Source organism: Dysgonomonas sp. 37-18, assembly GCF_001899125.1.
GTDB lineage: Bacteria > Bacteroidota > Bacteroidia > Bacteroidales > Dysgonomonadaceae > Dysgonomonas.
The window spans coordinates 346,030-392,356 of the sequence record NZ_MKVC01000023.1 but is presented as its reverse complement, the minus strand read 5'-3'; the positions used below and the strand labels follow the sequence as shown (position 1 = coordinate 392,356).

28 protein-coding genes (1 of these 28 cut by a window edge) are annotated in these 46,327 nt (G+C 39.3%); 13 read left to right on the top strand and 15 right to left on the bottom strand.

Going from position 1 to position 46,327, the window contains the following annotated elements:
* Window positions 1-82 precede the first annotated feature (82 nt).
* Window positions 83-1,195 (top strand): IS481 family transposase, encoded by a 1,113-nt coding sequence (locus BGO84_RS09325; protein WP_291028906.1) that lies wholly within the window; start codon window positions 83-85, stop codon window positions 1,193-1,195.
* A 322-nt stretch (window positions 1,196-1,517) separates the two neighbouring features.
* Here the strand turns inward: BGO84_RS09325 and BGO84_RS09320 are convergent, their stop codons facing one another.
* The 3 genes from BGO84_RS09320 to alaS form a co-directional block, all read right to left on the bottom strand.
* The gene (locus BGO84_RS09320; RefSeq protein WP_291028905.1) at window positions 1,518-3,365 is read right to left on the bottom strand and encodes a DUF349 domain-containing protein; all 1,848 of its coding nucleotides are present in this window, start codon (window positions 3,363-3,365) and stop codon (window positions 1,518-1,520) included.
* Between the two features lie 125 nt (window positions 3,366-3,490).
* Window positions 3,491-7,093 (bottom strand): tetratricopeptide repeat protein, encoded by a 3,603-nt coding sequence (locus tag BGO84_RS09315; protein WP_291028904.1) that lies wholly within the window; start codon window positions 7,091-7,093, stop codon window positions 3,491-3,493.
* Window positions 7,094-7,509: 416 nt separating this feature from the next.
* On the bottom strand, window positions 7,510-10,128 hold the full coding sequence (gene alaS / locus BGO84_RS09310) for an alanine--tRNA ligase (RefSeq protein ID WP_291028903.1): 2,619 nt from the start codon (window positions 10,126-10,128) through the stop codon (window positions 7,510-7,512).
* A gap of 184 nt (window positions 10,129-10,312) precedes the next feature.
* Between alaS and BGO84_RS09305 the strand changes: the two genes are divergently transcribed.
* Together BGO84_RS09305 and BGO84_RS09300 are read left to right on the top strand one after the other, a co-directional pair.
* Complete coding sequence (locus BGO84_RS09305; protein ID WP_291028902.1) at window positions 10,313-11,284, top strand: M23 family metallopeptidase; 972 nt, start codon at window positions 10,313-10,315, stop codon at window positions 11,282-11,284.
* A 7-nt stretch (window positions 11,285-11,291) separates the two neighbouring features.
* Entirely contained in the window at window positions 11,292-11,642 is a 351-nt protein-coding gene (locus tag BGO84_RS09300) for a MerR family transcriptional regulator (RefSeq protein WP_283686065.1), read from the top strand.
* A 92-nt stretch (window positions 11,643-11,734) separates the two neighbouring features.
* On the opposite strand, the gene BGO84_RS09295 is transcribed toward BGO84_RS09300, so the two are convergent.
* Both BGO84_RS09295 and BGO84_RS09290 read right to left on the bottom strand, forming a co-directional pair.
* Complete coding sequence (locus BGO84_RS09295) at window positions 11,735-12,409, bottom strand: bacteriophage terminase small subunit (RefSeq protein ID WP_291028901.1); 675 nt, start codon at window positions 12,407-12,409, stop codon at window positions 11,735-11,737.
* A 401-nt stretch (window positions 12,410-12,810) separates the two neighbouring features.
* Window positions 12,811-14,559 carry a phospho-sugar mutase gene (locus BGO84_RS09290; RefSeq protein WP_291028900.1) on the bottom strand — a complete coding sequence of 583 codons (1,749 nt, stop codon included), beginning with the start codon at window positions 14,557-14,559 and terminating at the stop codon, window positions 12,811-12,813.
* Window positions 14,560-14,999: 440 nt separating this feature from the next.
* Between BGO84_RS09290 and mgtE the strand changes: the two genes are divergently transcribed.
* Window positions 15,000-16,382: a magnesium transporter gene (gene mgtE / locus BGO84_RS09285; RefSeq protein ID WP_135105037.1), complete on the top strand. Its 1,383-nt coding sequence runs from the start codon at window positions 15,000-15,002 to the stop codon at window positions 16,380-16,382.
* Between the two features lie 125 nt (window positions 16,383-16,507).
* Here the strand turns inward: mgtE and BGO84_RS09280 are convergent, their stop codons facing one another.
* Complete coding sequence (locus BGO84_RS09280; protein WP_291028899.1) at window positions 16,508-17,362, bottom strand: helix-turn-helix domain-containing protein; 855 nt, start codon at window positions 17,360-17,362, stop codon at window positions 16,508-16,510.
* Window positions 17,363-17,440: 78 nt separating this feature from the next.
* On the opposite strand from BGO84_RS09280, the gene BGO84_RS09275 reads away from it, so the two are divergent.
* A complete protein-coding gene (locus BGO84_RS09275) occupies window positions 17,441-18,775 on the top strand; it encodes a nucleoside hydrolase-like domain-containing protein (protein WP_291028898.1) in 1,335 nt (444 codons plus the stop codon).
* 60 nt (window positions 18,776-18,835) lie between these two features.
* On the opposite strand, the gene BGO84_RS09270 is transcribed toward BGO84_RS09275, so the two are convergent.
* From BGO84_RS09270 to BGO84_RS09260, 3 genes are all read right to left on the bottom strand, one after another.
* Window positions 18,836-21,052, bottom strand: a complete 2,217-nt coding sequence (locus BGO84_RS09270; protein ID WP_291028897.1) for a hypothetical protein — start codon at window positions 21,050-21,052, stop codon at window positions 18,836-18,838.
* A 26-nt stretch (window positions 21,053-21,078) separates the two neighbouring features.
* A complete protein-coding gene (locus tag BGO84_RS09265) occupies window positions 21,079-23,346 on the bottom strand; it encodes a cation:proton antiporter (protein WP_283686058.1) in 2,268 nt (755 codons plus the stop codon).
* A 136-nt stretch (window positions 23,347-23,482) separates the two neighbouring features.
* On the bottom strand, window positions 23,483-24,745 hold the full coding sequence (locus BGO84_RS09260) for a hemolysin family protein (protein ID WP_291028896.1): 1,263 nt from the start codon (window positions 24,743-24,745) through the stop codon (window positions 23,483-23,485).
* A 257-nt stretch (window positions 24,746-25,002) separates the two neighbouring features.
* Here BGO84_RS09260 and pheT point away from each other — a divergent pair, with 257 nt between their 5' ends.
* Window positions 25,003-27,468 (top strand): phenylalanine--tRNA ligase subunit beta, encoded by a 2,466-nt coding sequence (gene pheT / locus BGO84_RS09255; protein WP_291028895.1) that lies wholly within the window; start codon window positions 25,003-25,005, stop codon window positions 27,466-27,468.
* Window positions 27,469-27,520: 52 nt separating this feature from the next.
* Here the strand turns inward: pheT and BGO84_RS09250 are convergent, their stop codons facing one another.
* Together BGO84_RS09250 and BGO84_RS09245 are read right to left on the bottom strand one after the other, a co-directional pair.
* Window positions 27,521-28,159 carry a YiiX/YebB-like N1pC/P60 family cysteine hydrolase gene (locus BGO84_RS09250; protein ID WP_291028894.1) on the bottom strand — a complete coding sequence of 213 codons (639 nt, stop codon included), beginning with the start codon at window positions 28,157-28,159 and terminating at the stop codon, window positions 27,521-27,523.
* A gap of 106 nt (window positions 28,160-28,265) precedes the next feature.
* Complete coding sequence (locus BGO84_RS09245; protein ID WP_291028893.1) at window positions 28,266-30,287, bottom strand: TonB-dependent receptor; 2,022 nt, start codon at window positions 30,285-30,287, stop codon at window positions 28,266-28,268.
* Window positions 30,288-30,800: 513 nt separating this feature from the next.
* Here BGO84_RS09245 and BGO84_RS09240 point away from each other — a divergent pair.
* The 7 genes from BGO84_RS09240 (at window position 30,801) to lipA (ending at window position 38,753) form a co-directional block, all read left to right on the top strand.
* Window positions 30,801-32,342, top strand: a complete 1,542-nt coding sequence (locus BGO84_RS09240; protein ID WP_135105028.1) for an acyl-CoA carboxylase subunit beta — start codon at window positions 30,801-30,803, stop codon at window positions 32,340-32,342.
* An 18-nt stretch (window positions 32,343-32,360) separates the two neighbouring features.
* Entirely contained in the window at window positions 32,361-33,863 is a 1,503-nt protein-coding gene (locus tag BGO84_RS09235; RefSeq protein ID WP_135105027.1) for an acetyl-CoA carboxylase biotin carboxylase subunit, read from the top strand.
* A 10-nt stretch (window positions 33,864-33,873) separates the two neighbouring features.
* The gene (locus BGO84_RS09230; RefSeq protein WP_135105026.1) at window positions 33,874-34,404 is read left to right on the top strand and encodes an acetyl-CoA carboxylase biotin carboxyl carrier protein subunit; all 531 of its coding nucleotides are present in this window, start codon (window positions 33,874-33,876) and stop codon (window positions 34,402-34,404) included.
* A gap of 160 nt (window positions 34,405-34,564) precedes the next feature.
* Window positions 34,565-35,482 carry an endonuclease/exonuclease/phosphatase family protein gene (locus BGO84_RS09225; RefSeq protein ID WP_291028892.1) on the top strand — a complete coding sequence of 306 codons (918 nt, stop codon included), beginning with the start codon at window positions 34,565-34,567 and terminating at the stop codon, window positions 35,480-35,482.
* A 137-nt stretch (window positions 35,483-35,619) separates the two neighbouring features.
* Window positions 35,620-37,116: an acetyl-CoA hydrolase/transferase family protein gene (locus tag BGO84_RS09220; RefSeq protein WP_135105024.1), complete on the top strand. Its 1,497-nt coding sequence runs from the start codon at window positions 35,620-35,622 to the stop codon at window positions 37,114-37,116.
* Window positions 37,117-37,334: 218 nt separating this feature from the next.
* Complete coding sequence (locus BGO84_RS09215) at window positions 37,335-37,763, top strand: hypothetical protein (RefSeq protein ID WP_291028891.1); 429 nt, start codon at window positions 37,335-37,337, stop codon at window positions 37,761-37,763.
* A gap of 147 nt (window positions 37,764-37,910) precedes the next feature.
* Window positions 37,911-38,753: a lipoyl synthase gene (gene lipA / locus BGO84_RS09210; protein WP_135105022.1), complete on the top strand. Its 843-nt coding sequence runs from the start codon at window positions 37,911-37,913 to the stop codon at window positions 38,751-38,753.
* A 3-nt stretch (window positions 38,754-38,756) separates the two neighbouring features.
* Here the strand turns inward: lipA and BGO84_RS09205 are convergent, their stop codons facing one another.
* The 4 genes from BGO84_RS09205 to BGO84_RS09190 form a co-directional block, all read right to left on the bottom strand.
* Entirely contained in the window at window positions 38,757-39,929 is a 1,173-nt protein-coding gene (locus BGO84_RS09205) for an SAM-dependent methyltransferase (protein ID WP_291028890.1), read from the bottom strand.
* Window positions 39,929-44,371 carry a translocation/assembly module TamB domain-containing protein gene (locus tag BGO84_RS09200; protein WP_291028889.1) on the bottom strand — a complete coding sequence of 1,481 codons (4,443 nt, stop codon included), beginning with the start codon at window positions 44,369-44,371 and terminating at the stop codon, window positions 39,929-39,931. The genes BGO84_RS09205 and BGO84_RS09200 overlap by 1 nt, the downstream gene beginning before the upstream one ends.
* Window positions 44,372-44,613: 242 nt before the next feature.
* Window positions 44,614-45,273 carry a suppressor of fused domain protein gene (locus BGO84_RS09195; protein ID WP_291028888.1) on the bottom strand — a complete coding sequence of 220 codons (660 nt, stop codon included), beginning with the start codon at window positions 45,271-45,273 and terminating at the stop codon, window positions 44,614-44,616.
* Window positions 45,274-45,466: 193 nt separating this feature from the next.
* A protein-coding gene (locus tag BGO84_RS09190; RefSeq protein WP_291028887.1) for a family 20 glycosylhydrolase crosses the window boundary here: on the bottom strand, window positions 45,467-46,327 show its 3' portion. The gene runs 1,500 nt beyond the window's last position; 861 of the gene's 2,361 nt are visible here — the last part of the coding sequence; its start codon lies off the right edge, out of view — the gene reads right to left on this strand; the stop codon is at window positions 45,467-45,469.

Sequence of the window (46,327 nt, the reverse complement as noted above, 5' to 3'; positions counted from 1 at the left end):
TGATCTGACAGTTAAAGGGCAAACAATTAAGTTTGTATTGCATAAGTAAACAAAAAAGTTTAACCCTTTAAAATGTCAGAAAATGAGTTTAGAAACAAAAGTAATTAAAAGCCGTTTAGGATTGTTGTCCTTAGCAGAAGAATTAGGAAACGTATCGAGAGCCTGTAAGTATTTAGGCTATAGCAGGGAGACTTTCTATCGTTACAAGGAGTTATTTGAAGATGGCGGCGAACAAGCACTCAAGGACATGAACCGCCGGGTACCCAATGTGAAAAATCGCATAGAGGCACATATTGAAGAGCGCGTCGTAGCCTTTGCAGTTGAAAGCCCGGCTTTCGGTCAGACCAGAGCTTCGAATGAACTAAAGAAAGAAGGCTTGTTTATCTCTCCTTGTGGTGTTCGCTGTGTTTGGTTACGCCATGATTTGGAGACATTCCAAAAGCGTCTTAAAGCCCTTGAAACAAAGGTTGCACAGGAAGGTCTGATCTTGACTGAATCTCAGGTTGTCGCCTTAGAGAAAGCCAAAGAGGAAAAGGTTGCCCATGGTGAGATTGAAACGCACCACCCCGGTTTTCTCGGAGCACAGGATACTTATTATGTCGGTTACATCAAAGGTGTCGGTAAAATCTATCAGCAAACCTTTATCGATACTTATTCCAAAGTAGCTACAGCCAAACTCTATGACCGTAAGTTAGCTTTGGTCGCAGCCGATATGCTCAATGATAGGGTTATCCCTATGTATGACCAATATAGTATACCCTTGATGCGCATTTTGACCGACAGGGGTACTGAATATTGTGGAGCAAGGGAACATCATGAATTTCAGTTATATCTTGCTATCGAGGACATTGATCATACTAAGACTAAAGCAAAAAGTCCGCAGACAAATGGTATCTGCGAACGCTTCCATAGAACTATGCAGGATGAGTTCTATGCTACTGCATTCCGTAAAAAGATGTATAACACCATCGGGGAATTACAAGCTGATCTCGATGTTTGGTTGGAATACTATAACAATGAAAGACCCCATTCAGGCAAACATTGTTATGGTAAGACTCCAATGCAGACTTGGAATGACAGCCTTCATCTGGCAAAAGAGAAGTTATTATCCAATCATTATCAAAATGTTGTATCTTTGTCTGTGTCAGGTGAAGAGGAAACCGGCTCTGCCGGGGGGACAACCTGTCAGAAATAACCTGACTGACCGGAATGGTCAAGGGGGACGAAAATCCCCCTCTAATTATTATCCTATTCCAAGAAATTATGTCTTAGAAAACCCAAATATACAGCCTTGAAAAATTTGCCCGACTGTCAGATCTAGTCTAAACTTTTACAAATAATTGGCGGGCGTTGATTATTAATATATACATGATTGGTGAAGTCTGATTGTATAGAGTTGTTTTTTCATTAATTGTAAAACTTCGAGCAATACATTCGAACATATTGTGAACACTGTCAAAACAAAAAAGGTTGTCCATATTAGACAACCTTTCTTCTCTATGTATTTTCAATAAATTCTACTTTTCCAATTCATTCAGGTTCTCATCAAGAGCCTCTATTTTCTTAACAAGCAACTCCATTTCTTCTTTCAGCTTTTCAATCTTATTATTTACATCCTTCAACAGTCCACTAGCCCCTTTAGACGAAATAGAGAGGAAGTTCATGTTGTTTTCATAAGTCTGAAGATCTGATTTTACTTTATTGTACTGATGCATCAAATGATCACGCTCTCTGTACAAAGCTCTCTTAGGATTATCCTGTTTCGAAATGTCTTTTATATTCGATTTGAAAGATTCGAAGCGGCGTTCTGTCTTATCTACTTTAAGACGATCATAATGAGCATCAACAGCCTGATGGAATTCTTTATAAATTTTATCCTTTTCTTTGAATGGAACAAAACCGATCTTATGCCATTCGTCTGCTAACTCACGCACCTTAGCGATAAGTTCAGATGGATCCAAAGACTGATCAACATTTTTGATCTTCTCTATTATTTCTTTTTTAGCAGCCAGATTATCCAATTCTTCGCTCTTCTGAGAAGACTCATTCTTCTTCTTTTGTTCGAAGAAATAATCGCAAGCCGTTACAAATTCTTTCCATATAGCATCCGAGTATTTGCGAGGCACAGGCCCTATAGTCTTCCACTCTTTCTGTATAGCAATCAACTTATCTGTTGTAGACTTCCAGTCTGTACTATCTTTTAGGGCTTTTGCTTGTTCTGTCAATGCACGTTTCTTGTCCAGATTTTCGTCCATTTCACCTCTCACACCCTTAAAGAATTCACTCTTCTTTTCGAAAAATGCATCGCACAACGAACGGAACTCTTCAAATATCTGATTATTTACTTTTTTAGGAACAAAACCGATTGTCTTCCACTTAGCCTGAAGCTCTATCACTTCCTTGCTCTTTTCATCCCATTCTTTGAAAGAAGTCAAAGTAGAATAATCTATGTTTTTCAAGGCTTCACAAATTGCAGTCTTTTCAACCAGATTTTCTTCTTCCCTACCTTTGAGTGACTCGAAATGAGTCTGATATTTTTTATTTATAGCTGTAGAAGCGTTCTTAAATCGAGTCCAGATTTCTTCTCTCAGTTCTCTCGCAACAGGACCTATCTCGCGCCATTGCTGATGGAAATTCTGTAACTGATGAAAAGCCGAAACCGAATCAGTATCATCTATCAGTTTTTCTACCGATTCGCAAATCGCATTTTTGAGTTCAAGATTCTTCTTGAAATCATAATCACGAAATTCATTGTTGATCTTTATCAGATCATAAAACTTCTCTGTATATATTTGGTAAGATTTCCACAATTCTTTCTCTTTCGACTGAGGAACCGAGGTTACATCATTCCATCCCTGCTGTAAGTCTTTAAACTCTTTATACAGCTTATTGAAGTCATCAGAACTTTCGGTCAAGTTCTTAATTGACTCTATTATCTGAAGTTTTTTATTATAATTTTCTTCTTTAAGATTTTCTTCGGCTGCTGCCTGGCTTGCACGTTTTTCTTTTAATTCACTCAAGAAAGTTTTCAGCACATCCTCACTCGGATCAGGTGCAGGAACAAATGCTTCGGCATCGTTTCCGGCTTCAATAAATTGGGTCTTTTGCTCTTCTATAGCAGCAGAACGCAACTTATAAAAAGCTTGCTTAAGCGACTCTACTTCAGCTCTCGAAGGAATTTCAGTTTGTGCGGTCAAGTTTTTTAATTTTTCAATTATCTCATCTTTGGTCAAAGATACTTGCTTTGCCACCGAAGTCTCTGTAGATGTTTCCGATTGCTCTTTCGCTTCCTCTTCAACAGATTGGTTTGTAACTTCCTCTGGTAGATTATTTTCTGGCAATTCAGGATTTAGGTTCTCGTTCATATAGTTAGTTTTTAGGATGAAAGGCATAGCCTCTAGTAATTGATAAGGCAAATTAATGATTTTTTTTTGTTATTTCAACTATCAGAGCACACCTTTTTTAGTTTTTGATGCCAAAAGCTCATTTTTCATCTTTTTTCTTTCAAACGCTGCTTTCTTCTTTCTTCCGCTTCGCGCTCTTTTTGTTTGCGTTCCTGTTCTTTAACCTTTTCTTTTTCCTTCCGTTCTTTTTCGCGCTGACGCAAGCGTTCTTTCTGTTCACGTTCCTTTTGCTTACGGTCTGCCTCATTCTGTTTACGGGCATCTTCACGAGCCTTCACAGCAACTTTGGCTGCATCTTCTTTTTGCTTCTCTTCCAGTCGTTTTTGTTCCTCAACCTGCTTATTCGCAGTCTTAATAGAATCTTCGAGTGCTTTTTCTACATTCGCTATCGAGTCTGTTCGGGCTTTCTCTACTTTGTTGATAGAATCTAAGCGAATTCTTTCTATTGCTTTTTGTTGTTTTTCGTGTTCTTTACGCAATTTCTCATCTTCCTTGAGTTCTTGCTTTTCTTCTTTTGTCAGTTTTTCCCTATTCTTGTATCGGTCAAACAAACTCTTAATACCATCAACAGGATTGCTGACAACATTAGATATATCATCTATAACGTTATTTATTTCTCCGGCTTTTTGTAATTGATCTTTCGACAACAAGTCATCCCCTGTTATCTGTTTATCATTTACTTTCGTTTCAGGTTGTTTTTGTACAGGCTTTTCAGGCACGACAGGTCTTTGTGGTATAATTACAGGTTCTTTTACCAGTTCTTCAAGCTCTTTAACTTTACTCTCCTCTTTAGCCTCAACAGCTTCTGCTATTTCTACAGGCTGGTTAGATTCCATATATTCCACACCTCTCCATGAAGCTATCAACTGAGGGAATTGTTCTGAATAATGCTCTCTAAAGTATGCCATATATTTATCTAAGCCAAGACGAGGAAGCACATTGATATAATTATCTGTTGATATCGGCACTACAAGAATTGCCGTATCGAGGTGCTGTATGAGCCCTTCTTTGTTATATGCTTTCGATAGATATGACCTTATTGCTGCAAAAGAATTAAATCCTTTCATCTGCAATACCTCATACGGCGGATCTGTATCGAAGCTCAGGTCGAATGTCTGAATAACATAATTGGTAAAGTTATAGTCGGCCACCTGATACAGTAATTCGTTTCGGTCTATCGTCTTTGGTTTAAACATCAGCATCAACACATAAGGCACATCCAACGTGTCGGAGTATTGTAACGTTTTCCCTTTAGAAGCAAGCAAAGAATCAGCACCCTGATAAGCCTTACTCCAGTCGAATCCGGTGACGGGAGAACCATCCGAGAGTAATATTTTCCCGCTTTTCAGACGTTCGAGTATTTCGCCTGCCAAAGGAGTAATATCAGACTTCGGATATTTCTTCACTAAATCCGTCAAGCTCGCTTCCAGGTTGCCCGCATCACGTTCTTGAGCATAAGTCAATGCATTCAGTAAAGTAAAATTAGGCATCAGGTCAGTAAACGGATACTTGGTATTCATTGCTGTATAATTGCGCCTTACAGTTTCCACATCTGCGTGTTGATATGCTTTATAAGCTTCGTTGTAGAGAGAATCCTGCAAGCTAGCCATGTTTCGGAAATTCCATTCATAGTCGGGTTGAGAAACAGGCCCGGCGTACTTACCCGATACAAACTCATTCATCAGTTTAGATCGGTATATAGCCATCATATTATTATCTCCTAAACGCATATAAATAAGGAACAGTTGATAGTAAATTTCTTCCAGGTTAGGCGTATTAGGGAAACGGTGTATATTTGTATTAAAGGCATCGATAGCCAAATCCATATCTTGCAACTTATCTTTATATATCAGCCCCATCTTATACAAGGCATCCTCGATAAGGACATTCGATTCTTTAATAGCTTCGGGAGTCAGAGGTAATTGTTGCAAATAATAATCAACGGAATATTCATCATCAACGGCATTCTTTGGTTTGTTGAGTTCTTCATTCTGAGCTTGAAGCTCCTTTATCCGATGCACTTCTGTATTCAGTGAATCGGTTTCTTGCGCGGCATCTACCTCATCAAAAATCGCTGTAGAGCGCTTATTACGTCTGCGCCAATCATCTTCCAGCTTACGATTTCCCCATTGTTGTTGAAATGCTATCTTACCCTGATTTACTGCTTGTTCGTTATAGAAATAGAATGTAGCTGCACCTTGCTGTGTAATAACAGGGGGGGCTACTGGCGTCTTGTTAGATTGGTCAAACAGTTGTTCATTTATATCATCCCAAGACGATATGCGCTCCTGTCGTTCTTCGATCCGCCTTTGGGTATCCTCTTCTTCTTGCCTTTTTGCTTCTTCTTTTTTAAGATCTTCTATTTTTTCATTGATAATGCGAAAACGTTCCTCTTCGGGAAGTTGAGCTATATATTGCAAACTATCTTGTTCTTCTACTACTTTAACATGTACAACCAGTTCATCTAGTACACTCGACCTTAAAGATACTTTTGGATAATCGTGATGAGATTTATTCAATTGAGGCAAAGCTTCTGAATAGCACGGTTGAGCCAAGACAAATTTGCGCTTAAGAAAATATAGGTCTCCGAGTTTTATCTGAGCCATTGCTTTGTCGTATCCATTACGGGTACTCTCTTTCGCTCCTTTTTTATAGCTTTCAACAGCCTTCAAGGTATCTGTTTTCTGAAGATATATGTCTCCCAAAGTAGTATATATCTGATCGAGATATTCTTTGTTACGTGACTTCTTAGACATACCCGACAGTATGGATAATGCCTTTGTCTTTGCCGGAGAGTCATCCAGCTCTATTTGTCTGAGTTGTGCATTGAATGTATACTTATAAGGTGTACTCATACCCTTAACAGACGCGAACGCCTTATCTGCTTTGGCTTTGTCTCCCAGCTGAGCATAAAGCTGCCCCAAAAGATATTTCATGCGGGTCTTTTGATGCTTATTCTTTTCGCTCTTTATGGCTATCTCCAATTGAGGTATGGCAGCATCATACTCATTATTACAAACCAGATAGTTGGCTTTCACCAATGCATAAAAACCTTTATGCTTTTCGGGGGGTCCTCCTGCTATCTCTATTTTATGTAAGATATCTCCGGCTTCATACATCCATCCCATTTCAGTATATGCACGGGCTATCCACAACTGACACTCAGCAACAATCTCGGGATTGGTACTGTATATTTTGGTTATATACAGGAACGTACTGACAGCTTGCAAATAGTTCCCATCCTGAAATTCGGCTTTCGCCAGCAACAGCCATACCTGATCCATAAACGGAGTATATTCTTTTTGACGAAGCCACGCCTGATATTCGGCATCGTTTCGCCTATCGGGATCACGTTTGGGTTTTGCAGTTATCGAATGCAGCTTGATCGCTTTGGTTGTTTTGTCTATAGTGGTTGTAAAATTCCCCGATGATGCACCAAGTGAGTCCGTACTTTTCGGGAAAATATAGACCAATTGCGAAAGATTGTCTTCCCTCCCCTTCTCTTTTGCTTCGAGCGCTTCTTTGTAAGCTATATCAGCATTGTAGTGTATATTATAACGTGTATTCACCGAATGGTAAAAACGTGTCAAGGCGGTGTTCTTCTTATTAGAACATGACGATGTGATAAGGAGGATAAACAATACACCAAATCCTATGTATAGTGTACGTACTAGATTATTTTGTGACACGTATAAACCAACAGCTGATTAATCATATATAAAACACAAAAATAAGCATTTTATTGTTTTATATCCTATCATCGCTTTTGTGCAAGTCTTCAATTATCAATATCCGGATCTAATCTTTTTCATTATACCCAAAAGTATATATACTATCTATATATGAATACAGATATAGTCAAGCCCCAAAAGAATGGGTACCAAGAGCTAAAAAATAAGCTTTCAGCTACACAAACTTAACGTGTACATATATAAACCAGTACCAGCACAAGAAAAAGTGCAGCAGATACAATTAACATTGCTTTTCTCATATTCATTTATGGTATTAGGATTTCCACGAAGATATAAGATTTTGGATAAATAGAAACAAAAAGAGCCAAAATTTAACTTTCGGCTCTTTCTATATTAGAATAAAGGATATTTCCTTATTTTATCTTTTCCATTATTTCGTTCAAAGCCTTTGTCAAACCTTCGGTATTTTTACCACCGGCTGTAGCAAAGTGAGGTTGACCTCCACCTCCACCTTGAATATGCTTAGCGGCATCACGCACCAGTTGGGATGCATTCAATCCGTGATCCTTTACTAGGTCGTCGCTTAGCATCACAGTAAGTAATGGTTTTCCTTCGTATTCGGTAGCTCCTACAAAAGCTGTATTTTCTGCGAATTGACCTTTTATCTGGAAAGCGATATCCTTTACAACTTCACCCGGAAATGGGCCATTCAATACATAGAAATCAATACCATTTATAACCTGCTTTTTCTTTATCAGAGCATCTTTAATCTGAACTGTCTTTTCCTTTACATACTCTTCAACGGTCTTCTTCATTTCGGCATTTTCCTCAAAGAATTTACGAAGAGCCTGAGTCAGATTTGGAGTATTGTTAAACAGGGATTTCACCTCTGTCAATATATCTTGTTGAGCATAAAAGTAGTCTTCGCAAGCCTCAGCCGTAATTGCTTCTATACGGCGGATACCAGCAGCAATCGAACTCTCGTTGATAATACGGAACGAACCGATACGTCCTGTAGAAGATATATGAGTACCTCCACAAAGTTCTACTGAATCGCCAAAGCGTATTACACGTACATCTTCACCATACTTTTCGCCAAATAGAGCCATCGCACCCATTTCTTTCGCTTCGGCAATAGGTACATGACGCATTTCCTCACGAATGATGTTCTCTCTGATCTTACCTGTCACATAACGTTCTACTTCACGAATCTCCTTGTCTGTCAACTTTTGGAAATGAGAGAAGTCGAAGCGAAGAACAGATGGAGATACATACGACCCCTTTTGTTCTACGTGACTACCCAGTATTTCACGCAGTCCTTCGTGCAACAAGTGCGTTGCAGTATGGTTGCACTCTGTTGCTGTACGGTTCTTCAGATTGATACGGGCTATAAATGTAGCTGTCAGATCTTGAGGAAGCTTATTAGACAAATGTACTGCCAGATTATTTTCACGCTTAGTATCCGATATTTCGATTGTTTCGTCATCGGTTGCAAGCCAACCACTATCACCTACCTGTCCTCCCATTTCAGCATAAAATGGAGTGCGACTCAGTACAATCTGATAAAACTCGCTATTCTTTTGTTTTACCTTACGGTAACGTAATATTTCGGTTTCACATTCAGTGAGGTCATAACCTACAAACTCTGGATCACCGTCCTTCAATGTCACCCAGTCTTCTGTTTCTACTGCTGCGGCATTGCGGGCACGGTCTTTTTGTTTTTGCATCTCTGCCTTAAAGCCGGCTTCATCTACAGACATACCATTCTCTTTCAGAATCAGCTCTGTAAGGTCGAGAGGAAATCCGTATGTATCATACAGAGTAAAGGCTTCAATACCGCTTAGGACTGTCAATCCTTTTGCTTTTGCATCAGCTATTTGCTTATCTAATAATTTTATCCCTGTCTCTAATGTACGCAAGAAAGACTCTTCTTCTTCCTTCATTACTTTTTCAATCAGCGTCTGCTGTTGGATAAGCTCAGGATAAGCATCTCCCATTGTTTCTATCAATGCAGGTAGCAGCTTATACATAAACGACTTGTGCTGATCAAGGAACGTATATCCATAACGAACGGCACGGCGAAGAATACGACGAATCACATATCCCGCTTTGGCATTCGATGGCAACTGCCCGTCTGTTATAGAAAATGCAATAGTACGCACATGATCGGCTATCACACGCATCGCAATGTCTTTCTTCGTATCGTCACCGTATGTAGTGTTAGCCAAAGCCCCAAGAGCCTTTATTATAGTCTGGAATACATCTGTATCATAGTTCGATGTCTTCCCTTGAACAGCCATACACAAACGTTCGAATCCCATCCCTGTGTCAATCACTTTAGCAGGAAGCGGATCAAGCGACTTGTCGGCTTTACGGTTGTATTGCATAAACACGAGGTTCCAGATTTCTACAACCTGAGGGTCACTCTGATTCACCAATGTCAGCCCATCAACTTTTGCACGTTCTTCATCCGAACGTAAATCTATATGTATTTCGGAGCAGGGACCACAAGGACCTGTGTCACCCATTTCCCAAAAGTTATCTTTCTTGTTGCCATTGATAATCCGGTCTACCGGCAAATACTTTTCCCAATAGGCTGCCGCTTCATCGTCACGAGACAAGCCTTCGGAAGGGCTGCCTTCGAAAACAGTAACATAGAGACGGTTTTTATCTAATGCCAAAACTTCTGTCAGATATTCCCACGCCCATTCGATCGCCTCTTTTTTGAAATAGTCTCCAAAAGACCAGTTTCCAAGCATTTCGAACATCGTGTGATGGTAAGTATCGTGCCCTACCTCTTCCAAATCGTTATGCTTCCCACTTACTCGAAGGCATTTTTGAGAATCGGCTACACGTGCATACTTGATTGGCGCATTACCCAGAATAACATCTTTAAACTGGTTCATACCCGCATTAGTAAACATCAGTGTAGGGTCACCCTTGATCACCATCGGTGCCGATGGTACAATTTTGTGCTCTTTAGATGCAAAGAAGGATTTAAACGATTCACGAATTTCTTTAGAAGTCATCATATTTTTAAAATTAGTAAATTAGCCAATTAGCAGACATCGGATACACTCCTAACTGTTTGCTAATTTTCACATTTTCATGTTGCCACATTAATTTCTGTTTCTTTATTATAATCAATTTGCAAAAATAGCGCAAAAACTTTACTTTTGTCGAACTCGCGAAAATAAAAATGACAGGAACCATAAAATGAAGCGAAAAGTATATTACAGATACAATCCGCAAACACTCACATATGACAGAATTTATCCTAGCCGCAAAGATAGGATAATTGTGGTTTTCCGTCACCTGATATCGGGTATTGTAGTTGGTATAGTCGGTCTGATAGCAGTTACCTATTTCTTCGATACGCCTTGGGATAAAGCCCAGAAGAAAGAAGATGAACTGATCCGTGCGCAGTACGAAGTCTTGTCTAAGCGGATGGACGAAGTCATAAATGTGATCGGAGACATACAACAACGAGACGACAATCTCTACAGGGCAATATTCCATGCAGACCCTATCCCCTCCTCTATCCGAAGTTCGGGAGTCGGAGGTATCGGAAGGTACGATTACCTGATGGAGTTGAAAAGCCCCGATTTGATTATCCAAACTACAAAGAAGATGGACTTCATCGAAAAGCAAATCTATATACAGTCTAACTCGTTTGATGAGGTGCTCAGCCTTGCCAAAAGCCAAAAAGATCGTCTGAAACATATACCAAGCATACAACCTGTACCCGACAGATACCTGAAACAAGTAGCCTCGGGATACGGCACACGCATCGACCCTATTTATGGTACAGCCCGCTTTCATGCAGGAATGGACTTTGCCGCAAACATAGGAACACCCGTGTATGCGACCGGCGATGGGACAATAATAGAGGTAGGCTGGAAGCAGGGATATGGTAAATGTATTATGATCAGTCATGGTTATGGCTATGAAACGTTATATGCTCACCTCAACGAATACAAGGTACGCCTAGGACAAAAGGTTACCCGTGGCGAGCTGATCGGAGAAGTGGGCAACACCGGAAAATCGACAGGTCCGCACTTGCACTACGAGGTACACGTAAAAGGTCAGCCCGACAATCCGGCCAAATACTACTTTATGGATCTCTCTCCTGCTGAGTATGATAAGATGTTACAAATTGCCGCTAACCACGGACAGGTAATGGATTGATGCTGCTATGAAAATCGATTTCGAAAATAGTAACCGCCTGTACTACTCGCTGAGAGAAGTTGCTTCGCACTTTAAAGTGAACGAATCGCTGCTCCGTTTTTGGGAAGGTGAGTTTGACATCATCAGACCAAGGAAAACGGAAGGAGGTACACGCCAGTACACAAAAGCCGATATCGAAAACATTGCCATCGTTTATCATTTAGTAAGAGAAAAAGGTCTTACCCTCGAAGGTGCACGCCAGACCCTAAGACAGAAAAAAGACGAAGAAGCCCGCAAAATTCAGGTTATCCAAAAACTGGAACAAATAAAAAAAGAGCTAATGGATATGGAACGGGAGTTCGACGACTCTATCGATTGAAATAATCTATATTTTCACCTCGCTTTGTCTTCTTCCTCCAACTATTTCTATAAAAAGTAACAAAAGTAACACATATCCCCCTTTTTCAGTCGTCACCCTCTGTAACGGTATCCGGGAGGCAACGGCCCTGTGTTCAGATTGGGAATGATAACATGTTTTGATTTTTTCTTTGGCTGAGTCTCTACCTCCGTATTAGCTTCCTTTATTGCTAAGGGTTTATCGGACGGTTTAATTGCCTGATCGTCTGCAACTGCTTCCTCTTTTTTCTTTTGTTCTACCGAATGATTATTTCTAAGATTTTCACGCAAGAGATTTAAACTCTCTGCTGTGGTAGGATCGCGCACCACGATTGTTAAAGCAGGTTCTTGCTTATACTCTGCCTCTTTCTCTTCTTTGGCTTCATTTTGTAACAATACCAGTTTTATGGCATGGGTATCCGGAGCATATTCCTTTTGCCTGACAGTCCGGGATTTTAACACTAACTTTTCAGGATTGCTCTCATCGGGGACATACACTGTCCGGGTTTCGGTGAGGGTATAGCCTTCCAGCTTCTTCTTCAACGAATTGCGTGCCACCATCAGGAGTTTGTCGTCTCGACATTCTATCGCTCTTTCAACAGCCTCGTTAAACTCGGGTTTTGTTTTACGCCATTCATAAAATGTTTTTCGATTTATATTCAATGCATTACATATTTCCGAAATACTATATATATCTTCTTCGATAAAAGAAATTATCCTTTCTACCAATCGCTCTGTGTACTTTGCCATATCTATTATAAATTAAGTGCTAGGAATAAATTTATTGTCGCCTTTTTTATCATCCTGTGTCTTTAAAGAGTCACTATACTTCGTTGCCTCACCATAACAAAAGACTATAAGACAATAATTATGATTGATTACTATAATAGATAAAATTGGACAAAAATGATAAAGGGGCATTTTTAAAGCAAAACAGGGTTCTTGCTATTCTATGTTAAAATCTTTCATACGAGATCGTTCGTATTATTCAGTATAATAAATTGTGTTTTGGAAGTATGAGCAGTGGCTTGTTCCTGCCCATCTATATCCGACAACCACAAGATAGCCCCTGCATACACATATACGAAAAAGCACCTCTAAGTCTGATTCATAGACTTAGAAGTGCTTTATATTCATTCTTCGGGCAATTCTTATATGCCCAAATCTTTACATACTTGTTCTATTTTCTTTTCAGTAGCAGCATTCACTGCATCGTATTCTTCACGTGATTTCAGCTTGTCCTGAACTTCTATGTAGAACTTTATCTTCGGTTCTGTTCCCGAAGGACGGATTGATACTTTCGTTTTATCCTGTGTAAAGTATTGAAGTACGTTCGAAGTAGTAGGCATCTCAAGAGTATATTCTTCATTGATGCTAAAATCTTGTGCCTTCAATGTCACAAAGTCTTTGATCAATATCACTTTCGAGCCGGCTATTTCTTTGATCGGATTTTCTCTGAAATTTTTCATCATCGCTTCTATTTCTTCAGCACCGCTCCTACCTTCTTTCGTTACCGAAATACCTTTCTCTTTAGAGAATCCATATTCCACATAGATATCCTGAAGCATTTCGTACAATGTTTTTCCGTTGTCTTTTGCCCATGCGGCGATTTCACCAAACAAGATGGCAGCAGAAACAGAATCCTTATCACGCACAAAGTCTTCAGCCAAGAATCCGTAACTTTCTTCACCCCCACCTATATAATTACGCTTACCTTCCAGCTCACGCATTACAGCAGCTATCCATTTAAAGCCGGTGTAGCACTCAAACATCTCCACGCCATTCTTCTCAGATACAACCTGAGTCAAAGCACTGGTAACGATTGTACGTACTGTATAGTCTTTCTTTGAGAGCAATCCCAATTCCTTACGGCGTGTGATTATATAATAGATAAGGATAAGCATTGTTTGGTTACCGTTGAGCAAGATAAATTCTCCTTTATCGTTGCGGATACCTGCACCAAAACGGTCAGCATCAGGGTCGGTAGCAAATACCAACTCGGCATTTGTTTCTTCTGCTTTTTTCACAGCCAATGCCATAGCGGCAGGATCTTCAGGGTTTGGAGATATCACTGTAGGGAAATCGCCACTCAACACATCCTGTTCAGGTACGTTGATAATATTGGTAAACCCGCATTCTTTTAGTGCTTTAGGGATAATTGTAAATCCTGTACCATGCAGAGGCGTATAAACAATACCGATATTTGCATGACGCTTGATCGAATCGGGAGAAAGAAGCAATGTTTTCAAGTCCTGTATATAGGCATTGTCCATATCCTTACCGAGTATTTCGATCAGCTTTTTATCACCGCCTTTAAATTTGATCTGATCCACTTTCACTCTGTTAACCTCAGCGATAATGCTCTTATCATGCGGAGGGATAACCTGCGCACCGTCTTCCCAATATACCTTATAACCGTTATATACTTTCGGGTTGTGAGAAGCTGTAATCATTATACCACTCTGACAGCCTAGTTTGCGGATAGCATACGAAATTTCGGGAGTAGGTCGTAAGTCTTCGAACAGATATGCCTTGATTCCGTTTGCAGCAAAAATATCTGCCGAAATTTCGGCATACAAACGGCTATTGTTACGACAATCGTGGCCGATCACTACTTTTATTTCTTTTAATGAAAAAAACTCCTTCAATAGATAATTAGCCAGCCCTTGTGTTGCACCTCCGATTGTATATATATTCACGCGGTTGGTACCCACACCCATAATTCCGCGAAGACCTCCTGTCCCAAATTCAAGATCTTTGTAAAAAGATTCTATAAGCTCCGTTTTATCTTCTTGATCTAACAATGCCTGAACTTCTTTTCGTGTATCGGCATCGTATTTTTCCGACAACCATGTTTTTGCTTTAGCTGTTACCTGTGCCAGCAATTCACTGTTTTCCATGCTTTCTTCTTTATTTTAGTTTTATATTGATCTAAACAAAAATGCGAATAACAAAAATAACAATTTTTTGCTTTGAGGGGGCAAGAAGATATAAGAAATATAGTCTTTTGCTATACACCCGCTAATCATATTCTTTAACCTATTGATTATTCACACAAAACTAAATAGGTGAATACTAAAAACATAATAAAGTATAATAAAACCTAATCACTCCGTATTGCATCCATTTAAGAAAAGTTCTTTTTGGCGGTTCTCGAAGAAAGTATTACTTTTGCAGCGGTTTTAACGCCCCCTACTCATTTGGGCTAGTATTCACTAAAAATTAAGAATCATGGACGAAGACCCGTATCCGAGTTACAGAAACAAAACTAAAGTATTAACCTCTCTGTAAAGGGTCTTATTGTGATTTCCTTACAGAGATAAAGTAAGGAGATTGCATCATGAGTGAAATAATAATCCGCCTCCAACAGCTTATTGAAGACAAAAGCTGGAAAATCGTAAAACAAGAACTTAACAACCTCGATTCTGTTCAGATAGCAGAAATCATTGCCGACATACCAAAGTCTGATCAGATCATTTTATTCCGCCTGTTGCCACAAGAATTGGCAAAGGAGACTTTCAAACGCCTTTCTCACGACGAAAAAGAAGATATAATCGAAGGACTGGCTGTTAACATCAATGTAGTAACATCTCTTCTTAATGATCTTGATCCGGACGACCGTACAGCCTTCTTTGAAGAACTGCCAGGCGAAGTAAGCCAGCGTCTGATGCAGATACTATCGGACGAAGAAAGAGAAATCACCACCAAGCTACTGGGCTTCCCCAAAGATAGTATCGGACGTCTGATGACACCCGAATACGTCGCGGTAAGACCATACTACACAGTAGAACAGGCTATAAACCATATCCGCAAGTTCGGACGAGACTCCGAAACACTGAATGTAATATACATCGTAGATGATAATTGGAAGCTTATCGCCGATATCCGCATCAAGGAAATAATTTTGGCTTCTGCCAATCAGACCATCGGCGAGCTTAGCGACAATCGTTTAATCTCGCTTAACGCATACGACGACCAGGAAGTTGCCGTAAAAATATTCTCCGACCACGACCGTGTAGCTTTACCCGTAACCGACACCAACGGCACACTGCTGGGTATTGTTACCATCGACGACGTAATGGATGTGGCAGAAGAAGAGAGCACAGAAGACTTCCAAAAGTTTGGGGGTACAGAAGGTCTCGACCTCTCATATACCAAAACATCACTGACTGAAATGGTGAGAAAACGTGCCGGATGGCTAGTTGTCCTCTTTTTAGGGGAGATGCTCACTGCATCAGCAATGGGGCACTTCGACGAAGAGATAGAGAAAGCCGTAGTGTTGGCCTTGTTTGTTCCACTGATCATTTCAAGCGGGGGTAACTCGGGCTCGCAGGCTGCCAGTCTTATTATCCGTGCTTTGGCTCTGGGCGAACTAAAGCTGAAGAACTGGTGGTATGTGATGAGAAAAGAGATTTTATCAGGTCTGCTTTTGGGTTCTATCCTCGGTGTAATAGGTTTTACCCGAATATTTATATGGCAAGAACTGGGTTTATACGACTATGGTGAATATTGGGTATGGGTTGCTTTGAGTGTATCCGTTTCGCTCATATTCATTGTTTTGTGGGGAACGTTCTCCGGTTCGATGATCCCCCTCCTGCTAAAAAAAATAGGATTAGACCCCGCTACTGCATCAGCTCCGTTTGTAGCAACACTGGTAGATGTTACCGGACTGATCATCTATTTCTCTATTGCAGCGATGTTCTTAAGCGGAAAACTACTCTAACAAACTAATTATATTAAAAGTAAAAAGCGGCTGGCTTAAATTTATCTCTCCTCTCAACATAACAGAGAGACGATAGTCTTAAGCCAGCCGTTTTATAAAGCAAAAGACTTAGAGCATAATTTATATTAAATATTTAGCTTAGAGTACCTTTTCCTATATTCGACCGGTCTATATGCTGTTAGTTTTAAGAATGCTGCATTAAAGCGGCTAATCGAATTGAATCCACAATCAAATGCAATTTCGGTGATACTTAGATCTGACAACACAAGTTTCCTTTGAGCATGGGCAATTCGTTCTTGAATCACATATTCATACAACGTACAACCGAATGCCTTCTTAAAGATAGAATTAGCATAATCCGGATGCAGTCCGACAGCCTTTCCTATTTCCGACACATTAAGAGGTTGAGAATAATTCTGAGAAATATAAACAACGATTCGCTCTATTAAACTTAGCCCAGGTATAAAACTTGAAGATTTCTTCTCATGCGAACTAACATTATTTGACATTCTGAGTAAACGCGCATGCATTTCTAAAGAAATAAGTTCAACACCATTGCTTTCCTTTATGTCACTTAACCAGTTCTTTATCATAAACTCATCGTGAATAGAGAAGTGGCTTCTTGTCTCAATAAAGACTTTCCCTTTAAATATCTCATCTATGAAAGACGGCGGAAATTTCCATAATAAAAACTGTGTCAGAGGTATTGTACAAACATAGTAGGGTTTATCTCCTTCGTAACCTATGATTTGATGAGGAATAAGTCCCCAAAACAGCACCAACCTTTTGGAGGGGACAATTACTTTACGGTCTTGAAATAGATATGTTATATTCCCTGAGGGGAAGTAATTTAGTTCTATTTCATTATGCCTGTCTGGTTTTGGCATCAAACTGGGAGTCCATAATTCACACGTTAAACCATAAGGAGTAAAGTTCTCTCTATTTTGATTAAACGTATTTAATTTCTCGGGATATGACATGTTTTAAACAAAAATCAATTTGTGCAACCCAAAGCTAGAAATTAAATTTACAGTTTAAAATTATTTTCTCCAAATACCATGAATAGAATAATCTTTTTCTCTTTAGCATTGTTTCTATTAGGCGAATATTGTTTAGCTCAGATTCATCCTAGCGATAAGCATAGATTAATTGTTACTACAGACCTTGGGGGTACCGATCCGGATGACGTCCAATCCATGATCCATTTGTTGGTATGCTCCAATATGATCAATATAGAAGGACTGATCAGTTCTCAGGTATGGGTAGACGATCCGGATAAAACCGCTTATATAAAGCAGCTTGTCGAATCTTTCGGTGAAGTTTTACCCCGTTTAAAGATACATGCGGAAGGCTATCCGGAGATAGATTACCTTCTATCAATTATAAAAAGAGGACAAGAATATTCCAACATGGCCGGCGTGGGTGATGGGAAAGATTCGCCGGGGTCAGAACTCATTATCAAAGCCGTTGACAAAAGAGATGACAATCGCCCCGTATGGCTTGCCGCCTGGGGTGGAATGAACACGATAGCACAAGCATTATGGAAAGTGGAGCATACACGGAGTAAAAAAGAGTTCAAAGCCTTTGCCGATAAAATACGGATTTACGATATACTGGGGCAAGATGATGCAGGTGCATGGATAGCCAAAAAATTTCCAAATATTATATACATCCGCAATAAGCAAGTATACGGTTGGGGACCTTCTGACAATTGGATCAGGGAAAACATTCAAAGCCGCAAACCGTTAGGAAGTCATTATCCTAATCGTATTTGGGCACCTGAGGGTGATTCTCCTTCTTTCTTTTATGTGTACGCCAATGGATTGAATGTACCCGAAGAAATCGACTATGGCGGTTGGGGAGGACGTTTCTATAAAGAAAAGCAGATGGGGATACGCGGTATGGATTTCATTGAGAAAAGTGGAAAAGACGAAACCCAATACGATCCCTATTATATGTATGGAAGCAGCAAAGAGGGTATCGGAGCTATAAATAAATGGAAAGAACACATCTGGAATAATTTTGCAGCCCGTATGCTGTGGACAACGACAAGCAACTATTCTGAGGTAAATCATCACCCTAAAGCAACGATAGAAGGAGATAACTCACTGAAATGTATCTATAGAAATGCAAAAGCAGGAGATTATCTGATTTTTGATGCCTCGGAATCGACAGATCCCGATGGCGATCGATTAGATTATAAATGGTTCGTATATAGCGAGCCTAGTACATACAAAGGTTCAGTGAATATAGAAAATACTAACGCATACTCCTGCAAAGTAGCCATACCTTCCGATGCGTCGGGCAAGACGATACATGTTATACTCGAGTTAACTGACAATGGAACTCCTACTTTAACCGCTTACAGAAGAATCGTAATTAATGTACGTTAAGCTATATGGCTTTTATAGATGACGATTAAACAATGTATTTTATTCAAAAACACCTTCTATTTATCCGACTCCGTATTTGATCTGATCGAATAAGAATGGAAATATTTTTGCGTCTACTCCATGATTCATAAGGCTTTCCCTATCTGCTTCGAACAACATTGCAAACAACTCGAAGTCATTCTCTTTATATACAGCTTGCTTATAATGCTCGATAGCTTCTTTCATATTACCGGCGCAAAGGTCTACATGTCCGGCATTTAAAAAATCATGTATCGTAGGTTTTCTTTCTAAAATTTGATTGTAATATTTTTGAGCTAACTCGTATTTCCTCAACAGGAATGCAGTCCACGCAATAGGACGCTGTGCTTTTGTGCCCTTGGAGTCTAATAGTTCTACCTTAAAATACGTATTCAAGGCCTGCTCATAATCGTTCATCTCCAGATAGCAATGTCCTATATTCAGCTCCGTGTTTATATTATCAGGATTCAGTTTTGCTGCCTTCTGATAGTAATACAATGACATATCCGGCTTCTTCAATGTTCGGTATATCTGTGCTATACGTCTTATGATCCACGAATTATCGGGTCTCAGCACATCTGCCTGCAAGTAAGCAGCCAAAGCACCGTCCTGATTGTTGAGCATTTGCTTGCAATACCCTATCTTTTGCCAGATATCATCATTCTGACTATCAATATCAATCAAGCGATTGAAAACATCCAAAGCCTCACTGAAATTGTTTTTATCGAAACAATACTGAGCAATCTTCCTCATACTTTCTTCATCGGATATCAATGGAGCTATGGATTTCTTGTCATAGAAATTCAAACTCAGCTTGAAGACATCAAAGAAGTTGTTGCGATATGGATGTAATTTAAAGAAACGATACAAGTCTTGAATATATTGATTTGAAGTAACCTCATCATCGATAGTAGGATTCATTGCTTGTGCCTCTTTTTGCAGCTGCTTGATTTCCTCCGATTCGGCACCCATCCGTCCCATCATCATATCCCGTTGTGCGGGAGATATCTGTAACAGGCTTAAGCAAAAAGAATACTTGTCGGAGTTGCACATATGCCCCGAATCGAGAACGGCGGTCTTCAACAAATTACTTCCGCTATCTTCGGGAAACAGGCTCATAAGCTCAGAGTATGAAGGATCGAAAGGCATAAACCAATTGCTCATTTCGGAAAAGAAAGAAAAGTGCTTTAATCCCGAAAAAGTGGAATGAAACACATCGGCTCCTTCCATTTGCAAATTAGAATATTCTTGCAGCTTTTTACCAAGCCCCGACTCTTCAAGTTCCTTTTGCCATTCAGGATTTTTTTCCGAGAAGTCCGTATCACCCCCCATCAGCTCTTCCATATTCAATTTGCGACCCGCCAGATTATTAAATTTCATCATCTCAGGCAAAATCTCCTCCCGGATCTTCTTACTAATCTGCTCGGTCTCGCGCGAACGAATCAGCTGAATCACAACACGGCGAACAGCCCTGCGGAATTCCTGATTTTCGGACATAATATCCAATTGGCTTTGCAGCTCAGGATACAATGACCAACGCACATCGTACATTTGCATGAGAATCACAAGACCTACAATAGCCCTGACCCGCAGTTGCATATTGTCGGAAAAAGATGTGTACATCAACACCTGCACTTTTCTATAGTCGAAACGATGAAACAAGCTTAGAGACAGAGCGGACAAAAACAGGCTCTTTTCTCTTACAGGCATCACCTCGTTTTCGAGAAAAGAGATATAATCATTATAGTCGCTTTCTTCGGCTCGGGGAGAGACATATACTTTGGAGAATAAATCGGAAGCTATACGTTCACGCCTTACCGCCAAATCAAGTTTTCGCTGGTTCTTTTCTTCTCCCGCCTCAAGTAAATCGACAATAGACATAGAATCGGAAATATCCTTCAACTGCTTCAAATAATCAGGCAGCGTATTCGTCTTTAATCTATTTATCCGATACTTTTCATAAAATATATTGGTCGACTCTATATTTAACAGTTCATCGGCAACATCGTCTGTCAGCTCATATAGAGACCTTAGGAGGTTACGATACACATTATCCCGTTCGGTATCTTCAACACCTTCAAACAGGTAATGAAGCATATATTTGTAGTTTGTCTCCAATTCGCTCAATGTTTCAGACACTTTCCAATCCTGAAGGTTTACGACCAACTTTGTCAGTGACTCAAACACATCTTTCAACTGTCTTTTTGACAGGTTTTGAAGTATTTCTTTTTTAAGAGCTATTATATCGCGACTGTTCATTCTTTAATACTATGTATGGGTTATGCTCAATTAGTCATTATCAGTGTAGAAGGAGCATCACGAAGCAAGTTAGGTTTTTTTACATCCAGTTCTTTCCAACTATTGAGACTAATCAAGATCAAATCTTGTTTCATCAATATATCACTATCTACGGGTATATTGTTGTTCCACAGCTGAAACAGGTATGGGTTCACAGCTTTTATTGCCTTTACAGACTTTACAAATTCTATCGAGTTCTCGGCCAATCCTACACGATCCCATAATGTTATTCTCACGTATGAGTTTTCGGCCAGCCTTTCCATAAAGTCACCCATAAAAATATCATCCTCATCCAATATAGGAACAAAAATGTTACGGATAGTTATTAATCCTCTATCAATAAATATGCCAACCGGCATATTGGTCTTCGAAATAATAGAGCGAGTACGTTCATCGAAAGGTGCGTTGAACGTTCCTTTTTTTCTGATCTTGTTCTGTACTATAGAAAAAATATAATCGGGAACATAACTCAGAGCATTGGAGAAACGCCCTAGAAACCTGTCGGAATATGTATATCCTTTATTCCCAATCAAAAGAAAATCGTATTCTCCTTTGTTTGCAATTTTTATAATACTGTTCTGAAAATTATTTGTAACCTCAAACATTGTGTTTACATCCTGTTGCAAAGAGTGTGCCTCTTCCTTCACGGGCTCAAAAATACGATCTTCTTCCTCATCTATATTGTATTGATGCATCGGACTACCTTCCGTCAAGTGCAACAATGTCAGATCAGACTGTGACTGTTTTCTTTTTATCAAACAGCTTGCCAAAAGCAACAGCTTACGCCCTGTTTGAGGGCTTGAAAAAGGCACCAATACTTTAAATTTCTTCTGTGCCGATATTTCAGAATAATTTTCATTTCGTTTAAATATCTTATCCAGAATATTTAAACTAGGCGATGTCATAAACGTGGTAACTAATGCCATAATCACCATCATGGCAAATAGTTCGGGCGTTAATATTCCTAAGTCGAGACCGATGTTTAATACAACGAGCTCCATTAAACCTCTGGTATTCATCAATGCACCTATCACCAAACTATCTTTCCAGTTTTGCCCCACAAAGCGAGCGGCCAAGGCGCTACCCAAAAATTTACCGGTTACGGCAACCGCAATCACAATAAAACACACTAGCCACAAATGTCCGGTATTTAATAAACCGATTTCGGTTCTCAACCCTGTGAAAACAAAGAATAGAGGCAACAGGATTATCAGTGTTACATATTCTATCCTTTCGGTCAGAAGATTACGCAGACGGATATTCGATGGCATTATAACCCCTGTAAGGAAAGCCCCAAACAAGGCGTGAATACCGATAGCCTCGGTAGTATATGCCGATAAGAATAATATCAATATAAAGCCACCCATTATGGTTTTAGACATTCCTTTGGAATGGTGATTATCTGCAATATTCTTTAAGATGGGACGAACAACCTTAAACATGATAAGTACATATACCACAGCCATTAAGATCACATATAGAGAGCTGGTGAAAGTTCCGGCTTTGGCTATCGCTATCACTGCGGCAAGCAAACACCAGGCTGTGATATCGTCTATGGCTGCACAGGTAATAACCATTGGCCCTACCGGCGACTTATTAATTCCCTTCTCGTGTACAATACGTGCCAAAACGGGAAAGGCTGTTATACTCATTGCAATTCCCATGAAGAGTGCAAACGAGACAAATCCGGAATGCGCATGCGTAAAGTCTTCATATATAAAATATGCTAGTAATGCGCCCAATGTGAATGGGAAAACGATGCTGGCATGACTTATGATTACAGCACTATGAGCCCTGTTCTTCAACACATTCAGATTCAACTCCATACCCACAATAAACATAAAGAGTATAAGCCCTACCTGACTCAGTAGGTTGATATTCACAAGTGAAGATACAGGAAACAGAAATTGGGAAATCTCAGGAAAATATAAGCCTAATAAAGATGGACCTAATACGATCCCTGCCGCTATTTCGCCAATGACCGAAGTTTGACCAATCTTTTTACAGATCCAGCCAAAAATTTTCACCACCAGCATGATTACAATTATCTGCAACATTAAGAGGGCGAAAGGAACACTTATATTATGCAGTAAGCTTTTACCAAATTCGCCCCATGCGGTTTCTCCTGTTGTTTGCTCTGAGATGGTACGTCCTACCTCCAGATTATTTTTACCAAGTTGAAGTATAATAAGTAATATGAGAGAGAATGACCCTATCGATATAATGTAAAAAAGTACATTCTTTAATTTTTTCATATCTGTTCTCCGTTAACAACCTTAATTAATTACAAGTACCATATAATACTTTTGCCTAAGCGAAGACAAAATTATGGTTTATTTTCGATTACTTTCCTACTTTACTTAAATAGCGTATGTATAAGCATTATATATATTAATTTTTTTTAACTAGTATTTTATCTATACGAACGCCATCCATATCTACAATTTCGATTATAAAACCTTTCCATTTCAGAATCTCTCCGGTCTTCGGTATATGCCCCAGCTTATCCAGTATCAGACCGCTTACTGTATTGTAGTCGTATTTGTTATACATATCTCCCATTCTGAAATAAACAAGAAAATCGTAGAATGAGCATTGCCCATCTATGAGGCAACTTCCATCCTGACGCTGTACGATCGCCGGCTCTTCCTGAGGATCTAACAAAGTACCGACCAATGCTTCCAGAATATCTTTTAACGTAACAATTCCCCTCACCGCACCAAATTCGTCGCAAACAAGAGCATACGATATATGATTAGCCTTCATGTCAGCTAGAGCACTGTACACTTCCATACTTTCAGAAAAGAACTGAACGGGGCGTACAACAGTTTTCACATCAAAGTCTGGAGATTCTATCTTACCAAACATATCTTTCAGATAAACGACTCCCAGCACATGATCCAAATCTTTGGTTCCTACAGGATATTTATCAAAGGGATATTTATGTATAAGCATCACAATCTCGTCATTTGTCATATCCGTATCTATCCATACGATATCTCCCCGATTGGTCATAATAGATTCCAAATCCCTATCGCCCAGATTAAAGACACGCTCTACTATTTCTTTTTCTACATCCTGTACTTCACCGTCTTCTGCTCCTTCAATTACCATCGACTTAATTTCTTCTTCTGTAACTTTAGACTCGGACAGAGAAATACCCAGCATGCGAAATATTAAAGCCGAGCTTTTGGATAACAGCCATACAAAAGGAGATACAATGACAGACAAATAATGCATCGGGCGAGCTATAGCTTTAGCGACTTTCTCTGCCGAACTCATCCCAATACGTTTTGGCACCAATTCGCCAAGAACAATTGTGAAATAAGTAACTATTATAACAATCCCAAACCGGGCAAGCGGATATGCATAGTTTGCAGAAAGCCCCAGATTGATAAATAATGCCGATACATCGCCCGCCAATACATCGCCCGAATAGAGCCCCGTGAGGATACCGATGAGTGTAATTCCCACCTGAACAGTAGATAAAAAACGATCGGGATTTTCGGACAGTTTTATTGCAGTCTGAGCAGATTTACTGCCTCGTTTTGCTTCCGTTTTGAGACTTGATTTGCGTGCTGAGATAACAGCAATTTCGGACATTGAAAAAACACCATTCAATAATATCAAAAGAACTATGATTGCGATTTCCATATATTTTATTAATATTCGTCAAGCGAAGGTAAAGATATTACAAATGCAAAATACATTTATTTGATATTTATTAAGAAAGTTTGAAAATCCATTCAATCTTAATTGCTTTGTTTGATATCACCCATAAAGGAATAAATGCGTGAAACAGGATATAACCCACTTCTCAAATAAATGATTCGATAGATTATATTAACAACCGAATGAAATAAATTTTGTATTTTTGACGGACTTTTTCGAAAAAATAAAAACATTAATATATGAACATCTCGTACAACTGGTTAAAAGATTATCTTGACTTCGATTTATCCCCTCAGGAAACTGCCGATGCCCTGACATCTCTCGGTCTCGAAACCGGCGGTGTAGAAGAAGTAGAAACAGTAAAAGGAGGTCTCGAAGGCTTAGTGATAGGTGAAGTACTCACTTGTGTAAATCATCCCGACTCAGACCACCTGCACATTACAACGGTAAACGTTGGGCAAAGTGAGCCACTACAAATAGTGTGCGGAGCTGCAAATGTTGCCGCAGGACAAAAAGTGGTGGTTGCCTTGGTAGGAACAAAACTATATTCGGGCGATGAGTCTTTTACGATAAAGAGATCTAAAATCAGAGGTGTGGAATCGCTTGGTATGATATGCGCCGAAGACGAGATAGGAATAGGCACAAGCCATGCGGGAATCATCGTATTGCCTGCCGATGCTAAGGTAGGTACTCCGGCAAAAGAATATTACAACATACAGAGCGAATATATTCTCGAAGTAGATATTACGCCAAACCGTATAGACGGTGCTTCACACTTTGGAGTTGCCCGTGATCTGGCTGCATATCTGAAACAAAACAAACTAAAAGGGTCACTGAAAAGTCCATCAGTTGAAAGCTTTCAACTGGATGAACCAAACGGCGGTGTACCTGTAAAAGTAGAAAATACGGAAGCCTGCCCACGTTATGCAGGTGTAACAATAAAAGGCGTAAAAGTTACCGAAAGTCCTGAGTGGCTTAAGAACAGGCTTACTTCTGTAGGCTTGCGCCCAATCAATAATGTAGTAGATGTTACCAACTATGTATTGCAAGAACTGGGACATCCATTACACGCATTCGATGTAGCTCATATCTCGGGAGGAACAGTAATTGTAAAAACCTTACCGGAAGGAACTAAGTTCGTTACACTAGATGAAGTAGAACGTACACTTAGCGAGAGAGACCTGATGATATGCAACGACAAAGAAGGCATGTGTATCGGTGGTGTATTTGGCGGATTAGATTCGGGGGTTACCGAAAATACTACCGATGTTTTCCTCGAATGTGCATACTTCAACCCTACATGGATACGCAAATCGGCACGTCGTCATGGGTTAAATACCGACGCTTCGTTCCACTTCGAACGTGGCTGTGATCCAAACGATACGATTTATGTATTGAAACGTGCTGCTTTATTGATACAAGAACTTGCGGGTGGTAAAATAGTAGGACCGATACAAGATATATATCCTAACCCTGTAGCAAAGCCTACAGTAGAGTTGTCGTACGATAAAGTAAATAGCCTGATAGGAAAAGTTATTGAAAAAGAAACTGTAAAATCTATTCTCGAAAGTTTAGAGATTACAATAGAGAAAGAAACAGAAGATACGCTTAGCCTGTCTATCCCTACCTACAGAGTAGATGTATTGCGTGATGTAGATGTGATCGAAGATATATTACGTGTCTACGGATATAACAACATAGAAATAGGCGACAGCCTGAAGTCAAACCTTTCGTACGAAACACCTACAGACAAAAGTTATGACTTACAGAACCTGATCTCCGAGCAATTGACAGGTAGCGGCTTTAAAGAAATAATGAATAACTCGCTTACAAAAGAAGCTTATTATTCAGACTCTCAATTATACCCTGTGGCTAACAGCGTACGGGTTATCAATCCACTCAGTAACGACCTTAATGTGATGCGTCAAACGTTGATTTACGGAGGTTTGGAGAGCATTTCTTACAACCGTAATCATCAGAATCCTGACATCAAATTCTATGAGTTCGGGAACTGCTATTTCTATGATGCTTCTAAAAAAGTGGAGGGTGAAACTTTAAAAGAATATAATGAAGAGTTTCATCTTGGCATGTGGCTTAGTGGAAATAATATAAGCAATAGCTGGGCAGCAGGCGATGAAAAGACATCTGTATATCAACTAAAAGCCTATGTTGAAAATATTTTAGCCCGCTTGGGTATCGCAACCAACAGGTATGAATACGTACAGACATCGAACGAAATATTTACAGCAGCTTTAGACATACAAGCAAAGGGGAAAGGTAAATCGCTGGGCGTATTAGGTATAGTTAACAAGAAACTCCTGAAATCGCAAGACATCAATGCAGAAGTGTTCTATGCCGAACTGAACTGGGACAGCCTAATGAAAGAGATCAAGAAACATAGTATTACATACACGGAAATATCAAAATTCCCGGCTGTAAAACGTGACCTTGCTCTGTTATTAGATAAGAATATCCTTTTCGATCAGATAGAGAAGATAGCATACAAAGCCGAACGTAAGTTGTTGAAGAACGTTTCTTTGTTTGACGTATACGAGGGTAAAAATTTACCTGAAGACAAAAAGTCTTATGCAGTAAACTTCGTTATTCAGGACGATGAAAAAACGCTAAACGACAAACAGATTGATGCCATCATGCAAAAGATACAAAAATCTTTAGAAAGCGAGTTAGGTGCACAGTTGAGATAAATCTCAAACTAAAATAGATGAAATAGGCTGCTTCCTAAAGCAGCCTATTTTTTTAATAATAATGAACAATATCTATTACATCCGATTGTGACATTGCTCCGGGATTTATACCAAGCTCTCCTTCAGGTATAGGAAGATGCAGTTTATCGAAATACTCCTTCCAACCCTCTGTTATTTCATCCGAACCGGGAGATTTGAATGTCATAACATTAAGAGGAAAAATCGCAGTCCCGTTATTTGCTCTTAATAATATCTCATAGATAAATTCGGAACAATAATATTTATCGTTATTCATCACAAAGCCATCGTCATATTCTTTCCCTACCAACGTAAATCCTTCTTGTATTGCCCGGGGTATACAATATTGATATTCTGCCTTTAACCTCCCCACAACAGATACTGGATAGCAGCCCTTATTATTTTCGGGATAGAGATACTCATGCAACGGAGTAACAGCAACTCTGGGATGAGTAGCTTCGATTACATAGATGCTATCATTTTCATCGATATAGACCATACCCACATGGGTAAAATGATATTGATCGATGCTCGATGTTACTTCCTTTATTGCTTTGCCCATATCTCCCGAACAAGACTCCTGAAAGATAAGGTCTCCTGCTTGCAGCTTGAAGTTATCGGCTGAAATATGAAATGGAAGCAATAGGAATAAAATAAGAACAATTGTTTTCATATTATTGAGGTATGTAAAACGAACTGTCTGTTGCCATAAGAGATGTTTCACTCTGTTCAGTATAACAAAACACTGTGTTTATGACAACAGACAATCCCATTTAATTCTATCTAAAAGTATAACTAATACCTCCCATCAACCAAAAACCCGGTTGAGGAATATTACCTCTGTCAAAATAATGAGTATTGTACAGATTATTCATACTCAAATTCAACTGTAGATCATTATACTTGTAATTAAGCTTTAGGTCGAGTGTAGAGAATGCCGGATAATGCTCATTACCAACCTTCACCAGATTTTCATACTTTTCATAAAATCCCATCCGTTTTTGAAAACGAAAATACCAGCCTGCTGAAAATCCTTTATAAATTTGATGATGAAACTGTGCCGTAAACTTATCGCGCAAATAATTCAAGCTATACAATGATATCATATTTTGCGCATCGCTGGTCTGATGCATACGTGCATAGTCAAGAGATACGGAAGACTGCTCTCCTAATACAGGGAACACATCTGCCAATCCGAACTTCACTCCCATTTCAACACCTTTTGTATCTACTTTCGTAAGATTCCACGATGCCCATTTTGTGTCAGTTGCATTCACCTTCACCCAGTCTATCATATCTCGCCCCCACAGAAGAAAACCTGTCAGATATGCAGAGAGAAACGATTTATTGTATTTGAAGTTAAGATCGAGAGACTCTGACTTCTCAGGTTTCAATCCGCTGTTTCCGTTGTGGGTTTCTGTTGTATAATAAAGATCTGTAAAAGTAGGCATCCGTGTCGATTTGCTCCATGATGACGATATATTAAAGCCTTCTACAGGGCGATATGTAACACTCACCGAGGGGTAAAACCTATATTTACCACTCAACAATGTGTTATGATTCATCAAAACACCTGCAGAAAGCACAACTTTTTCGATACTTAAAGTATGCTCGAATGCCACACTCGCATTGGTGCGGTCATCATACATTTTATATCTCCGATGAGGCTCGATCATCGGTTTGCCTAATACCGAACTCATTATATCTTCTTTTCGCAACTCACCGCCCAAGCTGGTAATCCCCAATCGGGATTCATAGCTAAAGATAAGATTCGCTCCGTAGGTGTCATTCCGGTGATAGTTGCGCCCCTTGTCGGTATCCTTGATCAAGTCAAACTGATCGTGATGCCTGTCCCAATATACAATGGGAATTATTTTGAATTTAGAACCAAACTCTCCTTTCAGAGACCCCATATATATGCTTGTACGCTCATACTGATTGGGATACTTTGCCGAATAGAAAGTATTAGCTCCATATTTTTTATCGTTATAACCTAATTGTAAATCAATTTTAGATTCGTTTAGTCTGAAACGTGTTTGCCACAACACATTATACAGATCATAGTCGCTATTGGCTATATAACCCGCAGAAGAGTTATAGCCTACCGACAAACTATTTGTTGTTATGCCAGCTTTTGCCACACCACGTACTTCCATGCCACGCAGTTTGTGCATGCCCGACTCTACACTGGCATAAGCTTTATAATCTGCACTTTTCTTTGTAATAATATTGATTCCCCCCGAAAATGCACTGGCTCCGTATATTAGGGCTGACGGGCCGTGAATGATCTCGATACGTTCGATGTCTGAGAGATTGATTGGAATGTCGAAACTGTAGTGTCCTGTGTGGGGGTTGGAGAGATTTACTCCGTTGAGAAGTACTGCGTTTTGATCGAATGTGCCACCTCTGATCGAGATATCGGCTTGTACACCATGTCCGCCTCGTTGAATCACATCTATGTTAGCGGCGTAAACTAACAAGTCTTGAATACTCCGGACGGGCGCCTGCTCTATTTGCTCTTTAGTGATTACTGTTAACAGCTTCGCAGTTTGGTTGATCGGCATCTCTACCCGCGATGCCGTCACCATCACTTCATCGAGCTCTTTCTCCATCACTTTTTGTTGTTGCTCGTTACTTGTAGTTTGCGCAGATGCGAGCGATACATGAAGACATGTAAGTGCACACCCTGTCACAACCCCAATGTTAACAAGCCTGTGCATACTGTTGAATGCACTGTAGGCTTTCCGCAAAAATCTTTTAAAGCGATAAGCCTGCTGTTTGTTTACTTGTTTTTGATTCATTTTGTTTAGTTAATTAATAATAAAATGTCACTGCAAAAGTAAAGAAATTCTGTACAACTTCACCTATGTATATCAGCTAGAATTATAGAAGAAACAGACAACAACTTAAATAATTTAGAGCAAAGTAGTTTAAACATCAAACACTTAGAGAAAGGAATAGTCAAGAAAAAAATATTTAAAAAATCTATGAAGTCAAACCATATTTTAAATAGAGTGCAAATTTGATAGACATCGTTCAAAAAGAATATAAGAAACTAATAATAAGACACATATAAAGAACAACTCTATTCACATTGTATCCAATAGATACTCAATCATCCATAGCTCAAGAGAGGTTCTGTAATTGATATTTTTTATGCAGTTCAACATTCAAATAAAATATTTCTATTATATTTACTGTTTTGAACTAACATGAAATACGAAGGAAACAAAATAAATAATGAACAATACCATTATTTTCTACAGAATTAAGAGTTTATTATTCCAACCAAAAGTATCTTAATAAATATAAAAATGAAGAAATCATACGAACAGTTCATTGCTCGTCAAGAGCTCTTGAAGAAACAATATGACGACACATATTACCAAAAACAACATCAGCGGGGTAAACTAACTGCACGCGAACGCATCCTTCTTCTATTCGACGAAGATACATTTGAAGAAACAGATGCTTATGCCCCTCCTGCTACATCCTCATTCGGAAAAACAGTAAAAGCTTTTGGAGACGGAGTGATTACAGGATTCGGAAAAGTTAACGGACGTTTGGTGTATGCATATTCACAAGACTTTAATGTACTTGGAGGCTCTCTTGGAGCAACCCATGCCGCTAAAATAGCCAAAATACAGGACATGGCTCTCAAAACAGGTTCGCCAATGGTGGGACTTATCGACTCGGGAGGCGCGCGTATACAGGAAGGTATCAGCAGCTTGGATGGATATGCAAGTATATTCAAAAGAAATGTGCTTTCCTCTGGCGTTATACCTCAAATATCAGTAATAATGGGACCTGCTGCCGGAGGCGCAGTATACTCCCCTGCCCTCACCGATTTTATATTCATGACTGCCGACACAAGCTATATGTTTGTTACAGGCCCTAACGTGGTGAAAGAAGTACTCAACGAAACGGTATCCACCGAAGATTTGGGCGGAGCATCTGTACATGCTTCAAAATCGGGAGTAGCGGACTTTGTATATAGCGACGACGAAAATACAATATTGGGCGTCAAGAAATTACTTTCCTATCTCCCATCAAATAATATGGAGAATCCTCCGCTCACCGAACCGGCAGAAACGGCAACACGGGATGATGAGCAACTCCGAAATATTGTACCAGAAGATCCTGACAAGCCTTACGATGTAAAAGAAGTAGTGAGATTGATCGTAGACAATGGAGACTTTTTGGAAATATCGGAAAATCATGCGGCGAATATATTTACAGCTTTTGCCCGTATCGATGGCCGTGTTGTGGGAATAGTAGCCAACCAGCCCAAAGTAATGGCAGGGACACTTGATACACACTCTTCGGTAAAAGGAGCACGTTTCATCAATATTTGCGATGCATTCAATATACCAATTGTAACGCTGGTGGATGTTCCGGGATTCCTTCCGGGAACCGATCAGGAACATGAGGGCATTATCCGTCACGGAGCAAAGCTTTTATATGCATATACATTTGCTAATGTACCTAAAATAACAATTATCCTCCGAAAAGCATATGGTGGGGCATATATCGTGATGAACAGCAAAGGAATTGGAGGTGACTTTAGTTTTGCGTGGCCTACTGCCGAGATTGCAGTGATGGGACCCGATGGCGCTATCGCTATTCTTTTCCGCAAGGAATTGAACGAAGCGGAAGATCCGGCTCTACTGAAAAAAGAACTTACCGACAAATATCGAGAAGAGGTTACAAATCCGTATATAGCAGACGAAAAAGGATATATAGATGAAGTGATAGACCCTGCTGTAACCAAACAGAAGATTGCTTCGAGCCTTAAAGCCCTTGAACGCAAAATTGAGTTACGTCCTAAGCGTAAGCATGGTAATCTACCTTTGTAATACTTAAAATTGTATCTGATGAAAAATAAAAATAAGATAAAATCAATTCTTATTGCCAACCGCGGAGAGATCGCTATCCGAATAGCGCAGACCGCCAAGAAAATGGGCATAGAATCTGTAGGTATACGCACAGTAAAAGAACCTGATGCATATTATCTGACTCAGGTAGACCGCATCGTCAATTTTCCGGATAGGGAGATAAACGAAACGCCTGAATTTTTAGATATAGAATGCCTTGTGCTATTAGCTAAAAGGAACAAAATAGACGCTATCCATCCCGGATACGGATATCTATCCGAAAATGCAGAGTTTGCGACCCGCTGTACAGAGGAAGGAATTATTTTCATAGGACCTTCGCCACGTATCATACAGAATATGGGTGACAAGATCACTGCAAAGAATATCGCAGCTAAAGGCAATGTACCCATGTTGGGGGGTAGCAACGGCAGCGTCAGCACACTGGACGAAGCTATCGAAATTTCAAAATCGATTGGTTTCCCTGTAATCATAAAAGCTTCTGCCGGAGGTGGAGGACGAGGGATGCGCATTGTACGCAAACAATCAGACCTCAAACAAATGTATCTGTCCGCTTCATCCGAAGCACTGGCTGCATTCAGCAACCCTTCTGTATTTATAGAAAAGTATTTGGAGAATCCGAAACATATTGAAATACAAATAGTAGCCGACACCCACGGTAATATTATCCACCTGGGAGAAAGAGAATGTTCGGTACAACGCAAACATCAAAAGTTGCTCGAAGAAGCCCCTTCTCCGGCTCTGGACGATGAGCTGCGGAAAAAGATGACCGATGCTGCTGTTTCACTTGCACGAGAGGCTAAATATATAAGTTTGGGAACAGTCGAATTTTTGCTGGATAAGGACAAAAACTTCTACTTCATGGAGATGAATACACGTGTACAAGTAGAACACCCTGTAACCGAAATGATAACAGGATTAGACCTTATTGAGCTGCAAATACGAATTGCCAACGGAGAAAAACTACCGATTACGCAAGACGATGTAAAACTAAACGGATGGGCTATAGAATGCCGTATCAACGCAGAAGATGTGCAAGCCAATTTCTCACCTTGTACAGGCATCATCAAAGCTATGAGTCTGCCCAAAGGAAGCAATACCAGAATAGATAAAGGTGTAGTGGTGGGCTCTGAAGTCACTCCTTTCTTCGACTCTATGATTGCCAAATTGATTATTCACGGAAAGGATCGGGATACCGCCATTGCAAGAACAATCAAGGCTCTCAATAGATTCCATATAAAGGGTATAAAGACAACAATACCGTTCGACAAAGCTGTATTGCATAACAAAACATTCCAAAAAGGTGATTACAATACATCTTTTATCGAAAAGCAATTAGACTCACTCGTATATCGTGAGAAAGATGAAGACCTCTTTGCTGCACTGTTCTCTGCCAATCAGTTTAAGAAACAAAACCAGGCACTTGCAGAGAAGAAAGAAGAAACAGACCCTTGGGCTATGAGAAACAGGATTAATAATATGTAATACTTCGATTATGAAAAATAAACAACATAAACCAATCATAGCTTTAGATAAGAATTCGAACAAAGCATTTGATTTTCTTATCGATGAAAATGGGAAATATACGCACAACTCTAAAGAGCTGGACTTCAAAATAGAAACTACGCCTGATGGCTTTACTGTAATGACAGTGAATGGGCTTACCTATCCTGTGGAAGTAATAGCTCAACACCAGAACGAATATGAATTGCTGGTGAATGGTGTCAGTTATGTATTTTCGATTGAATCTCCTTTTTCGTTGGAGCGTAAAAAACTATTGGCCAACTTACTAAGCGAATCTACTACGATACGACTAAAAGCACCTATGCCGGGTAAGATACTCGATGTATTGGTGAAAGCTGGCGATACGGTAAAGGTTGGCGACACTCTTTTGATACTGGAGGCCATGAAGATGCAAAATGCAATCTTAGCAAGCACCAAAGGCATCATAAAAAAAGTATTGGTGAAAAAAGGCGATACCACTAGCAAAAGCGACTTGTTGATAGAATTGGAGAAAGAAGTGTAATAAAAAGGCGATACCCGTTTCTAGCATCAGCAACAATAAATTGTATTTCCCCAGCTTAATATCTTTTACGATATATAGTATATAAAATAACCTGCTTCGGCGGGTTATTTCCTTTTTATGGGTTAAATTTGTACTCAAACAATCTATAAATGTCCAAAATATGAAAAAAACACTTTTAGGGGTTATACTCCTTTGCTTATGCTCTTTTATTTTTGCCCAAACTCTTAATGTAGCCACGTATAATATCCGAAATGACAATCAAGGTGATGCCAACAAAGGCAACGGATGGGCAACCCGATGTCCTGTTATTGCTAACCTTGTAGCCTATAACGATTTCGACATCTGGGGTTCACAAGAAGTAAAACACAATCAGCTGATAGACTTGCTCGACGCATTGCCGCAATACAGCTATGTAGGTGTAGGTAGAGACGACGGGAAAACCGAAGGTGAGTATGCTCCCATCTTTTTCAAAAAAGATAAATACAAAGTATTAAAATCAGGACATTTCTGGATGGCAGAGAAAACGGATGAGCCAAACAAAGGCTGGGATGCTGCACTCCCACGTATTTGCACATGGGTACAACTGAAAGAAACAAAAGGCAAGCTTAAGTTCTGGTTCTTCAACCTACATATGGATCATGTAGGAGTAATAGCCCGTGAAGAAAGTGCTAAGTTGGTACTGACTAAGATAAAAGAAATGTGCGGCAATGATCCTGTAATTTTAACCGGCGACTTCAATGTAGATCAAACACACAAAAGCTATACATTGCTAAGCACATCGGGAATCCTTACCGACTCATACGACCGTGCAACAGTGAGATATGCACTGAACGGAACATTCAATGCTTTCAAGCCCGACCTGCTAACAAGTAGCCGTATCGATCATATCTTTGTAAGCCCAAGCATGTCTGTAGAACGCTATGGTGTATTAACCGATACATATCGGACTCCAAGAGATGGTGAAAACAACATCAAAACGGGTGATTTCCCGAAGGAATATTCCTTCAATGGATGCGATATACGTTTGCCTTCAGATCATTTTCCGGTGTCTGTAAAACTCATATACAAGAAAAAGTAGGAATAAACCGCTATCTTTCAATTTTTAATGTTAATCTCTAGTTGTTCAGTTAATAATTTTGTACTTTTGCAGCGCCAAAGAGAAGGTGTTAAAAATCAACTTTATACAATTTATTTAATCATACTTTTAGAAAAGACATGGCTTTAAAATTTATGACTGCTGATGAGGCAGCCGCACTTATCAAACACAATGACAATGTAGGATTTAGCGGATTTACTGCCGCAGGATGTCCTAAGGTAGTACCAGTAGCGTTAGCTAAAAGAGCTGAAGCAGAACATGCAAAAGGGAATCCATTCAAGATAGGAATGTTTACCGGAGCATCTACAGGCGATTCTATCGACGGGTCTCTGGCTCGTGCTCATGCAGTTAAATTCCGTACTCCGTACCAGTCTAGTAAAGATATGCGAAATGCTATCAACAGCGGGGAAGTTAAATATTTTGATATGCACCTTTCTCAGCTTGCTCAGGAAATACGTTATGGCTTTTTTGGACAAGTGGATTTTGCTATTATCGAAGCGTGTGACATTACCGAAGACGGTGAAATAGTACCAACATGCGGTGTAGGAATCACTCCTACTGTAGCTCGCCTTGCTAAAACTGTAATTGTAGAGCTTAACAGATGGCATCCGAAAGAAATGCGTGGTATGCACGATATTGCAGAGTTACCAAACCCTCCACACCGTAGAGAGATCGGGGTATATTCTGTAAAAGACCGTATGGGTACCGACTGCGTAAAAGTAGATCCTAGCAAAATAATCGTTGTAGAAACAAATACTCCGAACGAAGGTGGTGGCTTTAGCCCTGTAGACGAAATAACAGCAAAAATCGGAGAAAACGTTGCTAACTTTTTTGTTAAAGAAATGGCTGAAGGCCGTATGCCTAAAACATTCCTTCCTGTTCAGTCGGGTGTAGGTAATATTGCAAATGCAGTATTGGCTGCAATGGGTCAAAGCAAAGAAATACCTGATTTTGAGGTTTACACAGAGGTTATTCAAGATGCAGTAATCAGCTTGATGGAAAGCGGACGTGTAAAATTTGCAAGTGGATGTTCGTTAACAGTAAGTAACCCTGTTATCGAAAAGATCTACAAGAATCTGGAATTCTTCAAAGAAAGACTTGTACTTCGTCCTTCTGAGTTTTCTAACAATCCGGGTATTGTGCGTCGCTTAGGTATTATCGCTATCAATACGGCTCTGGAAGCTGATATATATGGTAATATCAACTCTACTCACGTTACAGGCTCTAAAATGATGAACGGGATTGGTGGCTCGGGAGACTTTACCCGTAGTGCTTATGTATCTGTATTTGTAACTCCATCAGTAGCTAAAGATGGTAAAATCAGTGCATTTGTTCCTATGGTATCGCATCAGGATCATAGCGAGCACTCTGTAAAAATTATTATCAGTGAATATGGTATTGCAGACCTTCGCGGTAAATGCCCTAAAGAAAGAGCAGAAGCAATTATCGAAAACTGTGTTCATCCGGAATATCGTCCATTGCTAAGAGAATATCTTGCTCGCAGCGAACAAGGACAAACACCTGTTGACTTATATGACGGATTTGCTTTTCACGAAGCTTTCATCGAAACCGGCGATATGCGCAACGTGAAATGGACTAAAGAAAAGAAAGCTTGATCTCGATAGATTAGTACTACAATATTATAGAAAATCCTGTGCTCAACTATTGAGTACAGGATTTTTCTATTTATAAACATACATGATGTCCGTTTACGAACACAACAAAGCTTCCATAAATCAACTTAACAGTCTAATATACTGAATATTAAAAGCAATGGCACAATAATTGACTTTATAGTCATAAAATAAAATATTTTACTATAAAGCGTACAATTATGAAAACAATAAAACTAATCACATTAGCAATCATCTCATTTCTATCTATCGGAATATATGCACAGAAGAAAGTTGAGGTAACATTAAAAGCAAGACAACCACAAGAGAGAGAATCTTTAATATATAAGAATAATGAGATTACCTCCAAAATTGTATATGAATATGATTGCAATGGATACAGAACAAAACGCACATCTTATGAATGGGACAAAACCCTTGGATGGGTAGCTTTATCATTATACCAATTTGAGTATAACACCAATGACCAGATAGATAACGTTTATTACACGAAATGGGATATCCGAAAAGAAAAATGGACTGACATTTCTGATCTGATAACATATAAATATGATTCGGATGGCAATCTAGCAACCATAGAGCGAACAAAAATAAGCGGTAAACCTTTAGAGTTGGTATCATTATATTAAGGAAGTGCTTGTAAGAAAATCCTGATTTGCTAGAAACAAGTCAGGATTTTTACATTTCTTATAATCTAGTTTTTATTTTAACCTTTTAAAATTAAGGTTTTATTATCTATCTCCTATCTTTGTTATTCAATAATAGAAAAGTATTCAATGGAACACGTAAAAAAACCAGATTGGTTAAAAATAAAACTTGGGGGAAATAATAATTTTTCACAAACCAAACATATAGTAGAATCACATAACCTACATACAATTTGCTCGAGCGGAAGATGTCCTAATATGGGAGAATGTTGGGGACGAGGAACGGCTACGTTCATGATCGGGGGCGATATATGTACTCGGTCATGTAAGTTTTGTAACACAAAAACCGGAAAACCTCTGGCATTGAATCCAAAAGAGCCACAAAATGTAGCAGAATCCATCCGATTGATGAATCTGAAACATGCCGTTATCACATCCGTAGACCGGGACGATCTGCCTGATCAGGGTGCTATGCACTGGGTAGAAACAATCACGAAGGTGAAGGAAGTAAATCCGAATACAACTCTGGAGGTTCTTATACCCGATTTCCGAGGTAATACCGAGTTGATTGATATGGTTTGCAAAGCCGCACCGAATGTTATCTCTCATAACATGGAAACAGTACGAAGCCTGACACCACAAGTGAGAAGTGCAGCTAAATACGATGTAAGCCTGTCTGTGTTGAAACGGATTGCAGAGAACGGATTAAAAGCAAAATCGGGTATGATGGTCGGACTTGGAGAAACAAGGGAAGAAATCTATCAGCTGATGGACGATCTTTTGGAGGCAAACTGCTCTGTACTTACTATCGGACAATATCTTCAACCAAGCAAAAAACATTTGCCTGTAGTAGAGTATATTCACCCGGATGAGTTTAAGAGATTGAAGAGTATTGCTTTGGAGAAAGGTTTTTCCTATGTAGAAAGTGGTCCACTCGTGCGATCTTCTTATCATGCCGAAAATTGTCTGTAATATTCAAACCTTACGGCAAATAATAAGGACTTTTTTTTCATCAGATAGTGTGGTGGCGAATATATAAATATCTCCACCTTCACTTATTCTTGTCTTTTTTCTGATCTCTTGAACAGAAACAGGAAAATTGCGTGTAGTTATATTCGCTTGTTTTATAGCAGATAAGTGCTGTTTTATATCTTTCTTATTGAAAGAGCATACAGTTTCAACAACAAACTTGCGCCCCTGAAATTCAGAGATCAGATCAGTAGACGTATATAAATGGCTGCTTGGGTGCAACTTCTCTAATTTGTAAATATCAGCTACGGATTTGTACATTCCGGCTTTCAATATCGAAGCATTTGGCTCGTATAGGTATTGTCCAACAGATGAAGTATAATTAACATGCGCTGAATCTTCGTCCTCTTTATGAAATAACAATACATCAGTCTTATCCTTTTGTATATTTACACAATGAATATGCTGATCTTTCTTATTCCTGTCTTTTATAAAAAGTAACTCCTTACACTCGTTCGCTACGCTTACAATATGAATATCAGATACGTTTCTCATAGATTTTAGTGCTAATGAAATATCAAGCATGGGTGATAGTTTTATCATTACCCTCTCGCCTTTTACGTCCAACAAATCTTCTATTTCAATTATATTAGGGGTACAATCTTCTATACGGAATATCTTTCTCCCTTCACTACTACGTCTTGCCGGATCGATATATATGAGATCAACAGGTGATAATTTTTCAAGATATGCTATTCCATCGGTGCTCTCTACTCGAACATTATTGAGTCCTAAAACATCTAAGTTATATTTCGCAACTTCAGCCAATTCTTCCTGCTGCTCTATATAAATAGCCTCTTTAAACCTTGCAGCTATGAAAGAGAAATCGACACCAAAACCTCCTGTAAGGTCTATCATAGAATTTCCTTCCACCAAACCCGCCTTGTATCGGGCAGTCTGCTCCGAAGAGCATTGTTCCATTGAGATATGCTTCGGATATAGAATGGAATCGATATGATACCACGAAGGAACTTTCTCTTTTGCAATCTTTCGTCCTGAAATTTGCTGTACTGCCAATTGAATATCTATATCTGGATATCGCTTTGCAGATAAAGCAAGCTCATGAATATCATCACACTCATGCTCTTTTATAAAATCTATTAGCTCAGGATTTAGCATTATTTTTTCATTCTGATAAATCGGCTCAACGAACTACCTCTTTTTGTGGAATCAGGTAATATAGGAGTAACCGTATCTCGAACAGACTTCGTCTTTAATGTAGGGAATCCAAACAGGTCTCTGAGGTTATCAAAGTCTTTCTTATATATAAGACCTACCCCTTGAGACTGCGATGTTTTTCCGGTATAATAGAATTTTTCGTTATAGTGGTTGTATGCCTTTACGCGCCATGTTCCGGCATTATTGAGCAAATATTCGATATCAACATCACTAATCATGGCTTCTTTGCCGTTATTGATATTTACATCATTGCGATATCCAAAGTTACCATTTATCAACAGTCGATCATTCATCAAACGACTAGACAATATGAGTTCGACTTCTGTACTTGTGAAATCTTTATCACTATAACGTATATTGGTTCCGAGCTCCCATCTACTATCTATCTGGCTAACAATTTTGGTCAACTGATTCGATAGTGTAGCCGAAGCCACGGCCGCAAAGTCTGAAGTTTCGTAAGGGGTATTTGATCCTTTAGGGCTATCAAACTTAGACAAGAGCAGCAAATATGCAACTTGCCAGTTGATCATATCAGGAGTATTTATAAGACTCTTCACCTGCCGTGCCACTTCCGGATCGGCTGCAGGGAATTGTATATCAAGCCCCACGGTAGGTTGCCTCAACGGCCCTGTGAGATCCAGAACACAGTTTACCGGAATAGTAGTTTGCCCGGTTGTTTCTATTAAAGTCTGATCAAGATCTCTTAAACTAGCTGTCAGTTTATAGATAGCTGTCACATCCAAAATAGCTTCAAACGGATCACCCTTGAATTGTACTGTACTTCCATCCTCTATTGTAAACCGCCTTTCCATCAATCGTTGGAAAGTAAAATTGTAACTCCCTCTATTTATGGTATATGTTCCAAACAGGCGAGGCGCAGATTTTGAACTCCATTGAAATTGCATCGCACCACTACCCGTTCCGCTAATTACATCACCGCCCACAGGGTCCATAAGAATTTCTACTGTAGCGTTAGGAGTGGCATCAATATAAAAATTCATATTTATTTCCATGCCGGAGCTGGCTTGTATCGGCGGAGCGACCTCCGCTATATTTGGAGTGATTATAGAGTCGGTCTTCAGCTTCGACTTATAATTGATAAACGAATATTCATTTATGATATTCTCCATGAAATTCATACGGACGAGTGTCTTGTCCTCAGTTCTCATGCTAATATCTATATCTACGGCTCGTTCGTCACCACCAATAGTTCCTTTCCCGCTACCGAATACCTTTCCATAAAAGATTGGATTTTGTTTTTGGGTGGCATTATATACAAGGAAATGATCGGCTGAGAGATCGACTAAATACATGAAATCCTTAAAGTAGTCGTGAGCCACCTTCCCGCTGGCTAAAGATTTATTATTGTATTCATCGATGAGAGTGATGTTGGTAAAGTAGATAAGATCTTTTTTCATGTAGATCGTATCCGAAAACTTATAATTTGTATTCAGAAAGTTAATCCCTATATTCCCGTCCTTAATGTAAGCCTTGCCCTCAACGGTAACATCCGAAAAGTCTCCAAACAAATGTACTTTACCAGTACCTCTACCACTTATATTCTGAAAAACAGCCTCTGCATACCTATTCAGGAAACTGATATCGAGACTATCCGCATCAAAATTTATAGAAAGCCCCTGATGTATAGGATCTATTTCTCCGTCTACCTTTGTTTTCTTATTCTCTTTGCTGACAATCATCCCATCCAACATTATTTTGTTGGTTTCGTCATCCAGCTCACTGAATATATTTAACCGCCCAAGCTCTGTTCCATTAAACTTAAAATCAGTGATATCTAAACGGGTATTCAGATATGGCTTGTTCTCGATGCTGGACATAAACAAACTACCTGTAGCCGCTCCCCCAAACCTCAATACATCGATTGCTAATGTCTGGAATACATATTCTAAGTTGATCTTCTTCAACTCTACCTTCAATATATCCGAAGAACTGCTTGGCGAGTAACTGCCGTTTATCTTTATCTCTTGACTTTTGTCACTTGTATATACCGAAAAATTATTAACAGCATAATGCCCATCCTGTATTTTAATATGAGATTTTTCCATCTTCCAAGTCGTGTTGTTCAGCATTAGCTCACTTGGTAGTGTTTCAATATCAATCATCAAAGGCCTTCTGTCTTCTTTGGTAAATAATGTGGAAATAGAAAAATCACCTTTAGCCTTCTGCATTCCATCATTAAGAAGAGAAATATTGGTATTTATCTTGTTGTTGGCTAATGTAGATTTTACAGAAATTTCATTTGTCACTTCTTTTTTCCCAATTATAGAGGCATCTATGCGAGTGTTGACAACATTATCTGAATTCTCATTTTCGGCAAGGACATAGCCTGATTTTATGTTCATTCCTGCAGCTTTGATCGCCGGAATGAAAACTTCCACTTTAAATTTATCCAAATGATTATCGTACCGCCCTACGATTTTAGCCTGATTTATGACCGTAACAGGCAGTTTGAATACAGAACTGAGTGTTTCTGTATTATTGATAGCAAAATTGAATGTGAAATTATTATTAACTACGCTTTCCTCTACCTTCTTTCCATTTACTTTTATCAATGCAGGCAAATATGGATGCAGGGTTTCTAAAATACTATTTGCCATCGTAGAGAAAGAGTAGTCACCATTAACATGTCCGTTAAGGATATCAGACTTTATGCTTAGTGTATGCCCCAAAGAATCTATTGTAGACTTAACAAGAAACTCGTCCATCTTGAAAACTTGATTTTCTCGAAGAAAGTCTACCGAATCGATACGTATATATCCTTGCGCATTATCTATATCCTTACCCACAAAGTCGGCATCTATATTAAACGATAAATAAGAATAAGGCATATTCTTTACCAAATGCAATTTATCTAATTGGATGTCTGTCGCCTTTGCCTTGAAAACAAGTTCGGGCATATTCTTATCTGTAAGATCAAACAAACCGGCTATATCGAGCTTTCCATTCGGGTCGTCAATCGCTAACTTACCATCGATGCGCAAGCCATCATATCCGGCATCAAGCTTTATATTTTTATATGAATATTCTTTATAATCGAAATTTGGAATGATCCCTTCGGCTTTACCTCTCAGCTTACCATTTTTTGGCTTTTCAAGATCCACTGTCAAGCTTAAAGAAGCCTTATTGAGATCTTTATTATCCAAGAATGTTCCCAAACTGAAATCGGTAGTATATACTTTACCTTTTACGTATGTTTCGATGCCCGGCTTGGGATTATTAACTCCGAAAAGCACATCTGTTTTAACCACTCCCAAATCAGTTTCTACACTACCAAAAGCGACAAGTTGATCCAGATAACCCGAAATATCCCCTCTAAAAGATATTGCGCCAAGTTTTTTTAATTGAGCAGGCAGTTGCCCCTTTTTTGATGAGAAGTTGTCAATAATACTCGACAATTCAGTATGGGTTAACGATAATTCATCGACACTACCTAGTACATATGTCTTCGATGGGTATCTCATATCTCTGATTTCTGCATTCGCAATCAAATGCATCTTTTTCCCGTAATCTAAAGATAAACCCGATACAGTAAGATCATCAATCTTACCCTTGACTTGCCCGCTGATAATAATCTTATCATCAAAGTCCTTCAAAATAGGTACTAATGCAGAAACATCCTTCGGTAATATATAAGAAGTAGCAACAACACAATCGATACTGGCGTAGTCCATTATCTTAGCGGTATCACTGGTAGGAGTCAGATTTATTTCACAACGACTTAGCTCTAACGAGGATGAAGGCAGGTCGAGCTCAAAATTTCTTATAGAAACTTTCTTTCCTTGAGTGATTATACGAAAGGTAAGATCAGATATATCCAGTCCGCTTTTCTCCCTAAGAGCAAACTTTTTGACTTGAATGTTCAACGAATCCGAAGTTAGAGATTTCATCGCCAACTTTGCATTCAAGTCGGATACGGCTATGTGGTTTTTGTCAAAATGATGAACAACTAAAGGCTTATCTTTTATATCGTAATAGAATTGACCATTCGTAATATTTACAGCATTCAGCTTGATTTCTATTTTCGATTTGGGCTTATCATCCTTTGGTTTAAAAGCATCGATAATATACTGTATATTCAGAGGCGCATCATCAGCCTCTTTAGATAGGTGAACCTCGAAATCGGAAAGCCATGCAGAGGTTACCACTATTTTATTTTGCATCAAAGAGATGAGATCGACACTGGCTGATATCTTATCGGCCAACAGCACTTTCTCATGAGACTGATCATACAAGTAAACACTGTCTAACTGAACAGTATTGAATGGCTGAAAATGCAATTTACCGATACCTAGTTCAGTTCCGATTTTTGCTTTTAGTTCATCTACAATAATGCCTTTAGCATATTCCTGCACAGCAGGCATATTCAACAGTCCGAATAGCAGGGTTACGAGTCCAACTATTATACCTAATACAGTGAGAAATATTTGCTTAAACCGTTTAATATCGCTTCCTTTTTAGAGATACAAAATTACCAAAAAAAGTGATTCCCTCTTACTCCGGAAACAGTTATCTTGCACTTTTAGTGTACTATTAAGATTAATTATGGAAAACCTTTTGTAAACACACTTACAAGACAGAAAGCTTTCAGATACTACGCTATAATCTATCTCCGAAGCAAGTCGGTTATCATCAGAGGATTTGTTGTCTTCATTTCGTCTAAAACTTTCTTCACCTCATCATAAGCCGAGCTTGCCGATGTAATCCGATTCATTTCATTTGCAGTAAATCCTACCATTTGCAAGAATGACACTTCTCCGTGCGGTGTTTGAATCTTTCCCAATTCAGGATCGGAAACAAAAGCAACCCCTACAATATTAATTTCGGCTGTAGAATTCAAACGAATAGGGCCATTTGCCGGTATAACATGATATTCTTCAAACCACTTACCGCTCTTTATTACATAGCGAGCAAGATTATTCATGAGGTTGACCACCCAAGTAGGGTCGTCACCATCTTCGGCAAAAGGTTTGAGACGGAATGTAAATTCAAATCCCCATTTACTAAATTCACCTCCGGCAGCCTCTTCGTTATAATAAAGTTCTGACATGCCATAGCTTACTAAGTGGCGATGAAACATATCTTTTTTCGAATCGTATATACTCACACCATCTAACGGGTCTTCCCCACCCAGCATGTAATGTACAGGAGGAGCATAGTGACGAGGTTTTTGATCTCCATAGATACCTTCCACTACCTTATCTATCTCCAGCCACCCTACAGCATCATCTTCATCGAATAAATTCTTGTATTCTTTTTGCGTCATTTATGTACTATTCTATTCTTCTAATTACCTATTTTATTCCGAGCACTTAGCTCACAACACTCCAATATCAGTACGATACATACAAATATAATCTTTTTAGCAAACAGTTGCTGGCGATACACATAAAAAAGTGCCGGCACATGAAGGCACCGGCACATCTCTTACATTATATATCTAGTTACTCTATTCTGTATTACTTAAAATAAGTCTCATCCATGTAACTGAATTCCGATTGATCTGCCTTACGGATACCTACATAGATATCTTCCCACTGGGTAGGCCATCCGCCAAATATAGCACCCAGTCTAATTAGTTTGAATACATGAGGACCTTTAGCCAAAGCAACCGACTTATCGCTACGTGAAAACCTGCGAGCAGTTCCGTTGTTATCTTTTTCGTTAGATATTAACAATTTACCATCAATCCACAATTCATAATCTGTACTGAAGTAGTAAACACCATCTTCAGGAATATTCATGTATCCGGTAAGAACTGTAGAATAATAGTCGTCGGCATATGGTTCTGTATAATTCGGTATTCTATGCTTAGACTTCTGCGGAGCGGCTACATACTCGGTTTCGGCAGCAGTCTTGCCTTCCAATTCCGCCACTGTTCTTGTATATCCTTTGTAGTATTCCGCTTTAAGTCCGGGCTTAGCATCCTTTTCCTTCTCTACAGCCGGTGCATACGATTGCTTTTCTATAGTGATAGTACGCACATCACTCATCTTATCAGACAAGAGTACCGAACGTATTTTCAAGGTTGTATTTGCAGTAAATGTCAACGGCTTGTCATAAACCTGCGACATCAATGCAGGCTCGCTGCCATCGGTGGTATATACCATTTTTACAGGTTCTGTTGTCTTAAATTCCAGTGTAACCTGATCTGTGAATGCTACAAAGTTACATGACGGCGCACCCTTTTGCTCCGGTAAAGGTATGTAATAATTGACATTATGCATATCAAGGCGCACGCGTTGATTATCGATACGACGCTCAAAATCTTTATAGTTTTTCTTATCTTTCGGTGTCCAATTCAGTTCAGCCAATGCAAT

What these genes read in the sequence shown, in the direction of transcription:
- BGO84_RS09325 (WP_291028906.1), top strand. Translation starts at nt 83, where the DNA reads ATGAGTTTAGAAACAAAAGTAATTAAAAGCCGTTTAGGATTGTTGTCC.
- BGO84_RS09320 (WP_291028905.1), bottom strand. Translation starts at nt 3,365, where the DNA reads ATGAACGAGAACCTAAATCCTGAATTGCCAGAAAATAATCTACCAGAG.
- alaS (WP_291028903.1), bottom strand. Translation starts at nt 10,128, where the DNA reads ATGATGACTTCTAAAGAAATTCGTGAATCGTTTAAATCCTTCTTTGCA.
- BGO84_RS09305 (WP_291028902.1), top strand. Translation starts at nt 10,313, where the DNA reads ATGAAGCGAAAAGTATATTACAGATACAATCCGCAAACACTCACATAT.
- BGO84_RS09300 (WP_283686065.1), top strand. Translation starts at nt 11,292, where the DNA reads ATGAAAATCGATTTCGAAAATAGTAACCGCCTGTACTACTCGCTGAGA.
- BGO84_RS09295 (WP_291028901.1), bottom strand. Translation starts at nt 12,409, where the DNA reads ATGGCAAAGTACACAGAGCGATTGGTAGAAAGGATAATTTCTTTTATC.
- BGO84_RS09290 (WP_291028900.1), bottom strand. Translation starts at nt 14,559, where the DNA reads ATGGAAAACAGTGAATTGCTGGCACAGGTAACAGCTAAAGCAAAAACA.
- mgtE (WP_135105037.1), top strand. Translation starts at nt 15,000, where the DNA reads ATGAGTGAAATAATAATCCGCCTCCAACAGCTTATTGAAGACAAAAGC.
- BGO84_RS09280 (WP_291028899.1), bottom strand. Translation starts at nt 17,362, where the DNA reads ATGTCATATCCCGAGAAATTAAATACGTTTAATCAAAATAGAGAGAAC.
- BGO84_RS09275 (WP_291028898.1), top strand. Translation starts at nt 17,441, where the DNA reads ATGAATAGAATAATCTTTTTCTCTTTAGCATTGTTTCTATTAGGCGAA.
- BGO84_RS09270 (WP_291028897.1), bottom strand. Translation starts at nt 21,052, where the DNA reads ATGAACAGTCGCGATATAATAGCTCTTAAAAAAGAAATACTTCAAAAC.
- BGO84_RS09265 (WP_283686058.1), bottom strand. Translation starts at nt 23,346, where the DNA reads ATGAAAAAATTAAAGAATGTACTTTTTTACATTATATCGATAGGGTCA.
- BGO84_RS09260 (WP_291028896.1), bottom strand. Translation starts at nt 24,745, where the DNA reads ATGGAAATCGCAATCATAGTTCTTTTGATATTATTGAATGGTGTTTTT.
- pheT (WP_291028895.1), top strand. Translation starts at nt 25,003, where the DNA reads ATGAACATCTCGTACAACTGGTTAAAAGATTATCTTGACTTCGATTTA.
- BGO84_RS09250 (WP_291028894.1), bottom strand. Translation starts at nt 28,159, where the DNA reads ATGAAAACAATTGTTCTTATTTTATTCCTATTGCTTCCATTTCATATT.
- BGO84_RS09245 (WP_291028893.1), bottom strand. Translation starts at nt 30,287, where the DNA reads ATGAATCAAAAACAAGTAAACAAACAGCAGGCTTATCGCTTTAAAAGA.
- BGO84_RS09240 (WP_135105028.1), top strand. Translation starts at nt 30,801, where the DNA reads ATGAAGAAATCATACGAACAGTTCATTGCTCGTCAAGAGCTCTTGAAG.
- BGO84_RS09235 (WP_135105027.1), top strand. Translation starts at nt 32,361, where the DNA reads ATGAAAAATAAAAATAAGATAAAATCAATTCTTATTGCCAACCGCGGA.
- BGO84_RS09230 (WP_135105026.1), top strand. Translation starts at nt 33,874, where the DNA reads ATGAAAAATAAACAACATAAACCAATCATAGCTTTAGATAAGAATTCG.
- BGO84_RS09225 (WP_291028892.1), top strand. Translation starts at nt 34,565, where the DNA reads ATGAAAAAAACACTTTTAGGGGTTATACTCCTTTGCTTATGCTCTTTT.
- BGO84_RS09220 (WP_135105024.1), top strand. Translation starts at nt 35,620, where the DNA reads ATGGCTTTAAAATTTATGACTGCTGATGAGGCAGCCGCACTTATCAAA.
- BGO84_RS09215 (WP_291028891.1), top strand. Translation starts at nt 37,335, where the DNA reads ATGAAAACAATAAAACTAATCACATTAGCAATCATCTCATTTCTATCT.
- lipA (WP_135105022.1), top strand. Translation starts at nt 37,911, where the DNA reads ATGGAACACGTAAAAAAACCAGATTGGTTAAAAATAAAACTTGGGGGA.
- BGO84_RS09205 (WP_291028890.1), bottom strand. Translation starts at nt 39,929, where the DNA reads ATGCTAAATCCTGAGCTAATAGATTTTATAAAAGAGCATGAGTGTGAT.
- BGO84_RS09200 (WP_291028889.1), bottom strand. Translation starts at nt 44,371, where the DNA reads ATGCCTGCTGTGCAGGAATATGCTAAAGGCATTATTGTAGATGAACTA.
- BGO84_RS09195 (WP_291028888.1), bottom strand. Translation starts at nt 45,273, where the DNA reads ATGACGCAAAAAGAATACAAGAATTTATTCGATGAAGATGATGCTGTA.